The following is a 55,881-nucleotide window of genomic DNA, read 5'->3' on the forward strand; positions in this document are numbered from 1 at the left end:
CAATCAGGTGCCGCCGTTCAACGTGTTGCTGGCCGAAGCGCAGCAGGCCGATGAGTTATTGCAGCGTGTGAGGCGTTCGTCATGAGCACTCACGCCGCTTTCTGCGCCGCGCTGCTCAACCCTGGATCGCCCTGCCCCGAAGGTTTGTGCAGTGCCAACGGCGCCGATCCTGAGAGCCGTTTCGCGGTGTATCGCAACAATGTGCAGAGTTCATTGATCAACGCGTTGGCGGACAGTTGCCCGGTGGTCATGCAATTGGTTGGCGAGGCATTCTTTCGCGCCATGGCAGCCATTTTCGTCCGGGGCCAGCCGCCGCGAAGTCCGTTGATGAGCCGTTACGGCGAAGATTTTGCGGATTTCATAGCCGCGTTTGAACCAGCCTGCAGCGTGCCCTATCTGGCCGACATCGCGCGCCTGGAACACTTGCGCACCCGCGCCTACCACGCCGCCGATGCCGAGCCAGTGCGCCCGGAACAGATCACCGCGGCCCTGAACGCCCCGCAGGTATTGAGCGAGCTGCGTTTCGAACTGCATCCGTCCTTGCACCTGCTTGATTCAGCCTATGCCGTGGTTGCGATCTGGGCGGCGCACCAGCAGGAGGCAACACTCGCCGGCATCGACATCAGCCGTGAACAGCACGCTCTGGTACTGCGCAACGGCCTGGAGGTTGAAGTGTTTGCGCTCGAGCCCGGCGCCAGCACGTTCATTCGCCATTTGATCGAAGGCCAGCCACTGCTGGCGGCGGCAGAAAACAGTCCGCCATTCGATCTGGCCCAAACCCTCGGTCTGCTGATCGCGCACAACGCCATCACTCATCTGAAACTCAAGGAACAGCCATGAATAACCTGATCATCCGCGCCATCGCGCTGCTGGAAAAAATCCCCCACAGCCTGATCGCTTTTCTTGCACGCTTCTCGATTGCGGCGGTGTTCTGGAAATCCGGGCAAACCAAGGTCGAAGGCCTGGCCATCGATCTGATCGACGGCACCTTTCAATTGGGCTGGCCACACTTGGCCGGCTCGACGATTCCGCTGTTCGAAAGCGAGTACCACGTGCCGCTGCTTTCGCCCGAAATGGCCGCGCACATGGCCGCGTTTGCCGAGCATTTCTTTCCTGTTCTGATCCTGCTCGGTTTCGCTACACGCTTTTCGGCGTTGGCGCTGCTGGGCATGACCCTGACCATTCAGTTGTTTGTGTACCCGGATGCATACCCGACCCACGGCACCTGGGCGGCGGTGTTGCTTTACTTGATGGCAACCGGGCCGGGCAAGCTCTCGATCGATCACCTGATCGCCCGCCGATTCGCAAGCTGAGCAATTGCGTGTGGGAGCGAGCCTGCTCGCGAATACGATTTCACATTCAGCAAATGTGTTGCGCCATGTACGGCTTTCGCGAGCAGGCTCGCTCCCACGGAATTAGCGCTGAAGGCGGTCGAGCGCCTCGCCGCTGCGCTTGAACCAGCCGATCAAATAATCTGCCAATACCTGCGTGCGTTTAGGCAACCCGCCTTGATACGGGTGCACCAGATACATCGGCATGCGCCGGGTCTGGTAGTCGCGCAGGAGCCAGCGCAATCGCCCGTCAGCCAATTCTTCCTGCAGCAGGTACGACGGCAACCGGGCGATGCCGGCGCCGGTGAGAGCGGCTTTCTTCAGCAAATTGTAATGGTTGCTGGCGAACGGCCCCGACACCCGCACGCGCAGTAATTCGTGTTGCTGGTGGTACAACCATTCCTCGCGACCGCTGTAATGGCTGTTGAGCAAACAGCGGTGTTCGGCCAGCGCCTGCGGCGTCATTGGCTCGCCGAAGCGCTCGAGATAGTCAGGACTGGCACACGTCATTTCCTGCCAGGCCAGCAGCGGTTTGGCCACCAGCCGTTGGTCATTGGCGACTTCGCTACGAATCGCCAGGTCAAATCCATCCCGCGAAAGATCGCGATAGCTGTTGTTCAGTTCCAGCTCGATCTGCACTTCGGGGTATTGCTGCGAGAAATCCAGTAGCAGACCGTCGAAGAAGGTTTCCCCCAGCGAAACCGGAACCGTCATACGCACCGGGCCGGCCATGTCGTCCTTCAACCGCGCCAATGCCTGACGTGCCCTTTCCACTTGGGCTACAAGTGCCTGCGCCTGTGGCAACAATGCCGCACCGGCAGCGGTCAGGCTCAAACGTCGGGTCGTACGCTGTAGCAAGACCACGGAAAACCGCGCTTCCAGCTGACTGATGCGCTTGGACAACTGGCCTTTGCTGCAACCCAGTTGCTGCGCTGCCAAGGTGAAACTGCCAGCCTCGATCAACACGGCAAACGCGGCCAGATCATCCATTTCGCTCACGGATTGTTTCCATTTGAAAACCAAAGGTTGCCCATTAGCGCGTTTATCCGCAGGAAAAACCACTCTAGATTGAAACCTCGTTCAATCACTTGAGGCACAGCACGATGAAAATTCTGTTGATAGGCGCTGGCGGCACCATCGGTTCGGCCGTGGATAAAGAATTGTCGCAACGCCACGAGGTCATTCGTATCGGTCGTACCAGCGGTGACTATCACGTCGATATCAGCGACAGCGCGTCGATCCGCAAGCTCTTCGAGCAGACCGGCAAGTTCGATGCACTGATCTGCGCCGCCGGCAACGTGACATTCGCCCCGCTGGGAGAAATGAGTGAAGACAGCTTCGCACTCGGCCTCAAAGACAAACTGATGGGTCAGGTCAATCTGCTGTTGATCGGCCGTGAATTCGCCAATGACGGCGCCTCGTTCACATTCACCACTGGGGTGCTCAGCCACGATCCGATCCGCAGTGGCGCCTCGGCTGCACTGGTCAACGGTGCGCTGGACAGCTTCGTCCGTGCCGCCGCCATCGAACTGCCGCGCGGTTTGCGAGTGAACTCGATCAGCCCGAACGTTTTGCTGGAAGCGATGGGTAAATACGCACCGTATTTCCGTGGCTACAAGCCCGTTCCTGCGGCGGATGTGGCGTTGGCCTACGCCAAAAGTGTCGAAGGCTTGCAGACAGGCCAGACATTTCACGTCGGTTGATGAGACTTAGTTGATCAGGGTCGGCAAAAGTCTTTTGGCCACGGGGCGTTCTATCGATATCCGGAACCTCTCCCTCAAAACGGAATGCACCGTTGCCGTGGTGACCGGCAGGCCATTGATCGATACGGTCAATGGCTGCCCCATCGCTGCAAGGCTCACTTGTTGAGCGCGCTTCGCCGCTTCGGCCGTCAGGGTGACTGATAATTCGACGTGGTCCGGGTTGGCCCCGTCTTGATCCTCAAGCAGTATTTGCAGCCGTTTGAAGTCTGCAGAAGAGGTAAATTGGAGGTCGGCTGCCTGGCCAGCGCCGGCTCCCGCCATCATCAGCAGCAACATCATGGTTTTCCATTGCATCCAAATCTCCTTCGCCACCGCTCCTCGACAGCGCATCACTATGCAATGGCGCTGGAGGCCACTCAATAGCGTTTACACAAACCTTGTGATCGGCGGCTGGCCTCAGTAACGTGGCGGCACTTGTCTGGAGAGTCGAAGATGCGTGTTGCCCGTTCGTTAGTCCTTGTTGCCCTGTTGCCGTTGTTCGCCGCGTGCCAGTTGTTCGATGGCCAGCGTGAAAGTGCCTCCCATGTGGGGCAGACACGGATGCAGGGGCAACTGACCGCTGCCGACGGCAAACTGGTGTTCCAGCCGTGTCAGGATCAGCGTCAATACGTGGTCAACGACATCGGCGGCACCAGCGTCCTGCAAGAGGCCGCTACCCTCGCCGATGAACAAGGCAAGCTGTTCGCCGACGTGCGCGGCAAGGTCGCCGGCGACCGACTCGATCTGACTCAGTTGTATCGCGTCGAGCGCTCGGGCACGGCTTGCGATGACCCCAATTTCAAGCTGTTGATCCTGCGTGCTGCCGGCCATGGCCCGGAATGGAACGTCAAGGTCAGCGGCAAAGGCATGGTCATCGACCGCGACGGTCAGCCACCACTCGCCGTACCTTATGTTGAAGAACAACTGGGCGATGGCCGCTTCAATCTGAGCAGTGAAGCCAACAATCAGCGCATCGAATTGTGGGTCGCACCGCAGCGCTGCGTCGACAGCAGCACTGGCAGCGTGCAGCACATGAGCGCCGAGTTGCGCATCGATGGCCAGGTGCAGCGCGGCTGCGGGTATTTCGGCGGATCGCGTAACGACTGAGTGTTTTAGCCTCACCGGATCCGGCCTTTGCGGCTTATAATCCCGGCCTTCAAACGCCCTGGCGCAGTTGTGCGCCCCGCGAACCCGGATCCTCGCCATGTTACGAATCACTGAACTCAAGCTGCCAATCGACCATCCCGAAGAAGACCTGCGCGTTGCCATCGTGCAGCGTCTGGGCATCGCCAGCGATGACTTGCTCGATTTCACCTTGTTCAAGCGCAGCTACGACGCGCGCAAAAAGTCCTCCGAACTGTGCTTCATCTACACCATCGACCTCAACGTAAGCGACGAGGCCAAGGTGTTGGGCAAGTTCGCCGACGACCGTAACGTCAACGTGGCGCCGGATGTCAGCTACAAATTCGTCGGCCAGGCGCCGAGTGACCTGAACCAGCGCCCGATCGTGGTCGGTTTCGGCCCCTGCGGAATCTTCGCCGGCCTGCTGCTGGCGCAAATGGGCTTCAAGCCGATCGTTCTGGAACGCGGCACCGAAGTGCGCCAGCGCACCAAGGACACCTGGGGCCTGTGGCGTAAAAGTGTGCTTAACCCTGAGTCCAACGTGCAGTTCGGCGAAGGCGGCGCGGGTACATTCTCCGACGGCAAGCTGTACAGCCAGATCAAGGATCCGAAGTTCCTTGGCCGCAAGGTTCTGCACGAGTTCGTCAAGGCCGGCGCACCGGAAGAAATCCTCTACGTCAGCAAGCCGCACATCGGTACGTTCCGTCTGACCGGCATGGTTGAAAACATGCGCGAGCAGATCCGCGAACTGGGTGGCGAAGTACGCTTCCAGGAGCGCGTCAGCGACGTGTTCATCGAAGACGGACAATTGGTCGGTGTGCAACTGGCCAGCGGCGAAACCCTGCACTCCAGACATGTGGTTCTGGCCCTCGGCCACAGCGCCCGCGACACGTTCCGCATGCTCCACAGCCGTGGCGTGTTCATGGAAGCCAAGCCGTTCTCGGTAGGCTTCCGTATTGAACATCCGCAATCGCTGATCGACCGTGCGCGTCTGGGCAAATACGCCGGCCACCCGAAACTCGGCGCCGCCGACTACAAACTGGTGCACCACGCCAAGAACGGCCGCTCGGTCTACAGCTTCTGCATGTGCCCAGGCGGCACCGTGGTGGCGGCGACTTCCGAGCCCAACCGGGTCGTCACCAACGGCATGAGCCAATATTCGCGTAACGAGCGCAATGCCAACTCCGGCATCGTTGTCGGCATCACCCCGGAAGTCGATTATCCGGGCGGCCCGCTGGCCGGGATCGAGTTGCAGGAACGCCTGGAATCCCATGCGTTCATCCTTGGCGGCAGCGATTACAAGGCTCCGGCGCAACTGGTCGGCGATTTCATCAACGACATTCCTTCGACCGAACTGGGTGAAGTCGAACCGTCGTACAAGCCGGGGGTCGCGCTGGGTGATCTGTCGCTGGCTCTGCCGGATTTCGCTATTGAAGCGATCCGCGAAGCCTTGCCGGCGTTCGAGAAGCAGATTCGCGGTTACTCGCTGCACGATGCGGTATTGACCGGGATCGAGACGCGCACCTCGTCGCCACTGCGCATCACGCGCAACGAAACGCTGCAGAGCATGAACGTGAAGGGCTTGTTCCCCGCCGGTGAAGGTGCGGGCTATGCGGGCGGGATTCTGTCGGCGGGCGTGGACGGAATTCGGATTGCCGAGGCTGTGGCTCGGGACATTCTGGGCCTCAAAGCGTAAATCTCAAGATCAAAAGATCGCAGACTTCGGCAGCCCCTACAGGAATGTATTCTCTTGTAGGAGCTGCCGAAGGCTGCGATCTTTTTGCTTTTAAATGTTGGCGCGCAGGACAGAGGTCGGCAGCACCTCACCGCGTTCGGCACTCGCCGCCACTGCCTCGATCAACTCGTCCAGCTCATACCCCTGAGCCTTGAGCCATTGCTGATCGTAGTAGGTGTCGGCATAACGCTCGCCGCCATCGCACAGAATCGCCACGATCGACCCCGACTCCCCCGCCGCTTTCATCTGCTGCGCCGCCATCAGTGCGCCAATCAGATTGGTCCCGCTCGACCCACCGACGTGCCGTCCCAGCCGCTGCGCCAGATAATGCATGGCCGCCAGTGACAAGGCGTCCGGTACCTTGACCATCGCATCGATCACTTTGGGCAGGAAGGAAGCCTCCACCCGTGGCCGACCGATGCCTTCGATCCGCGAACCGCAATCCAGGCGCAGGCTGGCGTCGCCAGTCTGGTAGTAATCGAAGAACACCGAACGTTCGGCGTCCGCACACAACACGCGGGTGCAGTGCTGGCGATAGCGTACGTAACGGCCGAGGGTTGCGGTGGTGCCGCCGGTGCCGGGGCTGGAAATCAGCCAGCTCGGCTCGGGATGCTGCTCGTAGCGCATCTGCTGGAAAATCGATTCGGCGATATTGTTGTTCGCCCGCCAGTCGGTGGCGCGCTCGGCATAGGTGAACTGGTCGATAAAATGGCCGCCGTGCTCGCGAGCCAGGCGTTCGGATTCGGCGTAGATCTGCGTCGGATCTTTCACCAGGTGGCTTTGCCCACCGTAGAAAGCGATCTGGGCAATTTTCTCTTTGGACGTGGTCGCCGGCATCACTGCAATGAACGGCAGACCCAGCATGCGCGCGAAATACGCTTCGGAAATCGCCGTCGAACCGCTGGACGCTTCGATCACCGGCGCACCGGGTTTAAGCCAGCCGTTACACAGTGCATAGAGGAACAATGAGCGGGCCAGGCGATGCTTGAGGCTGCCGGTCGGATGACTGGATTCGTCTTTGAAGTACAACTCGATGCCCGCAAAACCCGGCAACGGCAAGGGAATCAGGTGGGTGTCGGCGCTGCGCTGAAAATCCGCTTCAATGATGCGGATGGCTTCGCGGGCCCACTGTCGGGTGTCGCTCATGGTCAGGGTTCTCGGTCGAATCGGGCAGGAGTTCAGCCTCCTCGAAGGCTCTCCCGCAAGCTTAGAAAAATTCCTGCATCGCGCACAGATACAGCTGCGTCTCAATGTGCCAGGCAACTGCTAGGCTGACCTTGGCTTTACACAAGACGCGTTGTAACGACATATAACAAAAAAGAATATAACTTTTGTTTTAACAACTAACAGTACGGGTTAGGGTGTTCCACCTTTTTGACTTTTCGATGGAGAGCGACCTTGCCTCTGCGTAGTACTTTCACGCGTTTCTTTCAGTTGGAGGCTGCCAGCGGTCTATTGCTGATCGCCGCGGCCATCCTCGCTTTGATTATCAACAACTCACAGCTTTCGTGGCTGTACAGCGGCCTGCTCGACACCCCGGTGGTGGCGCAGGTCGGTGCGTTGAAAATCGCTAAACCCCTGCTGCTGTGGATCAACGACGGCTTGATGGCGCTGTTCTTCCTGCTGATCGGCCTGGAAGTGAAGCGCGAGGTGCTCGACGGCCAGTTATCCAAGCCATCGCAGCTCGTCCTGCCCGGTGCGGCCGCTATTGGCGGCATGCTGGTGCCGGCACTGATCTACTGGTTCCTCAACCGCGACAACCCCGCTGCCCTCGACGGCTGGGCGATCCCGACCGCCACCGACATCGCCTTCGCCCTCGGCGTGCTGGCTCTGCTAGGCAAACGCATACCGGTGTCGTTGAAGCTGTTCCTGATGACCCTGGCAATCATCGATGACCTTGGCGCCATCGTGATCATTGCAATCTTCTACTCAGGCGACCTCTCGACCCTCTCGCTGGGTCTGGCAGCGGCATGCATCGCCGCATTGGTGGCGCTGAACCGCCTCGGCGTGGTCAAGCTTGGCCCATACATGATCATCGGCCTGATCCTGTGGGTGTGCGTACTCAAAAGCGGTGTGCACGCGACATTGGCCGGCGTAACCCTGGCCTTCTGCATTCCGCTGCGCACGAAAAACGCCGAGCCTTCGCCGCTGCTGACCCTCGAACACGCGCTGCATCCTTGGGTCGCCTACGGCATCCTGCCACTGTTCGCCTTCGCCAACGCTGGCCTGTCGCTGAGTGGCGTCACCGTCGAAAGCTTCACCCATCTCGTACCCATGGGCATTGCCGTGGGCCTGTTGGTGGGCAAGACCGTCGGTGTGTTCGGCCTGACCTGGCTGGCCGTGAAGACGGGCATCGCCGCCCTCCCTCAAGGTGCCAATTGGGGTCAGGTGCTGGGAGTCGCGATTCTTTGCGGGATTGGCTTCACCATGAGCCTGTTTGTCGGTTCGCTGGCTTTCGTTCCAGGTGCCAGCGAATACGCAGGCATGGACCGGATGGGCATTCTGACCGGCTCGCTGTTCGCCGCGTTGATTGGTTATGCGGTAACGGCGGCGGCCAGTCGCAAGAGCACGATACAAAGCGCCTGAGACGCACATTTCTACAAAAAGCAGAGCCCCTCCATGCGAAGGGGCTCTGCTCTGAACCCGGCAAGTGTGCTATATCTTTCGTAGAAACCAGTACTTTCTCAACACAGTTATCTGGAGTCAAATATGTCCCGTAAAGCAGAAAAACGCCCAATGACGGACGATCAGATTGCCGTGCAGGAGTCTCGGATTCCAGATATTGCTCTGAAGGCATTCAGCAACGCCTATAAGATGGCTCTTGCCAACGGCGCATCGGTTCTTGTTGCTAAAGATGGCCAGTTGTTTGAAGTAACAGAGAATAGCTCGATTGCTTTGCGCTCAATCGGCACCTATGGAAACCTAAAAAGCGGCACTCGCCTGCACATCAATAAATCTTCAAAACGGGTTACTTTTTGAGCACACCAAGAATACGGATATTTGCAGGCCCGAACGGATCAGGAAAAAGCACCTTCAATCGCCTCGTTCCCGCACATTTACTGGGCAATTACATAAATCCTGATGACATTGAACGCTCAATAAAAGACACCGGGTTTTTTGACTTCACCTCCTATCGTATCGAAGCTCATAAAGAAGCTATCTTTGACTTTTTACGTGAGCATCCCCTACTTCAGAAATTCCCGCACTCGCTAGCAAAGCTCGATTCCCTCAAGATTGATGGTGAACGCCTAAGCTTTTCAAATACTGAAATCGACTCCTACGTCGCATCAGCGCTTTCCGATTTCATACGTAGATCATTGATCAAAGAACGCATTAGTTTTACGTTCGAAACCGTTATGTCCTCCTCGGACAAAGTCAGCCTGCTCGCCGAAGCCCATCAGTCCGGTTACAGGGTGTACGTTTATTACGTCGCTACCGCCGATCCTCAGATCAACATTGCCAGGGTTGCCTATCGTGTATCCCAAGGCGGGCACAGCGTTCCTCCGGACAAAATAGAAGCACGTTACTGGAGATCTCTTGAGCTTCTGTCTGAAGCCATCCTGACATCCAACAGAGCGTACATTTTTGACAACTCGGACGAAGGTAGTGAAGGATTGACGCAAATAGCGGAGATCACTGATGGCGAGCTTATTGAAATCAAATCAGACATCCAGCCCCCTTGGTTCAAAGAATTCGTGCTCGATAAATTGATTTAGTCGAACAATCCCTACCTCTTTAGCGACTCGTCCTACAGCCACAACTTTCCTGCTTCGTTAACGTCATGCAGCCCTTTCCAAGGGGCTGTCGATGGATGAACGAAAGGACGATCAGTGGCTCGCAACAAGGACATTCCCCGGGTTTCCAACCCACCCGCGGGCGACGGCCATCACGTCACTTACCGCTACATGACGGCCAGCGAACTCGCTGAACGCGACGCTCGTCAAAACGCTTATGACGCCATGTTGGCGCGGCAGGATGCTTTTGAGCGTAGCCGTGAAGTTGCCGCCAAAAAGCCTGAGCCCATCCGCGCCGGCTGCGTATTTGCCAAGTCCTGCAAGTTGCCGGACGCAATCATTGATTACTCCAATCCTTCGGGGATGGTGCCGACCGATAGTTTGAAAGACTACGGCGACCTGATTCTGCTCGGTGCTCGCGAGGCTGATGAGACCGGTGGATTTCATCTCAAGAAAATCGGTGCAACTGCCATCCCGGCAGGGTTTGGCAGTTTTGCATTGGCGGGTTCGGCTTTCGAAACACTGCCCGCGATTGTGTCCAGCGCAGTCATTACGCCATTGGTGGGCCTGGTAGCGCTGTTCATGCCATCGAGCCTTGGCGACAGCGCGCTGTATACCGATGAGCAATTGCGCGGACTTCAGCAGGCGCGAACTCGTGTTCGGTTGAGCGTCGAGCAACAGGCTGATGGAAGTTTGAAGGGCTACGGCTTCTACACCGGCAAGAACCGCGACTGGGAAATGGTCGATGTCGTGCAGTTCACCGCGCGCGGCGACCGGTTCGTCGCCGATCTGGGTGAAGGCACCGAACTGTTCTGGACGCCTGCTGTGGATGGCTCAGACATCCTCGGTATTCCAGCGCTTGAGGCTGCACCGCAAGCACCGCATATCTGGGTTTATCCACCGACGAAAGCGGCAGAGGGGATTCTGGTGAATCCGGTTTATCCGCCGGAGTACAGGGATTTCATTCTGGTGTTTCCGGTGGGGTCGGGTGTCAAACCGCTCTACATCGTAATCAACGAGGCGCGTAAAGGTTTAGCGACCGCGGGACATAGCTATCATCAACCTCCGAAAACAGAAGAAATCACCGCGTTCCCCGGTCTGAAGACCGCCAAAAAAATGAATCCGGTACAAGGTGGTGGAGGACTTCGAAAACGATGGACAGATTCAAAGGGCAAGAGAATTTACGAATGGGACTCAATGCACGGTGAACTGGAAGAATATCGTGCAAGTGATGGAGCCCATTTGGGAGCGTTTGACCCTGTGACAGGGGAACGACGAGAAGATCCCAAGCCTGAAAGAAGCATCCGAAAAAAATATTTGTGAGGTAATGATGGGACTGAAAATAGTTTTGGAGTGGTACGACAAGAGAACCGCCATTGGGCAAGGCGAGGAATTGTCCAAGGATTTAGGCGACGATGAGTCCGTACTAAATGCATTGGGGATCCCAGTGGAAAACAATATCAACAATGGAGGATTCAATGTCCTAGGACACTGGGTCGACATTATTCAGCCTTTTTTTCAGCACCCTATCGCCATGGACATATACGACTATCAAATTGCTTTTGAGTACAGCGACAACTGGTAGTACTGCACATGATCTACATCATTGAGGCCTTCGACAAAACGACTGACCTTCTCGTATTCGAGGAAAAACTTCCGTGCGGACATGATGAAAAAATAAAACTCATCATGGGTTGGACGTAAGAACAATGGGGATGGGAAGGCTACGATCTTGAAGTGCATCAGTTTGAGGCGTTGGAAAAATTACTCGCCAAAAAAGTTCATGACCATCAGTGCTTTTTCCAGCTGACGTGTAACGTGAGCACCCGGTAAATATATAAAAACCCCGACCAGTCACCTGATCGGGGTTTTCTTTTACCGCTTGCTCTCGCTTAGTGCGAAACGCGGCTAGTCCCGCCAACAGTCGAAATCCGTACCCGCTCGCCAACACGGAACACTTCATTCTCCTGAACCTGCTGCACATAGGCGCGCATGCTGCCGTCGTCTTCACGAACGGTGATTTCCACGCCTTGAGTACGGGTCAGGCCTTCTTCGGTTGCGGAACCGAGCAGACCACCCGCCACCGCACCGATGACAGCAGCAACGATACTGCCCTTGCCGCCGCCGATAGCGCTGCCACCAACACCGCCGACCACAGCGCCTGCAGCGCCGCCAATCGGGGTCTTGGTGCCTTCGATTTTGACCGGACGCAGGGATTCGATGGTGCCCATGCGAATCGTCTGCACGCGACGCGCTTCGTCACGGGAGTAGGAGTCACCGGTCAGGCTCGATTGGCAACCGGTAAGCAACATCGCCATCGTGGAAAAGGAAGCAACCAGCAGAACAGACTTACGCATAGCATCAACTCCAAAAGAACATCTATTCATTAAACTCCGCAGCTTGACGTCTGTCACGACGCAGTGCGGATAAATTGGCTTTCATTCAGGCGAGGTACAGACGCCTGTGCTCTTCCCTCAGAATCCCAACCTTAGCGCCAAATGACCGATCCTGCGCCACCGCCCCGAGGATTTTCATGGATTACTTCATCATCGTCGTTACCACCGTCGCCGGTCTGTACTTCCACGGGTGGTTGTACTTGCGGATCAAACGCTGGATGGACCGCGACCTCGCGCTGTCACTGGCCGGCAAGGATGAAGGCAAACGTGCCTTCATGCTCGATCAGTTGGCCCGCGCTCAGGCGCTGAAGATCAAGCGCAGAGACCTGCCGATGTGGCTGGAGGCCGCAGCGGCAGGCTATCTCGCTCGGTAGACTGCTTAAGGTGCCAGACGTTCAAGAATCCAGTCGGCGCCTTGCGAACGGTAGTTGAGGCGATCGTGCAGTCGGCTCGCACGGCCCTGCCAGAACTCGATGCGCTCGGGCAGCAAGCGGTAACCGCCCCAGTGTTCCGGGCAATCCGGCTGGGTATCGCTGAAGCGCTGCTCGGTGGCCTTGAGCAAATCTTCCAGCTCCCCTCGCCCGTTGATCACCCGGCTCTGCGGCGACGCCCAGGCACCGAGACGGCTGCCCAATGGACGCACTTGATAATACGCATCGGACTCTGCAGGCGTGACTTTCACCACCCGCCCTTCGATGCGCACCTGACGCTCAAGGGTCGGCCAGAAGAAGGTCATGGCCGCAAACGGATTCGCTGCCAGATGCTGACCCTTGGCACTTTCGTAGTTGGTGAAGAAGGTGAAACCCTGCTCGTCCAGGCCCTTGAGCAACAGAATGCGGCAATGCGGACGCCCGTCCGCATCTACTGTGGCCACGGTCATGGCGTTGGCTTCAACCGGCGCCTGCTCGGTTTTCACCGCATCGGCAAACCACTGGTGGAACAGCGCAAACGGCTCGGCCGGGGCTTGCGCCTCGGTCAGGCCATCACGGGTGTAATCACGACGCATATCTGCCAGAGCCTGGGTCATGGCGCATTCCTTTTCGTTAGCGGATCACTTCTTGGCGGCATCGGTGGCGGCGACTTTCTTGTCGGTCGCCGCGGCTTTGGCTGGAGCAGTCTTCTTCGCTGGAGCTTTGGCTGGAGCCTTTTTCGCCGGAGCCTTGGCGGCAGCTTTCTTGGCCGGGGCCTTTTTGGCGGCTGGTACAGCAGCTTTCTTCGCGGCCGGGGCTGGCGTCACCGGTTTGGCCACTGGCTTGACGTCTTGTGCAGCAACCAGGGTCACTGGCTTCGGCGCCGGCATGTTGTATTTGCTGAGCAACGCAACCATGGTGTTTTGCGGGGTCACCAGCAGTTCAACACGACGGTTCAACGCACGGCCTTCAACGCTGTCGTTGGCCGCACGTGGCGCTTCAGAGCCCATGCCGCGCAGCATCAGACGATCACGCTGCAAACCGCTGAGGCGGAAAATCGCTGCAATGGCCTGGGCACGTTCCTGACTCAGTTTGACGTTGGCTGGAGCAGCACCGCTGGTGTCGCTGTGACCAAGTACAAGCACGGCAGTTTTCGGGTCGGCCTCGAGGATTTTCGCCACACGGGTGAACGGGCCGAGGGTGACTGGCAGCAACATCGCCGGGCGATCCGGGTTGAACGAACCTTCGACCGGCGCGGTGACCACCAGCACGTTTTCGCGGCGCTCGAGTTGCAGATTGCTGTCCTTGATGGCGGTGCGCAAACGCGGCTCGTAATCGTCGAGCCAGGCCTGGGTGACTTTCGGATCCGGCATCGGCACCGCTTTGGTCACAGGCTGATCCTTGCCGCCGAACGGCCACCACCATTTTCCACCTGCGTCAGCTTCAGCCTTGGCGACGGAGACCGGTTTCTTGGCTTCAGGTGCTACTTCGGCCTTGATGTCAGCTTTGGCAGCGGCATCATCGGAGCCGAACGGCCAGTACCAGGGATTGCTGCTTTCAGCCTTGGCAACCGGCGCGGTGGCGGCAGGTTTCAGCGGCGCCGGAGCTGGAGTCGGTGCAGGCTCATTGGCCGCCACTTTGTCGGAAGAACCGAACGGCCACCAGGTGCCGCCGTCCGCGTCGTTTTTAGGAGTCTGTGCACAGCCGGTGATCGCAACACACAGGGCCAGGGCGAGAGTCGTTTTAGCTGACATTGAAAATCCACAAAATGAAGTAATGAAAAATCAGAGCACTTTCGCCCGGATAAACAGACGCTTTGAATCGAAAAACCTTTCGAGGTTCCGGCCCTGGAACCTCGGGTGATACTTTACAGACAAGTGGCTAGCACCCGCGCGAGCTTCTGCGCACGCGGATCCATCAAGACGTACGGTCCAAGCGTATTTGTCACAAAACCAAACGCGACATCGTGCTCCGGGTCAGCAAAACCGATAGAGCCGCCCGCGCCCGGATGACCAAAAGCCCCTGGGCCGAGGCCGTAGGTGGCATTGGGCACGTCCGGTTGATCGAGCATGCAGCCCAGACCAAAACGGGTGCGGGTCAACAGGGTCTTGTCTTCGCCGAGGCTATGCTCGCGGGTCAATTCCTGCAGCATGTCGCTTTCGAGCAGGCTGCCATCAAGCAGTCCCGCGTAGAACCCGGCCAGACTGCGCGCATTGCCGTGGCCATTAGCCGCCGGTTGCTGCATGCGGCGCCATTCCGGTTTGTTGGTGCTGGTGAGCACCGACGGCGGATTGGTGAAAGCGCGGGTGGTCATGGCAGTGGGTTCACGCATCGTCGTTTGCAGCAGACGCTGAGCAGCGGCGTCGCCAGCATTACCCTTGCCGCGAGCGATATGCGCCACGCGATAAAACTCTTCATCCGCCAGACCGACATGGAAATCCAGACCCAATGGCTTGGCGACACGGGCGACGATCGATTCACCCGGCCCGCGGCCGTCGGCACGACGGAGCAATTCGCCGACCAGCCAACCGTACGTGATCGCGGCGTAACCGTGACCGGTGCCCGGCGTCCACCACGGCGCTTCAGCCGCAAGGGCGTCCACCATGGTTTGCCATTCATAAAGCGCTTCGGGCGCGAGCAGTTCGCGCAGGGCCGGCAGACCTGCCTGATGACAAAGCAATTGACGCAGCGTGACGGATTCTTTGCCGGCGGCGGCGAATTCCGGCCAGTAGCGCGCGACCGGAACATCCAGTTGCAGTTTGCCTTCGGCAACCAGTTGCAACGCGGTGACGGCCGTGAAGGTTTTCGTGCAGGAGAACAGGTTGGCGATGGTGTCGCTGTGCCAGGCTTCGGCGCCATCCTTATCGGCAGTACCGGCCCAGAGATCGACGACGGTTTCTCCGCCGACCTGAATGCACAAGGCTGCGCCGCGTTCCTGGGGATCGTCGAACAGTGCGGCGAAAGCCTCGCGCACCGCTTCAAACTGAAGCTCGTAATGTCCCTGAATCTGCACCCGCAACTCCCCCGCGAAAACGCTCTACAAAGTGGCCCGCATTGTTCCAGCCCTTGAGGGATTTGGGAACAGCTGTGGGCTCGGTGGTCATCTCTAACCGAAGATCAAAAGATCGCAGCCTGCGGCAGCTCCTACAGAGAACGCAATCTCATGTAGGAGCTGCCGAAGGCTGCGATCCTGGCTACCTGAAACTCAGTGACCATTGCCGGAATGCCCACCCGAGTGGCCCGCACCCGGACCTTTAGCCGCCTCACCCTTGCGGCCGCCTTCAGCTTCATGAGCCGCCGCAGCCGGCGGTTTCGCGGCCTCTTTGCCCATCTGATCGACAGCCTGCAAATTGCCCTTGCGTACCGCGTCAACAAATCCTTGATACGGCAGATCCGTCACACCGACCAGGCCGAAGTGCCCGTTCTCGCCGTCCAGCAGACGCCCGGTCACGGGTTGATCGAGAAACTGGAACCAGTGAACCCCGACAATCGACGGCTCGTTCAGCGCCTGTTTGAGGAAGTTGGCGTACGCCGCGCCGCGCTCCTCTTCCTTGGCCAGTTGCGTCACGCCGCCCCAGAACGGGCCGCGATCGGTCGAGCCAAAGTTGAACTCGGTGATCAATACCGGTTTGTCCAAAGCGCCCAGCGCGGCAAAGTCGTAACCGTCCTGCGGCTTGAGGGTATACATGTTAAAGCTCAGTACATCGCAATACTGCGCGCACGACGCCACTGCTTCCGGAGTACTGACGGCGAAACGACCGCCGAGCAGCAGTTGATTCGGTGCATGCCATTTCAGCGAGTCGGAGATGGTCTTGAAATAAGTGTCAGCAAAGACTTTCTGGAAATATTTGAAATCGGCTTCGATTTCCGGATGCTCCGGGTTCGGCATGGGCGGCACGAAACCCGGATCTTCCATCAACTCCCACGCCGGCAGATCGATACCCCATGCCTTCGACAGCCCCGCCTGATTGCGGTACTTGTCGCGCAACTGCTTGAGGAACGCGCGTTTGGCCGGTACGTCGGTGGTCATTTTCAACGTGCCGTAAGCCAGCGCGTAACGCGATTGCGCATCGTCACCGGGACCGGCCCACGCCAGTTCGTTGTCGGCGAAATAGCCGATCAGCCACGGATCGTCGCGATGATCGCGGGCCGCGATGGCCACGGCACGCTCGGTCGCCATGGCGAAACGCGGGTCGAACGGATCGGGCATCGCGCCCCACCAGTCGTTGCCGGTGCTGATGCTGGTGTAATCGCCGACGATCGACAGCGGCAAGGTGTATGGCACGCGCTCGGCATCGACCACGGCGTCTGCACTCCAGTTGCCGAGGGTGTTGAAACCCCAGGCCTGAAGACGATCAAGGGTATGACTGGCCCACTTCTGCTCATCGACCGTGGCAGTACACGGCGTGGCAGCGGGCGGTTGAGCCGCTGGCGCAACCGATTCCGCTTTGGCCGCCTCAGCGACGCCAGCCTTGGGCTCCTCAGAGGTGGCAATCGGTTCTGCGGCATTGACGGCGGTTTCCTCAGCCGCGCCAGCCTTGGCCGCTTCGGACACCCCGGCCTTGACGTCGCTGTCGGGTTTGCACGGTTCGCCATTCAAGCGCTGCAGATTGGCGCCATAGAAGTCATACCAGCGCCCGTTGCCGTAGCCTCGGCCCTGATCGGCGCCGTTGCCGCCACGGTTATCGCCTTCGCCGAAATGGCTGGCGAGAGGTTCACCGGGTTTTGGCAGGGATTCGAACATCCACTCGCGCCCGGCCACGTAGGTCTGATTGACCTCGGGGCTGACGGTGTTGACGCCGAGGGAGTAGAACGGATGCCCTTCAGGCGTCACCAGGTACCAGCGGCCGTCACGTTTTTCGGTGCGGAAAAAACCACTGGCCTTGAACGCAGGACCTTTGCTCCAGCCCCCGAACTTGTCCAGTGAGGACTTTTCACGCTCGGCAAGCCAGGTTTTCAGCTGCTGCTGTTCCTTGGCGGCGGCGGATTTGAGTTGTTCGTCACTGGAGACTTTTTCCGGCCATTTGCTGCGGGTCGATTGGCCGTAAGCGTCGACCAGATTGCCGTACACCGCTTGCGTGATCCCCTCGCCGTCCTGCACACCAAAGCGCTCAAGCAGCAGGCTTTGGGCAACTTTCGGCTGTTCCATCGACAGGCTCACCGATACCACTTGGCTGCGATCAATCTCACCGCTGCTGCTGGCCAGCAGAATGCGCTGGCCATCTACGGTCATCGGCATCGGTGGCCCGGCCTTCATGCCCTGGCTCAGTGGCGAACTTGCCACCAACGGCACCAGCAAGGTTTGCGCCGGGCCGGCCGGCAGATCGACGCGACTGGTCAGCGTCTGGCCGTTGTTGCTTTGAATCTGCACGTAGACCGTCACGGCCCAGTTCATCGCGCTCTGAATGCGCAGGCTCATCATCCCGGACTGCGACCAGTCCCATGCGCCGGTTTGCGGGGTCAGACGCAACGTAGGACGTGCCACCGCGTTGAAAGTCACCCGGCGCAGCACTTCACCTTCAGCGGTTTGCTCGGCGTTGGCTTGCGGCAGGTCGGCGTTTTCCGTGGCGATTTTCACCACGTCGGCGGGACGGACAAAGTTGAACAGAGTCTGCTGGCCAGCAGGCGCCGCCAGCAACGGGGCAGCAAAGATCAAGGCAAATACGGCAGGCAACGAACGGCGGATCATAAGAACGGAGTTCTCCCTAACGACCAAATGGCCAATGGAAAAGCGATGGTAGAGAGATAGACAACGCGGCGGGCAAAACTGCCCACCGATGTCTCAGGATATTTCACGACGGAAAGGAGGCAACGCATTGAGGATCGCCTTGCCGTAGCGCTGGGTGACCAGCCGCCGATCGAGCAAGGTGATGGTGCCGCGGTCTTCTTCGGTACGCAGCAGACGACCGCAGGCCTGAACCAGCTTCAGCGAGGCATCGGGCACCGAGATTTCCATGAACGGATTGCCGCCCCGGGCTTCGATCCACTCCGCCAGTGCCGCCTCGACCGGATCGTCCGGCACCGAGAACGGGATCTTGGCGATCACCACGTGCTCGCAATACGCGCCCGGCAAGTCGACGCCCTCGGCAAAACTGGCCAGACCGAACAGCACGCTGGAATCGCCGCCATCGACCCGCGCCTTGTGCTTGTTCAGGGTTTCCTGTTTCGACAGGTTGCCTTGAATGAACACTTGCTTGCGCCAGTCACGGTCCAGACCATCGAACACGTCCTGCATCTGTTTGCGCGAAGAAAACAGCACCAGCGTGCCGCGTGAGCCTTCGACCAGGTCCGGCAAATCACGGATGATCGCCGCCGTGTGGGCGGGAGCATCGCGTGGGTCGGCCTTCAGATCCGGCACCCGCAACACGCCGGCATCGGCGTGATGGAACGGGCTCGGCACCACGGCGGTGACGGCTTTCTTCGGCAGACCGGCGCGCATGCGGAAGCGGTCGAACGTGCCGAGGGCAGTCAGGGTTGCGGAGGTGACCAGGCAACCATAGGCGACATTCCACAGGCTGCGGCGCAAGGTTTCAGCGGCGAGAATCGGGCTGGCGTTGACCTCGATATCAAACAGCGAACCGCTTTCGGCCAAGGTCAGCCAGCGCGCCATGGGCGGGCTGTCTTCCGGGTCTTCGGCGGTGAACGCGGTCCAGAGTTCCCAATTGCCGGACGCCCGCGACAACAGGCTGCCGAACAGTGGATACCATTCTTCGGCCTGATTGCTGGCGATGCCGATGTTGACCTCGCCATCCATGCCTTCCTTGAGCAGGTCGGTCAGGCGCGTGAACAGGTCATTGAGGCGGGAGAAACCTTTTTTCAGCTCGATGCCCATTTCACGCATGTGCTCGGGAATGACCCCGGCGACAAAGCGATGGCGCGGCCGCTCACGGCCTTCGACGTCTTCGCCGGGTTTGAAATCGGCAACTTGCTCGCAGGCGCTGAACATGAACTGCTGCTGGGCCTTGATCTCACGCGCCAGCTCCGGCACTTGCTCGATCAGTTTGCCAAGATCGCCCGGCAACGGGTGTTGGGCCAACAGCTTGGTGAGGTTCTTGGCGGTGGTTTCCAGCCAGTCGGCGGTGGAACGCAAACGCGTGTAATGGGCGAAATGGCCGATAGCCTTGTCCGGCAGGTGATGGCCTTCGTCGAATACGTAGATGGTGTCGCGGGGGTCCGGCAGCACAGCGCCGCCGCCCAATGCCAGGTCAGCCAGGACCATGTCGTGGTTGGTGACGATGACATCGACTTTGCCCATACCTTCGCGCGCCTTGTAAAAGGCGCACTGGCCGAAGTTCGGGCAATGGCGGTTGGTGCATTGGCTGTGGTCGGTGGTCAGTCGCGCCCAATCGGCGTCTTCGAGCGCGGTCGACCAGCTGTCGCGGTCGCCGTCCCATTTATTGCCGGCGAGCTTCTCGATCATGCTGGTGAACAGCTTCTGACTGGCCTCATCGACCTCGATCTTGAAGCCTTCTTCTTCGAACAGCTGAGCGGTGGCGGTTTGCGCGTGGCCTTCCTGCAGCAGCATGTCGAGTTTGGACAGACACATGTAGCGACCACGGCCCTTGGCCAGCGCAAAGCTGAAATTCAGCCCGCTGTTGCGCATCAGGTCAGGCAAGTCCTTGTAGACGATCTGCTCTTGCAGGGCCACGGTCGCGGTGGCGATCACCAGGCGTTTGCCGGCAGCTTTCGCTGTCGGAATCGCCGCCAGGCTGTAGGCCACGGTTTTGCCGGTACCGGTGCCGGCTTCCACCGCGACAATCGCGGGGTCGCCACTGCGCCGGCCTTCGTCGTCGGTGTCGATATCCCCGAGGACTTTGGCGATTTCAGCGATCATCAGGCGCTGGCCGTAACGCGGCTTGAGGCTCTTGGCCTCTAGAAAACGCGAATAGGCGCCCTGGATCGTGGTTTTGAGTTCAGTGCTGATCATTGAGTGTCGGGCGCAAAAACGCTGGATAAATTTTCAGTGGTTCGGTTCGGCGGCTATCATACCCCGCGAATCGTTATCGCGCAGAACGGAGTACCTCAATGACACCTTTTAGCCTCGTTTATCCCCTGCATGTGCTGGCCGCTTTAGTGTGGGTCGGCGGTATGTTTTTCGCCTGGATAGTCTTGCGCCCCGCGGCTATGAAGGCTCTGGACGGCCCCAATCGGCTGACGCTGTGGGTAGAAGTATTTCAAGGTTTTTTCCGCTGGGTCTGGGTCGCGGTGATCCTGTTGCCAATCAGCGGCGTGGGTATGCTCCATCTGCAGCAAGTCGGGTTCGAGACCGCACCGAAATACGTGCAGGTGATGATGGGTTTGTATGTGGTGATGACCGCGCTGTTTATCCGGATTCAGGGGCTGATGCTGCCGGAGTTGCGCAAAGCGGTTGAGGCGAAGGACTGGCCGGCGGGTGCGGCGGTGCTGGGGCGGATTCGGCGGGTGGTGGGACTTAATCTGATTGTCGGGTTGGTGCTGGTGGCGATTGCGGCGGCTCGGCCGATGTTCTGAAGTACGGACGCTGAAGATCAAAAGCCCCTCACCCCAGCCCTCCCCCAAGGAGAGGGCTGGGGTGAGGGAGAGCTTCTACAGGCGCTGCACAGTCACCGCACCCGCCGCACCCACAGGCCCCGGCTGACCATCAGCCCCCGCCTTGCCGCTCTTGCCGCCATCGGCGCGGTACACCAGGCAGCCCTTGGACTTGCCGCCTTTCCCAGCCTTGCCGCCAACACCCGCCGGGCCACCGGCGCCGCCAGCCACATTGACCTTGATCAGCTCGACCGGAAATTCGCGCGGTACTTCAAGCCGTACCAGCGCACCCGGTGCACCTGGCTGGCCATCGCTGCCGTCACTGCCATCCGCACCGTGCCCGGCCGAGCCATAGGTGCAGCCCGGATCTTCACCGTTGCCACCATCAAGACCGACAAACCCCGGCGCGCCCGTGCCACCGCGCGCATCAACTTGCAGCTGCGGTGCGCTCAATGCCTTGAATTGCAAATTCAGATTGCGCCCTGCGCGGGCAGCTTTTTCATAAGTGCCCGGGGCACCGCGAGCGGTGATCCGGCTGCCTTCGCTCAGTTCTGCGCGATTGACTTTCATGTCCAGCGCCTGCTCACCCGGAACGATAGCGATCCGTGCTTCATGGCCGAGGCGCAACTCAACGACACTCAACTCAGTCACATTGGCGGGAATCAGCAAAGTGCCGTAATCGGCCACTTCCAGTTTTTCAAGTTGCAAGGTGCCGGCGGTGTTGGGCAGGCGCATCAGGGAATTGGTTTCGACGCTGACCACCTGGGCACAGGCCAATGGGCTGATAAATGCAGCGAGCAGACAAAGTTTACGCATGGGAAGAAGCCTCCGGAGCGGCCGGGGCCGGGATGGTTTGCAGGTGGAATACGCCGAACAACAGGATGCGGGCACGATCACGCCAAGGGTGCGGACGCCCCTTGAGACTGCGATTACACAGCAGCATTTCGAGCACATGGATCAGCAACAGCAGACCGCCGGCCAGATTGACCAACAGGTGCAGCGGATGTACGAACGGCACCAGCTGATTAGCCAGCACCACGCAGCAGAACAGCAGGGTCAATAATCGCCCCAGCCCCCAAAACACTTTCATACGCTCCCCCGTGTTGCGAATTATTCTTTGGGCGCACAGTAACGGCTTCTGCGGGGGATAAGCCAGAGGCAAAAATGAAAAATCATTATGCAGCCGCCAAATGGCTGCCGGATCGACACTAATCGCCGTCCGACAGCTCTAGCTTGCGGACTACAGACCCATCCTAACGATTGATATGTAACTCCACGCGACGGTTTTGCGCGCGGCCCTCGTCCGTTGCGTTGTCAGCCACTGGCTCACTCTCGCCACGCCCTTCACTGGTGAGTTTGTTGGGTGCAAGCCCCTGACTCAGCAGGTAAGCCGCCACACTGCTGGCGCGCCGTTCCGACAATGCCTGGTTATACGCATCCGAACCTTTGCTGTCGGTATGACCGATCACCTTGATGCTCACCACATCGGCGTTGCGCAGTTTGTCCATCAGGGTATCGAGCTGGGCTGTCGCTGCCGGGGTCAGGTCGGACTTGTCGAATGCGAACAACACATCGCCGGCATCGCTCAAGGTGACGACTTCGGTTTGCGGCGCCGGTTCGACCGGTTTTTCAACGACCGGATACTGCGGCATCGGGCAGCCACGGTGATCGACTGGCGTGTTGGCCGGGGTATCCGGGCAACGGTCGCGACGGTCGAACACGCCGTCGTCGTCTTCATCGCCGTCCTGGGCGTAACAGATCAGTCCGCCGGTCAAAATCCCCAGCGCTGCGCCGCCACCGGCCCAGCCAGCGCTTTCAATAGCGCCGAGCCCGCCGCCGACCAGCCCGCCAAGAAGGCTGCAGACCGGCCACGTACGTTGATTGAGGGGTGCAGTGCCATCGCTGTGAGTGGCGCAACCGGTAAGCAAACTGCCAAGCAGCAGCACCGGCAAGACAGACCTTGAGAAAACAGTCATTGTGAAAGCTCCTGTGTCACCGGCCCATACCGGTTACACAGGAGTAAAGACCCGCATCCGCGACTGCACAAGCCGCGGATGCAAGAGGACTAACGGTTGATTTTGATTTCAGTACGACGGTTCTGAGCACGACCGTCAGCGGTTTTGTTATCCGCAACTGGCTGGCTTTCACCGGCACCGGTCACCGAAACGAAGCTGCCCTGCGGTATGCCGCTCTCGACCAGGTACTTGACCACCGAGTGTGCACGACGATCCGACAGTTTCTGGTTATAGGCATCGCTGCCCACGCTGTCGGTGTGACCGGTGACGGTCAGTTGCGCAGTCGAGGATTCCTGTTTCAGGCGCGTGGCGACCTTGTCGAGCACCATTTTGTCAGCGCCGGTCAGCGTGGCTTTGTCGAACTGGAAGTGAACATCGCGGATGACGATGGTTTCTTCCTTGACCACTACGGCTTCTTCAACCACTGGCGCCGGGACTGGTGGAGGGCAACCATCTGCATCGACCTGCACACCTTTAGGCGTGCCCGGGCACTTGTCGCGGCTGTCCGGCACACCATCGCCGTCTTCGTCGCCATCACCGTGCACCCAGCAATAGGCCGCCGCCATACCACCGACGATCAGTGCGCCGCCGCCCGCCCAAGAGGCGCTCTCGGTCGCGCCGAGACCGGCACCGACGACACCACCGACCGCCGCACAGGTCGGCCAGTCGGTTTTCTGCAAACCTGCGCAACCAGTCAACACACTGGTTAGCAGAACCAAGGGTAATGCTGTCCGAACTATGCTCATCTAGTTTTCTCCTGAGGGATCGGCTTGAAACCGATTCAGGGAGTAAAGACCGGAGTTTTAATCTCCGCCAGCAATAGACGGCTGCTGTTTGCCACCGTGTTCACAGGACTTCGGCGCTTTGGCTGGAAACCTGCGAGACAGGGCTCTTTGCTGCCGCAGTCAGGCAGGCTAGTCTTGGCGGTCTGATTGAGGAGCTTCGATGAACGCCGCCATTTCTTCCCGCACGCCCCAACAGGCGTTAGCCGCTTTGCTGGATCGCTATGCCCCGGCGCGTTTGCTGCTGATCGGCGCCAGTGAGTTTCCGGCATTGGCCGCTTTTAAAGCAGCCCACCCGGACACCTGCGTGGCCCATGCGGCCCCGGGAGCCTTGCCTGCTGAACTGGCGGCGCGGCGTTTCGATCTGGCCCTTGTAGTCGATTGCCTGGAGCATTTGCCCAAGCGCGACGGCCTGAATCTGCTGGGTGGCATTCGTAATCTCAACGCCAGTCGCATTGCGGTGCTGGCGGATCTGTCGGCCAGTGGCTGGCAGGAAACCGATTTCTATTCGCTGGCGCTGCAAGCCAGTGAGCGCTTTGCCCGCGACGAGCAGGTTCTGACTCTGTTCACTTATGATCTGCTTGACTACAAACAAGTCCCCGACTGGCTCAACTCACGGTTCTGGGCCAATCCGGAAAACTTCGGGAAATACTGGTGGTAATGCAATGAGTACAGCCATTTGCCCTTGCGGCAGCGGCAATCTGCTGGATGCCTGCTGCGGTCATTATCACGAAGGCCTCCCGGCCCCGTGCGCCGAAGCCTTGATGCGCTCGCGCTACAGCGCCTATGTGCTGGGGCTGATCGATTATCTGGTGGCGACCACCCTGCCCGCCCAGCAAGCAGGGCTGGATCGGCAATCGATCGGCGCCTGGAGCGCGCAAAGCACCTGGCTGGGCCTTGAGGTCGAAAGCTGGGAAGTGTTCGGCGGCCAGCCGGAACACGCCTTTGTCACCTTCACCGCGCGCTGGCACGACAGCCAGGGCGAACACAGCCACCGCGAACGTTCTTCATTTGTGCAGAACGCCGGGCGTTGGTATTTCATCGATCCGACGGTGCAGTTGAAACTGGGGCGCAACGACAGTTGCCCGTGCGCCAGCGGGCAGAAGTTCAAGAAGTGCTGTGCGGGTTATTTCGGCGCTTGAGATGAAAAAACCGGCCAATCTTTTAGGGCTAGACTGAGCAACAAAAGGAGCTACTCCATGTTTGCTCAACAACGCGCATTGCAATCCCTCGCCTTTTTCCTGTTTCTGGGGCTCGGCGGCTGCGCCTCATGGTTCGCCGACGACACCCGCGACCCCGCCGTACACTTGGTTAATGTCGAAGTGGTGCGCGCCAAACTCCTCGAGCAGAAGTTCATCCTGCACTTTCGCATCGACAATCCCAACGACAGCGATCTGACCGTGCGCGGCCTGGAATACCGTATTCATCTGGCTGACATGTTGCTGGCTGAAGGCGAGCATGAACACTGGTTTACCGTCGGCCCCAAACACAGCGCGTACTTCAAAGTGCCGATCCGTACCAACCTGTGGCCGAAGGTAAAAGACGTGGTGAAAATGCTGAAAAACTCGAAGCAGCAGATTCCTTATCGATTGCAGGGGGAAATGGAAACCGGTTTATTCATCGCTCACTACGTGCACCTTGAGCGCAATGGCGTGATAATCCCCGCCGATTTAATTCCGGAGCAACACCGATGACCCAACAACCTCATGTCCATGGCCCTGATTGCAACCACGATCATGATCATGACCATCATCACGATCACGACCACGGCCATGTTCACGGCCCGAACTGCGGCCACGCCCACCAGGAACCGGTGCGCAACGCCCTGAAAGACGTCGGCCGCAACGACCCTTGCCCTTGCGGCAACGGCAAGAAATTCAAGAAGTGCCACGGGGCGTGATGTTCCGGGCGAACTATTCCTTCGCCTGATCAACCGCCTTCGCGAGCAAGCTCGCTCCCACAGTTGACCGGTGCCAGGCAAGACACCTGTGTGCACCGCAAATCCTGTGGGAGCTGGCTTGCCAGCGATGAGGCCGGCACTCCCGGCCGAAATGTCGCCTGATACACTGCTATCGCTGGCAAACCAGCTCCAGCAGTGACGGAGTTCCTTGAGTTGCAATGCAATCTACTGTGGGAGCGAGCCTGCTCGCGAAGAGGCCGGCACATTCAGTAAGGTTCAGCCTGCCGTCAGAATCTGCTCAACCCTGACCACCGTCGCATACTCCCCCTCCAGATTCCCCAGCGACATCCCATGCACCTCTTCAGCTGAACGCGGCGTGCCGAAAAAATCAGCCTTGTCGAACGTGAAGCATGCATCCTCCGCCACCCACGCATCAAACCCCAGGTTGCCCGCCGTGCGCGCCGTGGACTCCACCGAGTTGTGGGTGGCCACGCCAACGATGATCAACTGCCCAATCCCCGCCTCACGCAGGCGCACTTGCAGCCCAGTGGCGCAAAAAGCGTCCGGCACTTGTTTCTGAATCAGCCATTCGCCGTCCCGGGGCATAAATCTCTGCTGAAACTCCACCCCTTCCTGCTCGGGCCAGAACACTGAATCCGGCGAGCGCGACAGGTGCTGCACATGAATCACCGGCCGCCCACTGCGCCGCCAAAAACTCAGCAAATCGAGGATTCGTTCTTCAGCCAGTGGATTATTGCGCCGCCCCAAACGCGGATGCAGGATGCCTTTTTGCTGGTCGATGATGATCAGTGCAGCGTTGGCCTGAAGCTCCATGGCGGTTTTCTCGCGAGGGTCATTTGATTTGTCGCAGTTCAGCATCTCTCCCTTCAACCAGGCAAGCCATGAAACGATCATCGATCAGTGGCAAGAAATAACCACTCGCCCCGCTTGCGCGGCATCCTCCTGCTCACTAACGTAGCGCCTTTATTGCGCCCCCAGCCTCTACACCCCCGCAGGAGCTTTGCCATGGCCTCGCCAGCCCTCACACATTTTCTTCCCCGGTTCGGCGTTGCCGCAGCAGTAGCCGGTGTTTTGAGCCTGACCGGTTGTCAGACCTGGAACGCTCAGGACACCCTCCCGCCCACCTCCGGCGTGCAACCGCTCAAGGGTCTGGCGCAGAACGTTTCAGTGCGCCGCAATGCCATGGGCATGCCGTTGATCGAAAGCAACAGCTTCCACGACGCCCTGTTCGCCCTTGGCTATGTCCACGCCAGCGACCGCATCAATCAGATGGTCACCCTGCGCCTGCTGGCTCAGGGCCGTCTCGCGGAAATGTCCGGCGCGTCGATGCTCGACGCCGACCGCTACATGCGCGCGGTCAATCTGAAGAAGAGCGCCGGTGAGCTGTACAAAGCCTCCTCCCCCCGGCTCAAGCGCTTCTTCGAAGTCTATGCGCGGGGCGTCAACGCCTACCTGTTCCGCTACGCCGACAAGCTGCCGGGCGACCTCGCCTCCAGTGGCTACAAGCCTGAATACTGGAAACCAGAAGATTCGGCGCTGATTTTCGTCCTGCTGAACTTCAGCCAGTCGGCCAACCTGCCGGAAGAAATCGCTTCGCTGGTACTGGCACAGACCGTCACCACCGACAAGCTTGCATGGCTGACCCCGTCGGCGCCTGACGAAAACCTGCCGCTGGGCGAAGCCGACAAGCTGCAAGGCCTCAAGCTCAACGGGCAGATCCCCGGCCTGAGCGAATTGAGCAGCGCCAGCCAACAGCTGTCGACATTGAACCTGCTGGGCGCCACGTCTTCGAACAACTGGGCCATCGCCCCGCAACGCAGCCGCAGCGGCAAAAGTCTTTTGGCCAGCGACAGTCACGGCCCATTGGCCGCGCCGTCGCTGTGGAGTTTCGTGCAGATCCGCGCGCCGAAATATCAGGCTGCCGGCGTGACCGTTGCCGGTCTGCCGATGGTGCTCGGTGGTTTCAACGGCAAAGTGGCATGGAGCATGAGCAGCGTGCTCGGCGACAATCAGGATCTGTTTCTGGAAAAAATCCGTCGCCAGGGCAGCAGCCTGACCTACGAGGTCAATGGCAAATGGCAGCCACTGGGCGTGCGCAACGAAACCTACTTCGTCAAAGGCCAGCGGCCGATTCGCGAAGCGGTGTACGAAACCCGTCACGGCGCACTGCTCAACAGTGCCAAGGCTGCGGCGCAAGGCAGCGGCTACGGCCTGGCCTTGCAGACGCCAAGCTTCACCGACGACAAATCGCTGGACGCATTTTTTGATCTGAGCCGTGCACAGAACGTTGAACGCGCGTCGGACGCCAGCCGGGAAATCCGCGCTATCGCGTTGAATCTGGTGTTCGCCGACGCCAGCAACATCGGTTGGCAAGTCACCGGGCGCTTCCCCAATCGCCGTGAAGGCGAAGGCCTGCTGCCATCGCCGGGCTGGGAAGGTCGTTATGACTGGGACGGTTACGCCGACCCGATGCTGCACCCCTACGATCAGGACCCGGCGCAAGGCTGGCTCGGCACCGCCAACCAGCGAGTCATCCCGCATGGTTATGGCATGCAGTTATCCAACTCCTGGGCTGCGCCGGAACGCGGCGAGCGTCTGGCAGAACTGGCCGGCAGCGGCAAGCACGACAGCCGCAGCGTGATCGCCATGCAATACGACCAGACCACAACATTCGCCGCCAAACTGAAGAAAGTCTTCGAAGCGCCAGGCATGAAGCAGCCGCTGAAACAGGCGATTGATGCCCTGCCGGAAGCCGATCGCAGCAAGGCGCGTGAGGCGTTCACGCGGTTGATGGCGTTCGACGGCAAGCTCAGCCCGACTTCGGCTGATGCGGCGATTTATGAACTGTTCCTGCAAGAAAGCATGAAACAGATCTTCCTCGACGAACTCGGTCCGGAATCCAGCCCGGCGTGGAAAGCGTTTATCGCTAACGGCGAATTGTCCTACGCGGCGCAGGCCGATCATTTGCTGGAGCGCGAAGACAGTCCGTTCTGGGATGACCTTCGCACGCCGCAAAAAGAAGACAAGGCCGTGATTCTCGCCCGCAGCTTGGCGGCGGCGATCAACGCTGGCGACAGTCAGTTGGGCGGTGATCACAAGACCTGGCAGTGGGGAAAATTGCACAGCTATGCGTGGAAGAACGCCAATGGCCAGACCGTTCGCGGGCCGCTGGCGGCAGGCGGCGATCACACGACGCTGAATACTTCGGCGTTTGCCTGGGGCCAGGACTTCACTACTACCCGCGCGCCATCGATGCGCTTTATCGTCGACTTCGGTCAGACCGAACCCTTGATGGGGCAGAACGGCACAGGGCAGTCGGGGAATCCGCTTAGCCCGAATTACCTTAATGGCATCGATCAGTGGCTCAAGGGGCAGTACATCGGATTGCCGATGCAGCCACAGAACTTTGATCGGGTTTATGGGAAGGCGCGTCTGACCCTGACACCGGGCAAGTAAGAGAAAGAACAAAAGATCGCAGCCTTCGGCAGCTCCTACACAGACAAATGCAGGAGCTGCCGAAGGCTGCGATCTTTTGATTTTCACCCCTGAAAATCCAATAGAACTTCCACCCTCGCGCCAACCTCATAGCTAACAAGCCCCCCATTCTGGCAATGACATGGATCTTGTTATCGCGCGCCCGGAAGGTTTGTACTGCCCCGCCGGGGATTTCTATATCGACCCCTGGCGCCCCGTCGAGCGTTCGGTGATCACCCATGCCCACGGCGATCACGCCCGCACCGGCAACCAGCATTATCTGGCAAGCAGCGCCAGCGAAGGGATTCTGCGCTCGCGCCTGGGACAGGACATCAACCTGCAAACCCTCGCGTACGGCCAACGCCTGACCCACCACGGTGTCACCTTGAGTTTCCACCCGGCCGGTCACGTGCTCGGCTCGGCGCAAGTTCGCCTGGAATATGGCGGTGAAGTCTGGGTCGCCTCCGGCGATTACAAGATCGAGCCGGACGGCACCTGCGCGCCGTTCGAACCGGTGCGCTGTCATACCTTCATCACTGAATCGACCTTCGGCCTGCCGATCTATCGCTGGCAGCCGCAGGCGCAGGTGTTCAGCGAAATAAACGAATGGTGGAAAGGCAATATCGCCGCCGGCAAGGCCAGCGTGTTGTTCTGCTATTCCTTCGGCAAAGCCCAGCGAATCCTCCACGGCATCGACGAAAGCCTCGGACCGATCCTCAGCCACGGCGCCGTCGAACCGTTGAACCGGGTTTACCGCGACGCCGGCGTATACCTGCCGCCGACGATCTACGCCGGTGATCTGAAAAAAAACGATCCGATCATGCGCCAGGCCTTGGTCATCGCACCGCCTTCAGCCGGCGGCAGCACTTGGATGAGGCGCTTCGGTGACTTCAGCGACGCGTTCGCCAGTGGCTGGATGCGCCTGCGCGGCACGCGTCGGCGGCGTGGAGTCGATCGCGGTTTCGTGCTGTCCGACCACGCTGACTGGCCCGGTCTGCTATGGGCGATTGACCAGACCGGCGCCGAACGGGTGATGGTCACTCACGGTTCAATTGGTGTGCTGGTGCGCCATCTGCGCGAGCAAGGTCTCGATGCCCAAGGCTTCAACACCGAATACGGCGATGACGAAGAAGATAGCGCCGCAGCCACTCCGACCATCGCAGAGATACCAGCATGAAAGCCTTCGCCGAGTTGTACGCCGAACTCGACGCCACCACGTCCAGCAACGCCAAACTGGCCGCCATGCAGGCCTACTTCGCCAAGGCCGAACCGCAAGATGCAGCGTGGGCGGTGTACTTTTTGTCCGGTGGCCGGCCACGGCAACTGGTGCCGGTGCGGATCCTGCGCGAACTGGCGGTCGCGGTCTCCGGGCTGACGCCATGGCTGTTCGAGGAGAGCTATCAATCGGTCGGCGATCTTGCGGAAACCATTTCGCTGGTACTGCCGGAAAACCCGCACAGCTCCGACGCAGGCCTCGCCGAATGGATCGAGGACAAGTTGCTACCGCTACGCGGTGAAACCCCGGAGTCTCTGTCACTGCAATTGCCTGCACTGTGGGCGCAACTGGATCGTCCGAGCCTGATGCTGTGCATCAAACTGATCACCGGCAGTTTCCGCGTTGGCGTATCGAAACTGCTGGTGACCCGCGCACTGGCGTCGATGGCCGGCCTCGACAGCAAACGTGTCGCCCAGCGTCTGGTGGGTTACACCGACCTGTCGAATCGGCCCGATGCAGCCAGCTATCTCAAGCTGATCGCCGCAGAATCTGCCGACGAGCATGCTCAGCGCGGCGGTCAGCCGTACCCGTTTTTCCTCGCGCATGCCTTGTCGCAACCGGTTGAAGAATTCGAAGCGCTGATCGGCCCTGCAAGCAATTGGCAGGTGGAATGGAAGTGGGATGGCATCCGCGCGCAAGTGGTCAAGCGTGACGGCCAGTTGTGGGTGTGGTCGCGCGGCGAAGAACTGGTGACCGAGCGCTTCCCCGAACTGGATGTGCTGGTCCACGGTTTGCCCGATGGCACGGTCATCGACGGTGAAATTGTGGTGTGGAAAAGCACCCGTCCGCACACCGAAGATGCCTTTGATCCGCAATCGACCGAGCCGCCTGCGGTGCAACCGTTCGCCCTGCTGCAACAGCGAATCGGGCGCAAAACCCTCGACAAGAAAATCCTCGAAGACATACCGGTGGTGGTGCTCGCCTACGACTTGCTGGAATGGCAAGGCGAAGACTGGCGCAATCAGCCGCAAGCCCGGCGCCGCGCGCAACTGGAGGATGTCATCGCCCGCTGCAACAGCCCGGTGCTGCTGCCCTCGCCAGTATTGACCGGCACGGACTGGTTCGACCTCGCCCGTCAGCGCGAAGCCTCGCGGCGCCTGGGCGTCGAAGGCATGATGCTCAAGGCACGCGATTCTCTATATGGCGTGGGCCGCACCAAAGACATGGGCGTGTGGTGGAAATGGAAGGTCGACCCCTTCAGTGTCGACGCGGTATTGATTTATGCACAACGCGGTCATGGCCGCCGCGCCAGCCTGTACAGCGATTACACCTTCGCCGTGTGGGACGGCCCGCCCGAGTCCAGTCAGCGCGCACTGGTGCCGTTCGCCAAGGCCTATTCAGGGCTGACGGATGCCGAAATGCGGCAGGTCGACAGCATCGTGCGCAAAACCACCGTGGAAAAATTCGGCCCGGTCAGCAGTGTGAAACCAAGTCTGGTGTTTGAACTGGGATTTGAAGGCATCGCCCTCTCGCGCCGGCACAAGAGCGGAATCGCCGTGCGTTTCCCAAGGATGCTGCGCTGGCGGCAGGACAAGACTGTGGACGAGGCCGATAGCCTGGCGACGTTGCAGGATCTGTTGGCCTGACCCTCACCCGCGATCGCTCCCACGCACCGCAGCGCACACAAAAAGTGCATCAAATTTGCGATGCCCGTTTCCGTGCATCAATTTTCTGCTTATCTATTAATCCCACCTTTTAAAACACTTGTTCGGGACTATGGTTCGGAAATTGCTACTTTCTATAGGTCGTACGCGTTCCAGTAACAATAATTCTGCGCCACAAGCGCTCATATTGGTTCTTAGGGATTGAATAATGAAAAAAGCATTGCTGACCCTTTCTGCACTGGCGTTGTGCATGGCCGCTGGCTCCGCGCTGGCCAAGGAATACAAAGAGCTGCGCTTTGGCGTTGACCCTTCGTACGCACCGTTTGAGTCGAAAGCGGCCGACGGCAGCCTGGTAGGCTTCGACATCGATCTGGGCAACGCGATCTGCGCCGAACTGAAGGTCAAGTGCAAGTGGGTCGAAAGTGACTTCGACGGCATGATTCCGGGCCTCAAGGCCAACAAATTCGACGGTGTGATCTCGTCGATGACAGTGACCCCGGCTCGCGAGAAAGTCATCGATTTCTCCAGCGAACTGTTCTCCGGCCCGACCGCTTACGTGTTCAAGAAGGGTTCCGGCCTGAGCGAAGACGTCGCGTCCCTCAAGGGCAAAACCGTTGGCTACGAGCAAGGCACCATTCAGGAAGCCTACGCCAAAGCCGTGCTGGACAAGGCTGGCGTGAAGACTCAGGCCTATCAGAATCAGGATCAGGTTTACTCCGACCTGACTTCTGGCCGTCTCGATGCCGCCATTCAGGACATGCTGCAAGCCGAACTGGGCTTCCTGAAGTCGCCAAAAGGTGAAGGCTACGAAGTCAGCAAGCCCGTCGACAGCGAATTGCTGCCGGCCAAAACTGCTGTCGGTATTAAGAAAGGTAACACTGAGCTGAAAGCGCTTTTGGATAAAGGTATCAAAGCGTTACACGACGACGGCAAATACGCCGAGATTCAAAAGAAACACTTTGGCGATCTGAATCTGTACAGCGGCAAATAATGCCCCGGCGCCCATCCTCGATGGGCGCCTTTTCCATCCGCTCAGGTTGCTGATTTATGTTCGAAAACCTCTTACAAAATCTGGGGCTCTCCGCGTTCAGCCTTCAGGGTTTCGGCCCGTTGCTGTTGCAAGGCACCTGGATGACCATCAAATTATCGGCGATGTCGCTGCTGGTGGCCGTGTTGCTCGGCCTGCTCGGCGCCAGTGCCAAGCTGTCAAAAGTCAAACTGGTGCGTCTGCCCGCCCAGCTCTACACCACGCTGATCCGCGGGGTGCCGGATCTGGTGCTGATGCTGCTGATCTTCTACAGCCTGCAAACCTGGCTGACGTCGCTGACCGATTACATGGAATGGGAATACATCGAGATCGACCCGTTCAGCGCCGGTGTGCTGACCCTGGGCTTCATTTATGGCGCGTATTTCACCGAAACCTTTCGTGGCGCGATCCTCGCCGTACCACGCGGGCAGGTTGAAGCCGCCACTGCGTATGGCCTCAAACGCGGCCAGCGCTTTCGCTTCGTGGTGTTCCCGCAAATGATGCGCTTCGCCCTGCCGGGCATCGGCAACAACTGGATGGTGATGCTCAAGGCCACGGCGCTGGTGTCGATCATCGGTCTGGCCGATCTGGTCAAAGCCGCGCAGGACGCCGGTAAAAGCACTTATCAACTGTTCTACTTCCTGGTCCTCGCCGCGTTGATCTATCTGCTGATCACCAGTGCCTCGAACTTCATCCTGCGCCGGCTTGAACGCCGTTATGCCGCCGGTTCCCGGGAGGCCGTACGATGATCGAACTCCTGCAGGAATACTGGAAAGCGTTCCTTTATACCGACGGCCAGAACATCACCGGGCTGGCGATGACGATGTGGCTGCTCAGTGCTTCGATCTTCATCGGCTTCATTGTGTCGATTCCGCTGTCGATCGCTCGGGTTTCCCCGCACTTCTATATCCGCTGGCCGGTGCAGTTCTACACCTACCTGTTCCGTGGCACGCCGCTCTACATTCAACTGCTGATTTGTTACACCGGCATCTACAGCCTCGCCGCGGTGCGCGAGCAGCCGATCCTCGACAGCTTCTTTCGCGATGCGATGAACTGCACGATCCTCGCGTTTGCCCTGAACACCTGCGCCTACACCACGGAGATTTTTGCCGGGTCGATCCGCAGCATGAACCACGGCGAAGTCGAAGCGGCCAAGGCCTACGGTCTGACCGGGTGGAAGCTGTATGCCTACGTGATCATGCCCTCGGCCCTACGGCGTTCGTTGCCTTACTACAGCAACGAAGTGATCCTGATGCTGCACTCGACCACCGTGGCCTTCACCGCGACCATCCCCGACATCCTGAAAGTCGCCCGGGACGCCAACTCGGCGACCTTTCTGACTTTTCAATCGTTCGGCATCGCCGCGCTGATTTACCTGACCATTACTTTTGCGCTGGTCGGCCTGTTTCGCCTCGCCGAACGCCGATGGCTGGCCTTCCTCGGGCCGACTCACTAAGCCGCGCTTTCAGGAATAAAGAGAAAGAACATGCGACACCAGATACATGACCTGCTCGCCCCGCTGCCGGGGACCGCACGACAGATTCACAGTTTTCACTTTGGCCCGGAACAGGCCAGAGGCAAGGTCTACATCCAGTCCTCGCTGCATGCCGATGAATTGCCCGGCATGCTCGTGGCCAGGCATCTCAAACAGCGCCTTGCAGAGCTGGAGGCGGCCGGCCGTCTGCGCAGCGAGATCGTGCTGGTACCGGTGGCCAACCCGATCGGCCTCGAACAAGTGCTGATGGACGTGCCACTGGGCCGCTACGAACTGGAGAGCGGGCAAAATTTCAATCGCTGGTTCGTCGACCTCAGCGAAGAAATCGGCAATGCCATCGAGGGCAAGCTGGGCGATGACCCGCAACGCAACCTCGAACTGATCCGCACCAGCCTGCGCCACGCCCTCGCCCGCCAGACCGCCAGCACGCAACTGCAATCACAGCGCCTGACCCTGCAACGGCTGGCCTGCGATGCCGACATGGTGTTGGACTTGCACTGCGATTTCGAATCCGTGGTTCACCTCTACACCACGCCCGAAGCGTGGCCGCAGGTCGAGCCGCTGGCGCGTTACATGGGCTCGCAGGCCAGTCTGCTGGCCACTGACTCGGGAGGACAGTCGTTCGATGAGTGTTTCACCCTGCTTTGGTGGCAACTGCGGGAGCGTTTCGGCGAACAGTTCGAGATTCCGCTGGGCAGTTTTTCAGTGACCGTCGAGTTGCGCGGTCAGGGCGATGTCAATCACCCCATGGCCAGCCGCGACTGTCAGGCACTGATCGATTATCTGATCCAGTCCGATGCCATCGTCGGTGAGACAAAACCGCAGCCGCCATTGCCGTACCCCGCCACGCCACTGGCCGGGGTGGAACCAGTGACCACGCCGGTCGGCGGCCTGCTGGTATACACCGCCACGGCGGGGCAATACCTGGAGGCGGGCCAACAGATCGCCGAAATCATCGACCCGATCAACGATCGCATCACCCCCGTTCATTGCACCACTGCCGGCCTGATGTACGCCCGTTCGCTGCGGCGCATGGCCACGGCCGGCATGGTGATCGCCCACGTCGCGGGCGCCGAAGCCTATCGCAGCGGCTACCTACTTTCGCCTTGAGGATGTCTGTCCCATGTACAAACTGACCGTTGAAGGCCTGCACAAAAGCTATGGCGACCATCAGGTGCTCAAAGGCGTGTCGCTCAAGGCCAAGACCGGCGACGTGATCAGCCTGATCGGCGCCAGCGGCTCGGGCAAAAGCACGTTTTTACGCTGCATCAACTTTCTCGAACAACCCAACGCCGGCGCCATGAGCCTTGATGGCCAGGCCATCCGCATGGTCACCGACCATCACGGCATGCACGTCGCTGACGCAAGTGAGCTGCAACGCCTGCGCACGCGACTGGCGATGGTGTTTCAGCACTTCAACCTGTGGAGCCACATGACCGTGCTGGAAAACATCACCATGGCCCCGCGCCGGGTGCTGGGTTGCAGCAAACAGGAAGCCGAAGATCGCGCGCGGCGCTATCTGGACAAGGTCGGCTTGCCGGCACGTGTGGCTGATCAGTACCCGGCGTTTCTCTCCGGGGGCCAGCAGCAACGCGTGGCAATCGCCCGGGCATTGGCGATGGAGCCGGAAGTCATGCTGTTCGACGAACCGACCTCGGCGCTGGACCCGGAGCTGGTAGGTGAAGTGCTGAAGGTGATCCAGGGCCTGGCGGAAGAAGGCCGGACGATGATCATGGTGACGCACGAGATGAGTTTTGCCCGCAAGGTGTCCAGCCAAGTGTTGTTTCTGCATCAGGGCTTGGTGGAAGAGGAAGGTGCCCCCGAAGACGTGTTGGGCAATCCAAAAAGCGAACGCCTGAAGCAATTCCTCAGTGGCAACCTGAAATAAGCAACACACGTAAACCCTGTGGGAGCGAGCCTGCTCGCGAAAGCGCTCTGTCAGTCACATTAATTGTGAATGTTCAGCCCCCTTCGCGAGCAGGCTCGCTCCCACAGGGAAATCCATCACCCACAAAATTAAACTTGTCCTGCCAAGCCGCGGTCATTGGAAGAACCCCTCCAGAGCGCGCGCAGCCGGCATGGCGAAATCTCCCGACCTTGCAAAAACCTGGTTCAGCGCCCGTACCTGGAAACCCTTCGTCTTTCAGAAACAGGTCTGGGCCGCCGTAAAAAACGGCCAGTCCGGACTGCTCCACGCCAGCACCGGCGCCGGTAAAACCTATGCGGTGTGGTTTGCCGCGCTCAACCGTTTCGCTCGATCCGCGCCGGTTGTTGAAACGGTGCGCAAACGCAAACCCGTTGCCGAACCACTGACCGTGCTGTGGATCACGCCGATGCGCGCCCTCGCCGCCGACACCGCCCGCGCGTTGCAAACGCCGGTGACCGATCTGCAGATCCCGTGGAGCATCGGCCTGCGCACCGGCGACACCAGCAGCAGCGAACGTGCGCGCCAGAGCCGACGTCTGCCGACCACGCTGATTACCACCCCGGAAAGCCTGACGCTGCTACTCGCCCGCGCCGACGCACACAGCGCACTGTCGACCCTGCGCATGATCGTCGTGGACGAATGGCACGAATTGCTCGGCAACAAACGCGGCGTGCAACTGCAACTGGCCCTCGCCCGCCTGCGTTATTGGCAGCCAGACCTGATCGTCTGGGGCGTCTCCGCCACGCTCGGTAATCAATCCCACGCCGAGCAGGTGCTAATCCCACAGGGCGGTGGCGTCAGCATTCAGGGCCAGAGTGAAAAAACCCTCAAGGTCGACACCCTCCTCCCAACGACTATCGAACGTTTTCCCTGGGCCGGACACATCGGTCTGAAGATGCTGCCGCAAGTAGTCGCCGAACTCGACGCCTGCGCCAGCAGCCTGGTGTTTACCAACACCCGGGCGCAGTCGGAAATCTGGTATCAAGCGCTGCTTGAAGCGCGGCCGGACTGGGCTGGGTTGATCGCTTTGCACCACAGCTCATTGTCCCGTGACACCCGCGACTGGGTAGAGCAGGCATTGAAGGACGGCCATTTGAAGGCAGTGGTCTGCACGTCCAGCCTGGATCTGGGCGTGGATTTTTTGCCGGTGGAGCGCGTGCTGCAAATCGGTTCGGCCAAGGGTGTCGCCCGCCTGATGCAGCGCGCCGGGCGTTCCGGCCATGCACCGGGACGCACCTCACGAGTGACGCTGGTGCCCACCCACAGCCTCGAGCTGATCGAAGCTGTCGCTGCCCGCGATGCCGTGGCGCAACGGCGTATCGAACCGCGACGCTCACCACTAAAACCGCTGGATGTGCTGGTGCAACATTTGGTCAGCATGGCGCTGGGGGGCGGATTTATCCCCGAGGAGCTGTACGAAGAAGTCCGCGGCGCCTGGGCTTATCGTGATCTGACACAGGCGGATTGGGCCTGGGCGCTGGCATTCGTACGCCATGGCGGGATGTCTCTGACGGCGTATCCGGATTACCGACGAGTCGAACCGGATGAGCACGGTGTCTGGCGCGTGCCAGATGCGCGGCTGGCGCGGCGGCACCGCATGAGCATCGGCACCATCGTCAGTGACGCGAGCATTCAGCTGAAATTCTGGAGCAAGGGTGGCGGCGGCAAGCAACTGGGCAGCGTCGAAGAAGGTTTTATTGCGCGGCTCAAGCCCGGTGATGGCTTTCTGTTTGCCGGACGTCTGCTGGAGCTGGTACGCGTGGAGAACATGACCGCCTACGTCAAACGCAGCACCACGAAAAAAGCCGCCGTACCGCGCTGGAATGGCGGGCGCATGCCGCTTTCCAATGAATTGGCCGAGGCGGTAGTGACACGCTTCACCGCCGCCGCACAGGGTGATTTTGTCGGGCCGGAAATGCAGGCCCTGCGCCCTTTGCTGGAAACCCAGGCGCGCTGGTCTGGCCTGCCCACGACGCACAACTTACTGGTCGAGGTGCTGAAATCCCGCGAAGGCTGGCACCTTTTCCTCTATCCGTTTGCCGGTCGCCAAGTGCACCTGGGGCTCGCCAGCCTGCTCGCGTGGCGTGCCAGTCAGCGTCAGCCGGTGACGTTCTCGATCGCGGTCAACGATTACGGTCTGGAGTTGCTCAGCGCCACACCGGTTGATTGGTCGCAGCAACTTGATGCCGAACTGTTCAGCCCCGAACATCTGCTGCGTGATGTGCTGGCCAGCCTCAACGCCGGGGAACTGGCCCTGCGGCGTTTTCGCGAAATCGCCCGAATTGCCGGGCTGGTGTTCGCCGGTTACCCCGGCGCGCCAAAAAGTACCCGCCAAGTGCAAGCCTCCAGCGGTTTGTTTTTCGAGGTTTTCAAACAATATGACGCCGACAACCTGCTGCTGGCGCAGGCCGGGGAAGAAGTCCTGCGAGAGGAACTGGATATTCACAGGCTTGAACAGACGCTGGAGCACATCAATCGCATGAAACTCGACGTACACCTAATCAAACGTCCTACACCCTTAGGCTTTCCGCTGCTGGTGGAACGCATGCGCGAGAGCATGAGCTCGGAAAAACTCGCTGACCGGATCAGGCGGATGGTGGGTGATCTGGAGCAATCAGCCGACAAGGGCAAGGGCTGATGAATGCGCCCTACCCCGTTCGTCTGGCCGGTGAGGAACTCTGGTTGTTACCGGAAAAGGCCCTGTATTGGCCGGCGCAGCAAGCGCTGTTGATCGCCGACGTGCATTTCGGCAAGGCTGCCGCCTATCGCAGCCTCGGTCAGCCGGTTCCGCAAGGCACGACGTCAAGCAACATCGCCGTGATTGATCGACTGTTGGCGAAACTGCCCTGTCGGCAACTGATCTTTCTTGGCGATTTTCTCCACGGCCCGGGCTCCCATGCGCCAGGCACGTTAAGCGCACTGTCCGAATGGCGGTCGCGCCACGCTGATCTGCCGATGACGCTGATTCGCGGCAATCACGACAAACGCGCGGGTGACCCGCCCGCATCGTTGAACATTCGCGTCGTGCCGGAGCCGCTGTTGCTCGGCCCGTTCGCCTTGCAACACGAACCCGATCCCCACGCTGAAAGACATGTGCTGGCCGGGCATGTGCACCCGGTCTATCGGCTGCACGGCAAAGGCCGGCAGAGCCTGCGTCTGGCCTGTTTCAAACTCGGCGAGCGCATCAGCCTGATGCCGGCGTTCGGTGCGTTCACCGGTGGTTATCAGGTCGACCGTGACGAGACCTGCAGGATTTTTGTTATCGGTGACAACGAAATTTGGCCAGTCAGTTGAAGTCTTTACGGACCTCTACTGACCGACCATTCATTTAGCGCGTTTTTAGTGCAAATCAGGCGACAGGTGCCGGTGGCGGCTCATCCGGAAGGGTCGGTTCGCCCGGCTCGGTCGGTTGTTCGTTGGGGGTATCGGGATCAGGCTGACCAGGAATCCCGCCGGCCATGCTGATGGGCGGATGTGCCAACAAGGACCAGGCTAAGACGCCAATCTGATTGGGCTCAAGCCTTGCCAGTTCGGCACTGATATGCGGATCGATCTTCATGGGGCACTCCTCGGCGAAGGCCCGTTTTGCCAGACACAAAAACGGGCAGTACACCCCATAGAGTGTCTGCCCGCCAAAGAATTCCCGACATCCGCCGGATGGACGAATCAGGTACGCGGCAGAGTTACGCCACGCTGGCCCTGATACTTGCCGCCGCGATCCTTGTAGGAAACTTCACATTCCTCGTCGGATTCAAGAAAGAGCATCTGTGCCACGCCTTCGTTGGCGTAGATTTTTGCCGGCAGATTGGTGGTGTTGGAGAATTCCAGCGTCACGTGGCCTTCCCACTCCGGCTCGAGCGGGGTGACGTTGACGATAATGCCGCAACGCGCGTAGGTGCTTTTACCCAGGCAGATGGTCAGCACGTTACGTGGAATACGGAAGTATTCGACGGTGCTGGCCAGGGCGAAGGAGTTCGGCGGAATGATGCAAACGTCACTATGGATGTCGACGAAGCTGCCGGCGTCGAAGTTTTTCGGATCGACGATGGCCGAGTTGATGTTGGTGAACACCTTGAAGTGGCTGGTGCAACGCACATCGTAGCCGTAGCTCGACACGCCATAGGAAATCACGCGGTTGTCGTCACTGCCACGCACCTGGCGCTCGACGAACGGTTCGATCATGCCGTGTTCCTGCGCCATGCGGCGAATCCACTTGTCCGATTTGATGCTCATGGCGGGTGTCCTGAATAGCGAGGTGGAAAAATTCTGTCCGGCATCTTACCGGTCGCGCCGCCGCGTTCAAAGTGCGCGGTGCAATTCTCGCCGAACACCCTGGATTTGCGGACTCTGGCGACGAACTGTCACACCGCCGATCCCGAAATTAAAGAAACCTTCGCAAGAAGCATTGGCACATTCCGGAAAAAGGGTTAAGGTGGCGCCACTGTGCTGCTTGTGTCACTGAGAATCTCTACACGATATGTTGAATTTCGATCCAACCATCTACAAGAATTTTTCCTGCTCTTTGCACTCAGTCTCGGCCAGGGTTCTTCCTGTGTCGCAGTTATCTTTGTTCAAGGAGTTACACCATGTCTAATCGCCAAACCGGTACCGTTAAGTGGTTCAACGATGAAAAAGGCTTCGGCTTCATCACCCCACAATCCGGTGACGACCTGTTCGTTCACTTCAAAGCTATCCAATCCGACGGCTTCAAAAGCCTGAAAGAAGGCCAACAGGTTTCTTTCATCGCTACCCGCGGTCAGAAAGGCATGCAAGCTGAGGAAGTACAAGTTATCTAACTTGTAGCTTCTTTAGAAAAGAGCCCCGCCCTTAAAAGCGGGGCTTTTTTGTGGGCGTCTGTTTTTCAGGCGCAAAAAAAGATCGCAGCCTTCGGCAACCCCTCCTGAATCCAGGGGCTGCCGAAGGCTGCGATCTTTTGCTTTACGTTACCAAGCCACGCCAAACCCAGCGGTATAACGGGTCTTGTTCAAATCTGCATCATTGGTACCGCTGATGATGTCACGCTCGGCCTTCAGGTTCAGCGAGGCCCACTCGGTGACCTTGTAGCGCAAGCCCATCTCGGCATCCAGCGCGTAATTGGCCACGTTGGACAACGGCTTGCCAACTTCGCCGTTGGTGAAGAACTCGACCTTCTTGCCGATCAGGTAGCGGTTGTAGTCCCACTTCATGGCAACGGAGTAGAAGTTGTCCTTACTGCCATCCTTGTATTCGTAATCGGTGCGGTTGAGCAGCGAGCCCAGCGAGAATGCCCCCAACTCATCATCCCAGAACTGGTAGCCAGGACCGGTACCGACGACACGTTGACGCGCCAGCTCTTCGATGTGATCGCGCTTATAGTTCAGACGCCCCTGCCAGAACCACTGATCGGTCAGGAAGCGGTCAAGGGAGTACTCGGCGCGCCAGTTGTCAGTGGTGGTCACATCGTCCTGTACTTCACGGTTGTATTCGCCTTCGGCAATGTGCCGCCAGCGACCGTGCCGCGCCGTAGTCTTGAAGCCGATGTCGTAATCGTCGGTGTCCTTCTCCGCACGCTGATAGTCCAGCGCCAGATCGACATTGCCCTTCCACACCAGATCCTCGACCACCGGTTTGGGCTTGAGAATCTGCTGAATGCTCGCCAGCTCCACGGTTTTTGGCGCTTCGCCATTGGCCAGGGTGACCTTGCCGTCGTCAGCCGCGGTCAGCGATTTGGACATTTCACCCGTGTACGCATCCTGCTTGACCAGCAGGTGCTGATCACTGTCCAGGGTTTTGACTTCTTTCCAGTCAATCGTGACGGCCCCGGCATATTTGGTCTGGATCAACAGCTTGCCGCCGTCGAACACAGTGATAGTGCCGGTCAGCTTGTCACCGTTCTTCATCCAGACGGTGTCGGCAAGCAGGGGCGTGGACGCGCTACAAACAGCAAGGCACAGCAAGGTTCTGGAAAACATAAGCGAATCGAGGGCTCAAGTTTGCGTAAAGGGATCGGCATTATCCGGAGGAATAAAACCCTGACAAGGAGTGACCGGACTATTTCCATTGAGTTCATTTCTCAACTGGCCGATCAGGGTTTACGCTTCAGGCATTAATTCGACCCCGTTCAGGAACCGCGTACGTGACAGACCCGATCCATGAAGGCGAAAGCGAGGCGCAAATCCGACGCACGGCGCTCTACTCGACCCTTGCACAAGTGCCCGCTGGCAAAGTCGTCAGCTACGGTCAATTGGCTGATCTCGCCGGGTTGGGGCGCGCCGCCCGCTGGGTCGGCCGCACGCTCAGCCAATTGCCCAGCGACACCAAACTGCCCTGGCACCGCGTTCTCGGTGCCGGCGGTCGGATCAGCCTGCCGGCAGGCAGCCCCTCGGGCGATGAACAACGCGCGCGTTTACGCATGGAAGGCATCACCGTCCTGAACAATCGTGTGGATATTCAACGCCATGGCTGGCGTCCGGTAGAGCACTGCGGTTAGAGTGCGCGCTTTGTTCCCGCAATCTTGAGGCAGACTTCAGCCCATGCCCCGTAAAACCTGGCGCGCCGCGCTCGCCGCCTATGCCAGTCCTTCGACGCTCGTGCTGTTGTTGCTGGGTTTCGCCGCCGGCCTGCCGTACATGCTGGTGTTCTCAACGCTGTCGGTCTGGCTGCGTGAAGCCGGCGTGGCCCGTGAAACCATCGGCTACGCCAGCCTGATCGGTCTCGCCTACGCATTCAAATGGGTCTGGTCACCGCTGCTCGACCAATGGCGCCTGCCGTTGCTGGGCAAGCTTGGCCGTCGCCGTTCGTGGCTGGTGCTTTCGCAGTCACTGGTAATCCTGGGCCTGATCGGCATGGGCTTCTGCGATCCGCAGAAGCATCTGTCCTGGCTGATCGCCATTGCGGTGATCGTTGCCTTCGCTTCCGCGACCCAAGACATTGCGGTCGATGCCTATCGCCTGGAAATCGCCGACGACAGCCGACAAGCCGCACTCGCTGCCAGTTACATGTCCGGCTATCGCATAGCCGCGCTGCTGGCGACTGCCGGCGCACTGTTTTTCGCTGAAGGTTTTGGCTCAACCGGCTTCAACTATCAGCACTCGGCCTGGGCCGGCACCTACTTGCTGTTTGGCGCGCTAATGATCCCTGCCCTGCTGACAACGCTGTTCATGCGCGAACCGCCTGTACCGTTGCGCACGCAGTTGCAGGCCGGGCGCTACACCTTCATGCATCAACTGATGTCCGTGTTCGTGCTGATCGTCCTGCTGGTGTCTGTGCCGGCGATGTTCACGCAGCTCTACAACACCGACTTCGCCAGCGTGCTGTTCGAAGGCGCCAGCCTGCTTGATCTGCTGCTGGAAGACCGTGCCTTCCTGCGCGCCATCCTCTATACGCTGCTCACCGCATTGTGCCTGTCGGCCATGGGGCGTCGCGGGCTGGCACCGGTGCTGACGCCGGTCAACGACTTCATCCTGCGCTACCGCTGGCAAGCGCTGCTGCTGCTCGGATTGATTGCCACCTATCGGATGTCGGACACGGTGATGGGCGTGATGGCCAACGTGTTCTATATCGACCAGGGTTTCACCAAGGATCAGATTGCCAGTGTCAGCAAGATATTCGGCCTGATCATGACCCTCGTCGGCGCTGGCATGGGCGGACTGCTGATTGTGCGTTTCGGCATTTTGCCGATCCTGCTCATCGGCGGCGCAGCGTCGGCGGGCACCAACCTGCTGTTCCTGATGCTCGCCGACATGGGCCCGAACCTGCAGATGCTGATGGTGACCATTTCCCTGGACAACTTCAGTTCCGGTTTGGCGACGTCTGCATTTGTCGCTTACCTGTCGAGCCTGACCAACCTGAAGTTCTCCGCGACGCAATACGCGCTGCTCAGTTCGATCATGCTCCTGCTGCCGCGCCTGATCGGCGGCTACTCCGGGGTCATGGTCGAGAAGTTCGGTTACCACAACTTCTTCCTGATCACCGCACTGCTCGGTGTGCCGACACTGGTGCTGATCGCGCTGCACTGGTTCCAGGAAAGCCGCCGCGAAGGCCCGACGCCAACGCCCGAGCCTGTACCGACGCCACTCGTGGACGAATCGTAAGACGTTTCGCCAACGGCGGGAGGAATCCCGCCGTTGGAACTCACTGCCGGCCGCACTTCTGTACGTCAGCAAAACTCGCCGGTACACTGCTCCGTCATTTCCAGTCTTAGCAACCGACAACGGCCAACCATGCGCACCAGTCAATTTTTGCTCGCCACACAGAAAGAAACGCCTTCCGATGCGGTCGTCATCAGCCACCAGCTGATGCTGCGTGCCGGCATGATCCGCAAACTCGCCTCGGGCCTGTACACCTGGCTGCCGATGGGCTTGCGGGTAATGCGCAAGGTTGAAGCCATCGTTCGCGAAGAAATGAACGCCGCCGGCTCTCTGGAAGTGTTGATGCCGAGCACCCAACCGGCCGAACTGTGGCAGGAATCGGGACGCTGGGAAGAATACGGCCCTGAGTTGCTGCGCTTCAAAGACCGCCACGGTCGTGACTTCTGCGCGGGCCCGACCCACGAAGAAGTGATCACCGATCTGATGCGCAACGAGTTGAGCAGCTATAAGCAGCTGCCAATCAACCTGTACCAGATCCAGACCAAATTCCGTGATGAAATCCGCCCACGCTTCGGCTTGATGCGCGGCCGCGAATTCATCATGAAGGATGCGTACTCCTTCCACGCCGATCAGCCGTCGCTGCAGGTCACTTATGACCGCATGCACCAGGCGTATTGCAACATCTTCACTCGTCTGGGCCTGAAATTCCGTCCGGTTGAAGCCGACAACGGCTCGATCGGCGGCGCCGGTTCCCACGAGTTCCACGTACTGGCCGAATCCGGCGAAGACGATATCGCTTTCAGTAACGGCTCCGACTACGCGGCGAACATCGAGAAGGCTGAGGCAGTGCCGCGCGAAACTTCGCGCCCTGCTGCGAGCGAAGAGCTGCGTCTGGTCGATACGCCAGACACCAAGACCATTGCCGCACTGGTGGAAAAATTCAATCTGCCGATTGAAAAGACCATCAAGACCCTGATCGTGCGCGCCGAAGAAGAAGGCAAGCTGATCGCGCTGGTCATTCGTGGCGACCACGAACTCAACGAGATCAAGGCAGCCCAGCAACCTGGCGTTGCCAGCCCGCTGGTCATGGCCACCGACGCCGACCTGCGTGACGCGATTGGCGCCGGCGCCGGTTCGCTCGGCCCGCTGAACCTGCCACTGCCGATCATCATCGACCGCTCGGTCGAACTGATGAGCGACTTCGCTATCGGTGCCAATATCGACGACAAGCACTACTTCGGCGTCAACTGGGAGCGCGATCTGCCGGTTCCAACCGTGGCCGACCTGCGTAACGTGGTTGCTGGCGACCCAAGCCCGGACGGCAAGGGCACTCTGGAAATCGCACGCGGCATCGAAGTGGGGCACATCTTCCAGCTGGGCAACAAGTACAGCAAAGCGATGAAGTGCGAAGTGCTGGGCGAGAACGGCAAGCCTGTCACCCTGGAAATGGGTTGCTACGGTATCGGCGTGTCCCGTGTAGTGGCAGCCGCCATCGAGCAGAACAACGACGAAAACGGCATCATCTGGAGCGACACTCTTGCGCCGTTCCAGGTCGCCCTCGTACCGCTGCGCTATGAAACCGAGCAGGTGCGCGAAGCCACCGACAAGCTGTACGCAGAACTGACTGCGGCCGGTTTCGAAGTGCTGCTGGATGATCGCGACAAGAAAACCAGCCCGGGCATCAAGTTCGCAGACATGGAACTGATCGGCATTCCACACCGGATCGTGGTCAGTGACCGCGGCCTCGCCGAAGGTAACCTGGAATACAAGAGCCGTACCGAAGGCGAGGCGCAAGCGCTGCCGGTGGCTGACGTATTGTCCTTCCTTCAGGCCCGTATCCGCCGCTGAAACCAGATAGAGACGTCATGTTCAAGCGAAACACCTTGGGCCTCGGAGGCACCGCCCTGTGCGGTGCCCTGCTGGTCAGCGGCTGTGCCAATCACATGTCACAACGCAGCGAGCACGAAGAGCGGGTCGAGCGAAAACTGCTCGATCACCGCCTGCAGATTGATGTCGGTGAGCCCAAGGTGCTTGAGCTGCCGCAGCGACGCGTAAAGATCAACGAGCAGAAGACTTTCGAAGTCACCGAGTTCGAAGTCACCCGCCGTTACGATCGTTACACGCCTTACCAACCCTGGCGCGAGGTCTACGAGATTCCGTTGGGTGCGGTGGCGGTGGTCGGCGGCGTCGGCGCGAACGTGGTCAACGTCTTCGCGCTCGGCAATCTGCCGGACAGCGTGACCCGGGACTGGCTCAGCTACGGTTTTGCCGGGCTCAACCCGTTCATGAACGTGCAATCCAACGGTCGTGCGCAACAGAACCTCGCCGGCATCGATGAAATCCAGCGCGACAAGCGCACGGAGTATTCGAGCCTGCCGTGGAGCGAGCGGCCAGTGCAGGTCAAGGCTGGCAAGCAGACCTTCGAGATGACCACCGACCGTAACGGCGTTTTGCGTCTGAACCTGCTCGACAGTCCGTTTGCCGAGAACGACCTCAACCATGTCGGCAAATTGCAGATCAGCGTCGAGGATGCCAAGGATGACGTGCACTCTGACTCATCCCTGATGATCAGCAGCCACCTGCGCGGCAAATTGCTGGAGGCGCACGGGCTGATCTACGACGATCTGGAAGATGACGAAGTCAGCGAGTGGGTCCACCGGGTCAAACGTCTCTCGGAACTGGGGCTGGAAGAAGAAGCCAGCGAACTGGAACAGAGCTTGATCGAGTTGACGCGTAACGATCCTGAGTTGCAGGCTGAGTTTCTCAAGTCGCTGACCAAGGATGCCGGGCGATTGGTCGCGGACCCAGGACCGAATTAAGCGCTATTAAAAGATCGCAGCCTTCGGCAGCTCCTACAGGAAAATGCATTCCAACGTAGGAGCTGCCGAAGGCTGCGATCTTTTGCTTTTACAGGTCAACGCTCAAACAATTCCATCTGCTCAAACCCACCCCGCAAGTCCTCCAGCCTCACCCCGACCCCAAGCAACCGCACCGGTTTACCCTCGCGATTGAATGCCTGCGTCAGCATTAACTGATAACTGCCCAGATCCCGCCCTGCCCCGGCCTGCTCCAATGTGGTCTGGGTGAAGTCGTGAAACTTCACTTTGACGAACGGCTTGCCCGGCCGATAACTGCTGTCGATACGGGCCATGCGGGTTTTCAGGGTTTCGAGCAGCTCGGGCAACTTGTCCAGGCAACTGCGCAGATCCGGTAGATCAACGTCGTAGGTATTTTCCACGCTGATCGACTGACGGCGACTGTCGTTGTGCACCAGCCTGTCATCGATCCCACGAGCAAGACTCCACATTCGCTCACCGAAACTGCCGAATTCGCGCACCAGCGCCAGCTTGTCCCACTCGCGCAGGTGCTGACAGTCGACGATGCCGAGTCGGCCCAGTTTGTCTGCGGTGACTTTGCCCACACCGTGCAGCTTGCTGACCGGCAGGCCGCTGACAAAGTCTTCGACCTGATCCGGGGTGATCACGAACAAACCGTTGGGCTTCTTCCAGTCGCTGGCAATCTTCGCCAGAAACTTGTTCGGCGCCACGCCTGCGGAGACAGTGATATGCAACTGATTGGAAACGCGGCGGCGGATGTCCTGGGCAATACGCGTGGCACTGCCGCCGAAATGCGCGCTGTCCGACACGTCGAGATAGGCTTCATCCAGCGACAAAGGCTCGATCAAGTCAGTGTAATCAGCAAAAATCGTGTGAATTTCCTTAGACGCTTCACGGTAAGCATCCATGCGCGGCTTGACGATGGTCAGGTCGGGGCACAGCTTTAGAGCGTGGCCGGAGGACATGGCCGAGCGCACGCCATACGCCCGCGCCTCGTAATTACAGGTGGCAATCACCCCGCGCCGATCCGCCGACCCGCCCACCGCCAACGGCTTGCCGGCCAGACGCGGGTCATCGCGCATCTCGATGGCGGCGTAGAAACAGTCACAGTCGACGTGGATGATTTTTCGCTGAGTCATGTCAGAAAAGGAAACGTGGCGAACCGGATCGGCAGTATCTCACTCACAACTGTATATAGCACCAGTGGTCAGAATGTTCTTTTCCTTCGGTAGGAAGCTTCGGTGAATTTATTTTCTCAATCGAAGAACGACCGCCAATAGAGCTGAAAGCCTTGCCCCACCTGCCCTGCGGCCTGTTTCAACCATCAAGAAAAGCGCTAACCGATTGAACCTCAACGGATTTTATCCAGATTGAAGGTTGACACCCCGGCGATCCTCTGTAGAATGCCGACACACAGACGCGGGATGGAGCAGTCTGGTAGCTCGTCGGGCTCATAACCCGAAGGTCGTCGGTTCAAATCCGGCTCCCGCAACCAAACATCAAAAAAGGCTACTCGAAAGAGTGGCCTTTTTTGTGCGCGCTTGTTTTGCAAAAGAAAGACTGTAAGGAACGCCCTCCTCCAAACGGGAATTCGTTGCATTTCTTAGGGTTACCCGTCACGTGCGACCGTTTGACGCTATTTCGCACTTATTTGACCCTTTACGGGATTAGCGGTTGACACCCCGCCGTTCGCCTGTAGAATGCCGCCACACAGACGCGGGATGGAGCAGTCTGGTAGCTCGTCGGGCTCATAACCCGAAGGTCGTCGGTTCAAATCCGGCTCCCGCAACCAAACATCAAAAAAGGCTACTCGAAAGAGTGGCCTTTTTTGTATCTGCTGAAAAAGTCCTTTCGCAACAATGAGCTGTCATCGTGCAGTGAACCGTCCAGGATCATCAGAAACGCCGAGTTGCGACTATGCTTGAGTCGCGGCGCAGACGCCTGCAATCCATGACTGCCCTCGCCGAGCCTCGGCGAGAGGCGTAATATTTTGTGATTATTTTTTTCTACAGGGATTGGTAACTTGGCTGGATACCTCCATCCTGTCGCGCACAATCCAAGAGGTGATTGATGCGCGCCAACTCGTCTGATCCACAAGGCAATGTCACAGCGGAACATCCGATCAAACCCGAGCGTTTGCGCTTGCTGGATCGGTTAAGCAAATACCGTCAACCCATCGGTCTGGCAGTCACTCTGCTGCTGTTTGCCATCGCACTGATTGCCTGTCGCCATTTGCTCGCCGAACTCGATCTCGATGCCTTGCACGACTCGATTCTCGAGGTACCGAAACCTGCCCTGCTCGGCGCATTCGGTGCGACCGTGGTCGGCTTCATTATTCTACTGGGCTATGAATGGTCGGCCGCCCGCTACGCTGGCGTGACATTGCCACCACGCACGCTGGCCCTCGGCGGCTTCACCGCGTTTGCGATAGGCAACGCGATCGGCCTGTCGCTGCTGTCCGGCGGCTCGGTGCGCTACCGTTTATATGCACGGCTTGGCGTGAGCGCATCGGAAGTCGCGCACATGACCTTGTTCGCCAGCCTGTCGCTGGGCTGCGCCTTGCCACCGCTGGCCGCACTCGCGACCCTCAGCGATCTGCCCGGCGCATCCCAGGCCCTGGGGCTGTCTGAAGGATTGCTCGGCACTGTTGCTGGCGCCGTACTCCTGCTGGGCGCGATTCTGGCGATCGGCATCTATCGTCGGCGCCTGCCGGAACAACCATTCGCGCACAATCTGCTGGTCAAGGCCGGCCGCCGCACCTTGCGCCTGCCGGGTCGACGCCTGACGTTCATGCAACTCGTCATCACCGCCCTCGACGTTGCCGCTGCCGCCACCGTGCTTTATCTGTTACTGCCGGAAGCCCCGCCGTTTGGCGCGTTTCTGCTGGTGTATCTGTTGGCCCTGGCCGCTGGTGTGCTCAGCCACGTGCCGGGCGGCGTCGGGGTGTTCGAGGCGATTCTGCTGGCCGCCTTCGCCAATCAGCTTGGTGCCGCGCCACTCGCCGCTGCGCTGCTGCTGTATCGCCTGATCTACGTAGTGGCGCCGCTGCTGGTGGCTTGTGTATTCCTGCTGATCAACGAAGGCCAGCGCCTGTTTCAGACCCAGACCATGCGCGCAGCATCCGGTCTGGCTGCGCCGATTCTGGCGGTGCTGGTATTTCTGTCCGGCGTGGTGCTGCTGTTCTCCGGCGCCACCCCAGAGATCGATACGCGCCTGGAGCACATCGGTTTTCTGATCCCGCATCGACTGGTCGACGCTTCGCACTTCGGCGCCAGCCTGATCGGCGTGCTGTGTCTGTTGCTGGCCCAAGGCTTGCGACGCCGGTTGTCGGCGGCGTGGATGCTGACCACCATTCTGTTGCTGGTCGGCGCCCTCCTCTCGCTGCTCAAGGGTTTCGACTGGGAAGAAGCCTTGTTGATGACCCTGACGGCAAGTCTGCTGGCGGTGTTCCGCCGCTCGTTCTATCGCCCGAGCCGCTTGACCGAGCTGCCGTTCTCGCCGCTGTATCTGGTAGCCAGCCTGTGTGTGCTGGGTGCTTCAGCCTGGTTGTTGCTGTTCGCCTATCAAGACGTGCCTTACAGCCATCAACTCTGGTGGCAGTTCACCCTCGACGCTGACGCCCCACGCGGTCTGCGCTCGCTGCTCGGCGCCGCAGTACTGTTGCTGGTGATTGCCCTGACCTGGTTGCTGCGCACCGCGCGCCCGGTCATTCACCTGCCAACGCCGGACGAACTGGATCGCGCCTCAAAGATTCTGATGGCCTCGTCTCAACCCGATGGCGGCCTCGCGCTGACCGGTGACAAGGCGTTGCTGTTTCACCAGAACGACGAAGCGTTCCTGATGTACGCCCGCCGTGGCCGCAGTCTGGTAGCCCTGTACGACCCGATCGGCCCCGGCCAGCAACGGGCCGAGATGATCTGGCAGTTCCGCGACCTGTGCGACATCCACCACGCCCGCCCTGTGTTCTATCAAGTGCGCGCGGAGAACCTGCCGTACTACATGGACATCGGCCTGACTGCGATCAAGCTTGGCGAAGAAGCGCGGGTCGACCTCACCCGCTTTGACCTCGAAGCCAAGGGCAAGGAGATGAAGGATCTGCGTTACACCTGGAACCGTGGCACCCGCGACGGCCTGTCGTTGGAGATCCATGAACCGGGTCAGGCGCCGATGGATGAGCTCAAGGTGATTTCCGATGCCTGGCTGACCGGCAAGAACGTGCGCGAGAAAGGCTTCTCCCTCGGCCGTTTCAGCGACGATTACCTGAAGCATTTCCGCATCGCGGTAATTCGCTTCGAAGGCCGCCCGGTGGCGTTTGCCAATCTGCTCGAGACCTACAGCCATGACCTGGCCAGTCTCGACCTGATGCGCGCACACCCGGACGCGCCAAAACTGACCATGGAATTCATGATGGTCGGCCTGATTCAACACTATAAGAGTCACGGATACGCGCGCTTCAGCCTGGGCATGGTGCCGTTGTCGGGGTTGCAACCCCGGCGTGGTGCACCGTTGACCCAGCGTTTGGGCTCGATGGTTTTCCGCCGTGGTGAGCAGTTGTACAACTTCCAAGGCTTGCGCCGCTTCAAAGACAAATTCCAGCCTGACTGGGAACCCCGTTATATGGCCGTGCCCGCCGGACTCGATCCGTTGGTGGCGCTGGCCGACACTGCTGCCCTGATCGCGGGCGGCTTGACTGGATTGGTGAAACGCTGATGATTCAACGCTCCCTGAAGTACATCCTGGCCGCACTGATCGTGCTGGCCGTGATTGCCGGCGGCGGTTTCTGGTACCTCAAACGCCCGGCACCGGAACCAACGCTCGAACCTATTACGGCGGCAGACGGCACCGTTTTGACCCGCGTCATCCCCGGCACCAAACCCAAGGCGCAGGTGCTGGTCGCGGTCAACGACGACCAGAAACTCTCTGAAAAGCAACTGACCACCCTGAGCCGCAGCGCCTCGGCGCAGATCGTTCAGGTGATTCTGCCCAAGGACTGCCTGCTGCAAAGCCGCGCCCTGCAAACCGGTCTGCGCGAACTGAACGGCCCGGCCACACTCGTTAGCGGCATCGGCCCGGGCGCCGTGCTGGCCTGGCGCTGGTTGTCCGAGCAGAAGGACGACAAGGCTCAGGCCATCTCCGTCGACCTCGCACTGGAAAAACCCGGTTGCACTCACCTGCTGCCGAAAGCCGCCGCCCACGGCCACTGGCTGGTGGCGTGGAACGACAACCCCGACGACGCCAGCGCAGGTTTTGTGCGCGATCAACCGAACGCCGAAACCAGCATCAGCGACTACGACATCAACCTGCCGCAAGTACTGAACAACGAACTGCGCAAGATCCTCGTCGGTGGCGACAAGGCCAATGGTGGTCTGGCGATCCCGGTGGTTGAAGTGCCGGCCGGTCAGGCCAAGGACACCGTAACCCTGTTCCTCTCCGGCGACGGCGGCTGGCGTGACCTGGACCGCGACGTGGCCGGTGAAATGGCCAAGATCGGCTACCCGGTCGTCGGCATCGACACCCTGCGCTACTACTGGCAGCACAAGAGTCCTGAACAAAGCGCCCTGGACCTGACCGAACTGATGCAACACTACCGGCAAAAGTGGGGCACCAAGCGCTTCATTCTCACCGGTTATTCGTTCGGCGCCGACGTCCTGCCAGCGATCTACAATCGCCTGCCGGACACCGAGCAGCAGCGCGTCGACGCAATCATCCTGTTGGCCTTCGCCCGCACCGGCAGCTTCGAAATCGAAGTCGAAGGCTGGCTCGGCAACGCCGGCAAAGAAGCCGCCACCGGCCCGGAAATGGCCAAGCTGCCACCGGCCAAGGTCGTATGCATTTATGGTGAAGAAGAGGCCGATGAAAGCGGCTGCACTGACAAGACTGCGGTGGGTGAAGCGGTGAAACTGCCGGGTGGTCATCACTTCGATGAGAACTATCCGGCGCTGGCAAAGCGTCTGGTGGACTTGATCCAGAAGCGTCAGGCGGCGAGTCAGGTGGCTGAAGAGTGATCTGAAACGCCCAAACAAAAGCCCCCGCCACTTTGCAGTTGCGGGGGCTTTTTACATTCCGGCAGCCGCCAAAATTTCCCGTGAGAGCGAGCCTGCTCGCGAATTCGGTGGGTCAGTAAACAGATTCGTTGACTGAGAGTACGTATTCGCGAGCAGGCTCGCTCCCACAGGGGCATTGCGCTGGATTCGGATATCAATTCCTCCAGGCATATCTGCCAGACGTTTAGTTTCGTTTACTTCCAGTCTCGCAATATCGGATGACGCCCACAGACCTTGTAGGCAAACTCCGAATCGCGTGTTGCGGCGCCTTGCCGCCCTGTTGTGCTGTTTTTTGACGGGATACTCTCCAGACGTCGCTGACCCATTCAGCGATCGGGCTTGGTAACCCGGTGGAATAAGGCGCAACAGCGCACCTAACACGATTCAGGCGTATTTCCGTCTGTTGTCCAGTGTTATGGCAGCTGTGCGTGGGACGCTTTCGGGCGTGCCGGTTTCCTTGATTCCCCGGTTTACCAACCTGCGCACAGCTGCCACCCATTCGCTTGGTATCGGATGCGGCAGCTCTCGAAATCAAGGGAATTGAACATGAGCAATCAATCTGATCTGAAAACCATCGGCTTCACCCCCTTCCTCTACAACGCGAATGAAGCGTTTTTCAACGTTCGCTCCGGCATCCCGATCATCGATGCCTTGTCCCAATCCTCCGACCTGCTGTACCTCGCCAAATCCTTCGCAGAAGACGCTGCCTACGCCAAAGACACCGACCGCCATGCCTGGGCCGCACACTATCTGACGGTGATGGGCAAGGCTCTGATTGACGACGTGATACAAGCACTGCTGCCACGACCTGCGCGCACGAAGACCGAGTCTGAAGAAGAGTTACCTGTAAGCAAGTAACACAGCCAAACCCTTGTGGGAGCGAGCCTGCTCGCGAATGCAGTGGATCAGCCATCAGATTCCTCGACTGACACTACGCCTTCGCGAGCAGGCTCGCTCCCACAGGGGATTGATGCAGGAATCAGGTGGGACCCGCAGGCACAAAAAAGCCCCCGCCAGCCACTAGGCTGACGGGGGCTTTTCAATGGGGCGGGGATTACATCTCGACTTGCGTCCCCAACTCAATCACCCGGTTCAACGGCAGATTGAAGAACCTCAGGTTGCCGTTGGCGTTCTTCAACATGAACGCGAACAACGCCTCACGCCAACGCGCCATGCCTTCGAGTTTCGAGGCAATCACCGTTTCACGGCTGAGGAAGTACGTCGTGCGCATCGGGCTGAAGTCCAGATCATCCAGATGGCACAGCTTCAGTGCCTGCGGCACGTCCGGCTCGTCGGTGAAGCCGAAGTGCAGGATGACCCGGAAGAAGCCGTCGCCGAAGGCATCCACCTCGAAACGCCGGGATGGTGGTACGCGCGGGATGTCTTCATAAACCACCGTCAGCAGCACCACTTGCTCGTGCAATACCTGGTTATGCAACAGGTTGTGCAACAAAGCGTGTGGCACGGCGTCGGAACGCGCAGTGAGGAACACCGCGGTGCCCTGCACGCGATGCGGCGGTTGCACGCGGATGCTGCTGATGAAGATCGGCAGCGGCAGCGCACCTTCGTCCAGACGCTCGACCAGCAACTGCTTGCCGCGCTTCCAGGTGGTCATCAGCACGAACAGCGCGATACCGGCAATCACCGGGAACGCACCGCCCTGCACGATCTTCGGCACGTTGGCGGCGAAGTACAGACCGTCCACCAGCAGGAAGCCGAGCAACACCGGCACCGCGAGGATCGGTGGCCATTTCCACAGCAGCAGCATGACTGCCGACACCAGAATGGTGGTCATCAACATGGTGCCCGTCACCGCCACGCCATAGGCCGAGGCCAGCGCGCCGGACGACTCGAAGCCCAGCACCAGCAGCACCACGCCAACCATCAACGCCCAGTTCACCGCACCGATGTAGATCTGGCCCTGCTCGTCACTGGAGGTGTGCTGAATGTACATGCGCGGAATGTAACCGAGCTGGATCGCCTGACGGGTCAGGGAGAACGCGCCGGAAATCACCGCTTGCGAGGCAATCACCGTGGCCATCGTCGCCAGCCCGACCAGCGGAATCAACGCCCAGCTCGGCGCCAGCAGATAGAACGGGTTACGCGCCGCTTCCGGGTTTTCCAGCAGCAAGGCGCCCTGACCGAAGTAGTTGAGCATCAGCGCTGGCAGCACCAGCAGGAACCACGCACGGGCAATCGGCTTGCGGCCGAAGTGTCCCATGTCGGCATACAGCGCTTCGGCACCGGTCAGCGCCAGCACCACAGCGCCGAGAATAGCCACGCCCATACCAGGATGGACGACGAAGAAATTCACCGCCCACATCGGGTTCATCGCGTGCAGCACTTCAGGCGAGTGGCTGATGCCGTAGACACCGAGGGCGCCGAGCACGAGGAACCAAGTGACCATGATCGGCCCGAAGAGAATGCCGATG

At 59.5% G+C, this 55,881-nt stretch carries 55 protein-coding genes and 2 tRNA genes (2 of these 57 running past the window's edge); 38 read left to right on the forward strand and 19 right to left on the reverse strand.

Going from position 1 to position 55,881, the window contains the following annotated elements; all coding sequences use genetic code 11:
- The 3 genes in view from bufB to JJD74_RS10340 are tightly spaced (each overlapping or abutting the next) and all read left to right on the forward strand, a layout consistent with a single transcriptional unit that may run on beyond the window.
- Window positions 1-85 carry the 3' portion of an MNIO family bufferin maturase gene (gene bufB / locus JJD74_RS10330; RefSeq protein ID WP_200613441.1) on the forward strand. Its footprint begins 803 nt before the window's first position, so 85 of the gene's 888 nt are visible here — the last part of the coding sequence; its start codon lies beyond the left edge, outside the window; its stop codon occupies window positions 83-85.
- Window positions 82-840 (forward strand): HvfC/BufC N-terminal domain-containing protein, encoded by a 759-nt coding sequence (locus JJD74_RS10335; RefSeq protein WP_200613444.1) that lies wholly within the window; start codon window positions 82-84, stop codon window positions 838-840. The genes bufB and JJD74_RS10335 overlap by 4 nt, the downstream gene beginning before the upstream one ends.
- On the forward strand, window positions 837-1,313 hold the full coding sequence (locus JJD74_RS10340) for a DoxX family protein (RefSeq protein WP_200613447.1): 477 nt from the start codon (window positions 837-839) through the stop codon (window positions 1,311-1,313). Before JJD74_RS10335 ends, JJD74_RS10340 begins: the two co-directional genes overlap by 4 nt.
- 102 nt (window positions 1,314-1,415) lie before the next feature.
- On the opposite strand, the gene JJD74_RS10345 is transcribed toward JJD74_RS10340, so the two are convergent.
- Window positions 1,416-2,330 carry a LysR family transcriptional regulator gene (locus tag JJD74_RS10345; RefSeq protein ID WP_115146443.1) on the reverse strand — a complete coding sequence of 305 codons (915 nt, stop codon included), beginning with the start codon at window positions 2,328-2,330 and terminating at the stop codon, window positions 1,416-1,418.
- 104 nt (window positions 2,331-2,434) lie between these two features.
- Here JJD74_RS10345 and JJD74_RS10350 point away from each other — a divergent pair, with 104 nt between their 5' ends.
- Window positions 2,435-3,034, forward strand: a complete 600-nt coding sequence (locus JJD74_RS10350; RefSeq protein WP_200613450.1) for a short chain dehydrogenase — start codon at window positions 2,435-2,437, stop codon at window positions 3,032-3,034.
- Window positions 3,035-3,040: 6 nt separating this feature from the next.
- Here the strand turns inward: JJD74_RS10350 and JJD74_RS10355 are convergent, their stop codons facing one another.
- On the reverse strand, window positions 3,041-3,388 hold the full coding sequence (locus JJD74_RS10355; RefSeq protein WP_042557981.1) for a hypothetical protein: 348 nt from the start codon (window positions 3,386-3,388) through the stop codon (window positions 3,041-3,043).
- 138 nt (window positions 3,389-3,526) lie between these two features.
- On the opposite strand from JJD74_RS10355, the gene JJD74_RS10360 reads away from it, so the two are divergent.
- Together JJD74_RS10360 and JJD74_RS10365 are read left to right on the forward strand one after the other, a co-directional pair.
- On the forward strand, window positions 3,527-4,180 hold the full coding sequence (locus tag JJD74_RS10360) for a COG3650 family protein (RefSeq protein WP_042557980.1): 654 nt from the start codon (window positions 3,527-3,529) through the stop codon (window positions 4,178-4,180).
- Between the two features lie 97 nt (window positions 4,181-4,277).
- Window positions 4,278-5,891, forward strand: a complete 1,614-nt coding sequence (locus tag JJD74_RS10365) for an NAD(P)/FAD-dependent oxidoreductase (protein WP_200613453.1) — start codon at window positions 4,278-4,280, stop codon at window positions 5,889-5,891.
- A 90-nt stretch (window positions 5,892-5,981) separates the two neighbouring features.
- Here JJD74_RS10365 and JJD74_RS10370 read toward each other — a convergent pair whose 3' ends face one another.
- Window positions 5,982-7,076: a PLP-dependent cysteine synthase family protein gene (locus tag JJD74_RS10370; protein WP_442793281.1), complete on the reverse strand. Its 1,095-nt coding sequence runs from the start codon at window positions 7,074-7,076 to the stop codon at window positions 5,982-5,984.
- A gap of 252 nt (window positions 7,077-7,328) precedes the next feature.
- On the opposite strand from JJD74_RS10370, the gene nhaA reads away from it, so the two are divergent.
- From nhaA to JJD74_RS31400, 6 genes are all read left to right on the forward strand, one after another.
- Complete coding sequence (gene nhaA / locus JJD74_RS10375; protein ID WP_200613457.1) at window positions 7,329-8,516, forward strand: Na+/H+ antiporter NhaA; 1,188 nt, start codon at window positions 7,329-7,331, stop codon at window positions 8,514-8,516.
- A gap of 123 nt (window positions 8,517-8,639) precedes the next feature.
- Window positions 8,640-8,909, forward strand: a complete 270-nt coding sequence (locus JJD74_RS10380; protein ID WP_042557976.1) for a hypothetical protein — start codon at window positions 8,640-8,642, stop codon at window positions 8,907-8,909.
- On the forward strand, window positions 8,906-9,646 hold the full coding sequence (locus JJD74_RS10385) for a zeta toxin family protein (protein ID WP_200613460.1): 741 nt from the start codon (window positions 8,906-8,908) through the stop codon (window positions 9,644-9,646). Before JJD74_RS10380 ends, JJD74_RS10385 begins: the two co-directional genes overlap by 4 nt.
- A 114-nt stretch (window positions 9,647-9,760) precedes the next feature.
- Complete coding sequence (locus JJD74_RS10390; RefSeq protein WP_042557975.1) at window positions 9,761-10,987, forward strand: colicin E3/pyocin S6 family cytotoxin; 1,227 nt, start codon at window positions 9,761-9,763, stop codon at window positions 10,985-10,987.
- Window positions 10,988-10,991: 4 nt separating this feature from the next.
- Window positions 10,992-11,249, forward strand: coding sequence for a colicin E3-like toxin immunity protein (locus JJD74_RS10395; RefSeq protein ID WP_395602003.1), 258 nt, complete (start codon window positions 10,992-10,994; stop codon window positions 11,247-11,249).
- Window positions 11,250-11,257: 8 nt separating this feature from the next.
- On the forward strand, window positions 11,258-11,368 hold the full coding sequence (locus JJD74_RS31400; RefSeq protein ID WP_419186955.1) for a DUF7683 domain-containing protein: 111 nt from the start codon (window positions 11,258-11,260) through the stop codon (window positions 11,366-11,368).
- Between the two features lie 188 nt (window positions 11,369-11,556).
- Here the strand turns inward: JJD74_RS31400 and JJD74_RS10400 are convergent, their stop codons facing one another.
- Window positions 11,557-12,021 carry a glycine zipper 2TM domain-containing protein gene (locus JJD74_RS10400; protein WP_016771369.1) on the reverse strand — a complete coding sequence of 155 codons (465 nt, stop codon included), beginning with the start codon at window positions 12,019-12,021 and terminating at the stop codon, window positions 11,557-11,559.
- Window positions 12,022-12,197: 176 nt separating this feature from the next.
- Between JJD74_RS10400 and JJD74_RS10405 the strand changes: the two genes are divergently transcribed.
- On the forward strand, window positions 12,198-12,434 hold the full coding sequence (locus tag JJD74_RS10405) for a hypothetical protein (protein ID WP_047300016.1): 237 nt from the start codon (window positions 12,198-12,200) through the stop codon (window positions 12,432-12,434).
- A 5-nt stretch (window positions 12,435-12,439) separates the two neighbouring features.
- Here JJD74_RS10405 and pdxH read toward each other — a convergent pair whose 3' ends face one another.
- The 5 genes from pdxH to dinG all read right to left on the reverse strand — a co-directional run bounded on the left by pdxH (window position 12,440) and on the right by dinG (window position 20,397).
- Window positions 12,440-13,087 (reverse strand): pyridoxamine 5'-phosphate oxidase, encoded by a 648-nt coding sequence (gene pdxH, locus JJD74_RS10410; protein ID WP_200613463.1) that lies wholly within the window; start codon window positions 13,085-13,087, stop codon window positions 12,440-12,442.
- A gap of 24 nt (window positions 13,088-13,111) precedes the next feature.
- Complete coding sequence (locus tag JJD74_RS10415; RefSeq protein WP_200613467.1) at window positions 13,112-14,224, reverse strand: OmpA family protein; 1,113 nt, start codon at window positions 14,222-14,224, stop codon at window positions 13,112-13,114.
- Window positions 14,225-14,337: 113 nt separating this feature from the next.
- On the reverse strand, window positions 14,338-15,483 hold the full coding sequence (locus tag JJD74_RS10420) for a serine hydrolase domain-containing protein (protein ID WP_200613471.1): 1,146 nt from the start codon (window positions 15,481-15,483) through the stop codon (window positions 14,338-14,340).
- A gap of 192 nt (window positions 15,484-15,675) precedes the next feature.
- A complete protein-coding gene (locus tag JJD74_RS10425; RefSeq protein WP_200613474.1) occupies window positions 15,676-18,159 on the reverse strand; it encodes a beta-galactosidase in 2,484 nt (827 codons plus the stop codon).
- Between the two features lie 93 nt (window positions 18,160-18,252).
- Window positions 18,253-20,397, reverse strand: coding sequence for an ATP-dependent DNA helicase DinG (dinG, locus tag JJD74_RS10430; RefSeq protein WP_042557969.1), 2,145 nt, complete (start codon window positions 20,395-20,397; stop codon window positions 18,253-18,255).
- A gap of 98 nt (window positions 20,398-20,495) precedes the next feature.
- Here dinG and JJD74_RS10435 point away from each other — a divergent pair, with 98 nt between their 5' ends.
- Entirely contained in the window at window positions 20,496-20,960 is a 465-nt protein-coding gene (locus JJD74_RS10435; protein ID WP_047300012.1) for a CopD family protein, read from the forward strand.
- A 75-nt stretch (window positions 20,961-21,035) separates the two neighbouring features.
- On the opposite strand, the gene JJD74_RS10440 is transcribed toward JJD74_RS10435, so the two are convergent.
- The 4 genes from JJD74_RS10440 to JJD74_RS10455 all read right to left on the reverse strand — a co-directional run bounded on the left by JJD74_RS10440 (window position 21,036) and on the right by JJD74_RS10455 (window position 23,739).
- Window positions 21,036-21,794 carry a collagen-like protein gene (locus JJD74_RS10440; protein ID WP_200613477.1) on the reverse strand — a complete coding sequence of 253 codons (759 nt, stop codon included), beginning with the start codon at window positions 21,792-21,794 and terminating at the stop codon, window positions 21,036-21,038.
- Window positions 21,787-22,068, reverse strand: coding sequence for a DUF1145 domain-containing protein (locus JJD74_RS10445; protein ID WP_047300010.1), 282 nt, complete (start codon window positions 22,066-22,068; stop codon window positions 21,787-21,789). Before JJD74_RS10445 ends, JJD74_RS10440 begins: the two co-directional genes overlap by 8 nt.
- 163 nt (window positions 22,069-22,231) lie before the next feature.
- On the reverse strand, window positions 22,232-22,954 hold the full coding sequence (locus JJD74_RS10450; protein ID WP_200613480.1) for an OmpA family protein: 723 nt from the start codon (window positions 22,952-22,954) through the stop codon (window positions 22,232-22,234).
- Window positions 22,955-23,043: 89 nt separating this feature from the next.
- Complete coding sequence (locus tag JJD74_RS10455; protein WP_042557964.1) at window positions 23,044-23,739, reverse strand: OmpA family protein; 696 nt, start codon at window positions 23,737-23,739, stop codon at window positions 23,044-23,046.
- Window positions 23,740-23,938: 199 nt separating this feature from the next.
- Here JJD74_RS10455 and JJD74_RS10460 point away from each other — a divergent pair, with 199 nt between their 5' ends.
- From JJD74_RS10460 to JJD74_RS10475, 4 genes are read left to right on the forward strand one after another with little or no spacing between them, the layout of a single operon-like run.
- The gene (locus tag JJD74_RS10460; protein ID WP_042557963.1) at window positions 23,939-24,436 is read left to right on the forward strand and encodes a DUF6231 family protein; all 498 of its coding nucleotides are present in this window, start codon (window positions 23,939-23,941) and stop codon (window positions 24,434-24,436) included.
- 4 nt (window positions 24,437-24,440) lie between these two features.
- A complete protein-coding gene (locus JJD74_RS10465) occupies window positions 24,441-24,917 on the forward strand; it encodes a YchJ family protein (protein WP_200613483.1) in 477 nt (158 codons plus the stop codon).
- A gap of 57 nt (window positions 24,918-24,974) precedes the next feature.
- On the forward strand, window positions 24,975-25,469 hold the full coding sequence (locus JJD74_RS10470; RefSeq protein ID WP_042557961.1) for an LEA type 2 family protein: 495 nt from the start codon (window positions 24,975-24,977) through the stop codon (window positions 25,467-25,469).
- Entirely contained in the window at window positions 25,466-25,675 is a 210-nt protein-coding gene (locus tag JJD74_RS10475; protein WP_008083915.1) for an SEC-C metal-binding domain-containing protein, read from the forward strand. The genes JJD74_RS10470 and JJD74_RS10475 overlap by 4 nt, the downstream gene beginning before the upstream one ends.
- A 276-nt stretch (window positions 25,676-25,951) precedes the next feature.
- Here JJD74_RS10475 and JJD74_RS10480 read toward each other — a convergent pair whose 3' ends face one another.
- On the reverse strand, window positions 25,952-26,509 hold the full coding sequence (locus JJD74_RS10480; RefSeq protein ID WP_200613486.1) for a cysteine hydrolase family protein: 558 nt from the start codon (window positions 26,507-26,509) through the stop codon (window positions 25,952-25,954).
- 192 nt (window positions 26,510-26,701) lie between these two features.
- On the opposite strand from JJD74_RS10480, the gene JJD74_RS10485 reads away from it, so the two are divergent.
- From JJD74_RS10485 to pdeM, 10 genes are all read left to right on the forward strand, one after another.
- Complete coding sequence (locus JJD74_RS10485; RefSeq protein WP_200613489.1) at window positions 26,702-29,152, forward strand: penicillin acylase family protein; 2,451 nt, start codon at window positions 26,702-26,704, stop codon at window positions 29,150-29,152.
- 160 nt (window positions 29,153-29,312) lie between these two features.
- Window positions 29,313-30,347 carry a ligase-associated DNA damage response exonuclease gene (locus tag JJD74_RS10490; protein WP_115146433.1) on the forward strand — a complete coding sequence of 345 codons (1,035 nt, stop codon included), beginning with the start codon at window positions 29,313-29,315 and terminating at the stop codon, window positions 30,345-30,347.
- A complete protein-coding gene (locus tag JJD74_RS10495) occupies window positions 30,344-32,032 on the forward strand; it encodes an ATP-dependent DNA ligase (protein WP_200613492.1) in 1,689 nt (562 codons plus the stop codon). The genes JJD74_RS10490 and JJD74_RS10495 overlap by 4 nt, the downstream gene beginning before the upstream one ends.
- 226 nt (window positions 32,033-32,258) lie before the next feature.
- Window positions 32,259-33,041 (forward strand): transporter substrate-binding domain-containing protein, encoded by a 783-nt coding sequence (locus JJD74_RS10500; RefSeq protein ID WP_042557957.1) that lies wholly within the window; start codon window positions 32,259-32,261, stop codon window positions 33,039-33,041.
- Window positions 33,042-33,097: 56 nt separating this feature from the next.
- The gene (locus JJD74_RS10505; protein ID WP_042557956.1) at window positions 33,098-33,826 is read left to right on the forward strand and encodes an ABC transporter permease; all 729 of its coding nucleotides are present in this window, start codon (window positions 33,098-33,100) and stop codon (window positions 33,824-33,826) included.
- Window positions 33,823-34,533, forward strand: coding sequence for an ABC transporter permease (locus tag JJD74_RS10510; RefSeq protein WP_047300003.1), 711 nt, complete (start codon window positions 33,823-33,825; stop codon window positions 34,531-34,533). The genes JJD74_RS10505 and JJD74_RS10510 overlap by 4 nt, the downstream gene beginning before the upstream one ends.
- Window positions 34,534-34,563: 30 nt before the next feature.
- Complete coding sequence (locus tag JJD74_RS10515) at window positions 34,564-35,682, forward strand: succinylglutamate desuccinylase/aspartoacylase family protein (protein ID WP_200613495.1); 1,119 nt, start codon at window positions 34,564-34,566, stop codon at window positions 35,680-35,682.
- 13 nt (window positions 35,683-35,695) lie between these two features.
- Window positions 35,696-36,460, forward strand: a complete 765-nt coding sequence (locus tag JJD74_RS10520; protein ID WP_200613512.1) for an ABC transporter ATP-binding protein — start codon at window positions 35,696-35,698, stop codon at window positions 36,458-36,460.
- 190 nt (window positions 36,461-36,650) lie between these two features.
- Complete coding sequence (locus JJD74_RS10525) at window positions 36,651-39,137, forward strand: ligase-associated DNA damage response DEXH box helicase (protein WP_200613530.1); 2,487 nt, start codon at window positions 36,651-36,653, stop codon at window positions 39,135-39,137.
- Complete coding sequence (gene pdeM, locus JJD74_RS10530) at window positions 39,137-39,793, forward strand: ligase-associated DNA damage response endonuclease PdeM (RefSeq protein WP_042557950.1); 657 nt, start codon at window positions 39,137-39,139, stop codon at window positions 39,791-39,793. Before JJD74_RS10525 ends, pdeM begins: the two co-directional genes overlap by 1 nt.
- 55 nt (window positions 39,794-39,848) lie before the next feature.
- Here the strand turns inward: pdeM and JJD74_RS10535 are convergent, their stop codons facing one another.
- Window positions 39,849-40,058, reverse strand: coding sequence for a hypothetical protein (locus JJD74_RS10535; protein ID WP_042557949.1), 210 nt, complete (start codon window positions 40,056-40,058; stop codon window positions 39,849-39,851).
- A gap of 107 nt (window positions 40,059-40,165) precedes the next feature.
- Complete coding sequence (dcd, locus tag JJD74_RS10540; RefSeq protein ID WP_010462661.1) at window positions 40,166-40,732, reverse strand: dCTP deaminase; 567 nt, start codon at window positions 40,730-40,732, stop codon at window positions 40,166-40,168.
- A gap of 353 nt (window positions 40,733-41,085) precedes the next feature.
- Between dcd and JJD74_RS10545 the strand changes: the two genes are divergently transcribed.
- Entirely contained in the window at window positions 41,086-41,295 is a 210-nt protein-coding gene (locus JJD74_RS10545) for a cold-shock protein (protein WP_002554837.1), read from the forward strand.
- Between the two features lie 147 nt (window positions 41,296-41,442).
- Here JJD74_RS10545 and JJD74_RS10550 read toward each other — a convergent pair whose 3' ends face one another.
- The gene (locus JJD74_RS10550) at window positions 41,443-42,450 is read right to left on the reverse strand and encodes a DUF481 domain-containing protein (RefSeq protein ID WP_042557948.1); all 1,008 of its coding nucleotides are present in this window, start codon (window positions 42,448-42,450) and stop codon (window positions 41,443-41,445) included.
- Between the two features lie 164 nt (window positions 42,451-42,614).
- Between JJD74_RS10550 and JJD74_RS10555 the strand changes: the two genes are divergently transcribed.
- The 4 genes from JJD74_RS10555 to JJD74_RS10570 all read left to right on the forward strand — a co-directional run bounded on the left by JJD74_RS10555 (window position 42,615) and on the right by JJD74_RS10570 (window position 47,387).
- A complete protein-coding gene (locus JJD74_RS10555) occupies window positions 42,615-42,968 on the forward strand; it encodes an MGMT family protein (protein ID WP_115146429.1) in 354 nt (117 codons plus the stop codon).
- Between the two features lie 43 nt (window positions 42,969-43,011).
- Window positions 43,012-44,571, forward strand: coding sequence for an AmpG family muropeptide MFS transporter (locus tag JJD74_RS10560; protein WP_047299999.1), 1,560 nt, complete (start codon window positions 43,012-43,014; stop codon window positions 44,569-44,571).
- A 129-nt stretch (window positions 44,572-44,700) separates the two neighbouring features.
- On the forward strand, window positions 44,701-46,416 hold the full coding sequence (locus tag JJD74_RS10565; RefSeq protein WP_200613534.1) for a proline--tRNA ligase: 1,716 nt from the start codon (window positions 44,701-44,703) through the stop codon (window positions 46,414-46,416).
- 17 nt (window positions 46,417-46,433) lie between these two features.
- Complete coding sequence (locus tag JJD74_RS10570) at window positions 46,434-47,387, forward strand: hypothetical protein (RefSeq protein WP_042557944.1); 954 nt, start codon at window positions 46,434-46,436, stop codon at window positions 47,385-47,387.
- A gap of 95 nt (window positions 47,388-47,482) precedes the next feature.
- On the opposite strand, the gene dinB is transcribed toward JJD74_RS10570, so the two are convergent.
- Window positions 47,483-48,544 (reverse strand): DNA polymerase IV, encoded by a 1,062-nt coding sequence (gene dinB / locus JJD74_RS10575; protein WP_200613556.1) that lies wholly within the window; start codon window positions 48,542-48,544, stop codon window positions 47,483-47,485.
- Between the two features lie 279 nt (window positions 48,545-48,823).
- Between dinB and JJD74_RS10580 the strand changes: the two genes are divergently transcribed.
- The 5 genes from JJD74_RS10580 to JJD74_RS10600 all read left to right on the forward strand — a co-directional run bounded on the left by JJD74_RS10580 (window position 48,824) and on the right by JJD74_RS10600 (window position 54,307).
- Window positions 48,824-48,900 (forward strand) — tRNA-Met (locus JJD74_RS10580).
- Between the two features lie 220 nt (window positions 48,901-49,120).
- Window positions 49,121-49,197, forward strand: a tRNA-Met gene (locus JJD74_RS10585).
- Window positions 49,198-49,475: 278 nt separating this feature from the next.
- On the forward strand, window positions 49,476-52,115 hold the full coding sequence (mprF, locus tag JJD74_RS10590) for a bifunctional lysylphosphatidylglycerol flippase/synthetase MprF (RefSeq protein WP_200613562.1): 2,640 nt from the start codon (window positions 49,476-49,478) through the stop codon (window positions 52,113-52,115).
- On the forward strand, window positions 52,115-53,410 hold the full coding sequence (locus tag JJD74_RS10595) for a virulence factor family protein (RefSeq protein WP_042557942.1): 1,296 nt from the start codon (window positions 52,115-52,117) through the stop codon (window positions 53,408-53,410). Before mprF ends, JJD74_RS10595 begins: the two co-directional genes overlap by 1 nt.
- A gap of 585 nt (window positions 53,411-53,995) precedes the next feature.
- Window positions 53,996-54,307: a DUF3077 domain-containing protein gene (locus JJD74_RS10600; protein ID WP_200613565.1), complete on the forward strand. Its 312-nt coding sequence runs from the start codon at window positions 53,996-53,998 to the stop codon at window positions 54,305-54,307.
- Window positions 54,308-54,503: 196 nt separating this feature from the next.
- Here JJD74_RS10600 and JJD74_RS10605 read toward each other — a convergent pair whose 3' ends face one another.
- Window positions 54,504-55,881, reverse strand: the 3' portion of a protein-coding gene (locus JJD74_RS10605) for a potassium transporter Kup (protein ID WP_442793282.1). The gene runs 464 nt beyond the window's last position; only the last 1,378 of its 1,842 coding nucleotides appear in the window; its start codon lies beyond the right edge, outside the window; its stop codon occupies window positions 54,504-54,506.

Source organism: Pseudomonas sp. MF6776, assembly GCF_016613125.1.
GTDB classification, from domain to species: Bacteria; Pseudomonadota; Gammaproteobacteria; order Pseudomonadales; family Pseudomonadaceae; genus Aquipseudomonas; species Aquipseudomonas iridis.

What these genes read in the sequence shown, in the direction of transcription:
- dinB (WP_200613556.1), bottom strand. Translation starts at nt 48,544, where the DNA reads ATGACTCAGCGAAAAATCATCCACGTCGACTGTGACTGTTTCTACGCC.
- JJD74_RS10475 (WP_008083915.1), top strand. Translation starts at nt 25,466, where the DNA reads ATGACCCAACAACCTCATGTCCATGGCCCTGATTGCAACCACGATCAT.
- JJD74_RS10560 (WP_047299999.1), top strand. Translation starts at nt 43,012, where the DNA reads ATGCCCCGTAAAACCTGGCGCGCCGCGCTCGCCGCCTATGCCAGTCCT.
- JJD74_RS10550 (WP_042557948.1), bottom strand. Translation starts at nt 42,450, where the DNA reads ATGTTTTCCAGAACCTTGCTGTGCCTTGCTGTTTGTAGCGCGTCCACG.
- JJD74_RS10360 (WP_042557980.1), top strand. Translation starts at nt 3,527, where the DNA reads ATGCGTGTTGCCCGTTCGTTAGTCCTTGTTGCCCTGTTGCCGTTGTTC.
- JJD74_RS10380 (WP_042557976.1), top strand. Translation starts at nt 8,640, where the DNA reads ATGTCCCGTAAAGCAGAAAAACGCCCAATGACGGACGATCAGATTGCC.
- JJD74_RS10465 (WP_200613483.1), top strand. Translation starts at nt 24,441, where the DNA reads ATGAGTACAGCCATTTGCCCTTGCGGCAGCGGCAATCTGCTGGATGCC.
- JJD74_RS10365 (WP_200613453.1), top strand. Translation starts at nt 4,278, where the DNA reads ATGTTACGAATCACTGAACTCAAGCTGCCAATCGACCATCCCGAAGAA.
- JJD74_RS10340 (WP_200613447.1), top strand. Translation starts at nt 837, where the DNA reads ATGAATAACCTGATCATCCGCGCCATCGCGCTGCTGGAAAAAATCCCC.
- JJD74_RS10350 (WP_200613450.1), top strand. Translation starts at nt 2,435, where the DNA reads ATGAAAATTCTGTTGATAGGCGCTGGCGGCACCATCGGTTCGGCCGTG.
- JJD74_RS10600 (WP_200613565.1), top strand. Translation starts at nt 53,996, where the DNA reads ATGAGCAATCAATCTGATCTGAAAACCATCGGCTTCACCCCCTTCCTC.
- JJD74_RS31400 (WP_419186955.1), top strand. Translation starts at nt 11,258, where the DNA reads ATGATCTACATCATTGAGGCCTTCGACAAAACGACTGACCTTCTCGTA.
- dinG (WP_042557969.1), bottom strand. Translation starts at nt 20,397, where the DNA reads ATGATCAGCACTGAACTCAAAACCACGATCCAGGGCGCCTATTCGCGT.
- JJD74_RS10510 (WP_047300003.1), top strand. Translation starts at nt 33,823, where the DNA reads ATGATCGAACTCCTGCAGGAATACTGGAAAGCGTTCCTTTATACCGAC.
- pdeM (WP_042557950.1), top strand. Translation starts at nt 39,137, where the DNA reads ATGAATGCGCCCTACCCCGTTCGTCTGGCCGGTGAGGAACTCTGGTTG.
- JJD74_RS10450 (WP_200613480.1), bottom strand. Translation starts at nt 22,954, where the DNA reads ATGACTGTTTTCTCAAGGTCTGTCTTGCCGGTGCTGCTGCTTGGCAGT.
- JJD74_RS10500 (WP_042557957.1), top strand. Translation starts at nt 32,259, where the DNA reads ATGAAAAAAGCATTGCTGACCCTTTCTGCACTGGCGTTGTGCATGGCC.
- JJD74_RS10405 (WP_047300016.1), top strand. Translation starts at nt 12,198, where the DNA reads ATGGATTACTTCATCATCGTCGTTACCACCGTCGCCGGTCTGTACTTC.
- JJD74_RS10445 (WP_047300010.1), bottom strand. Translation starts at nt 22,068, where the DNA reads ATGAAAGTGTTTTGGGGGCTGGGGCGATTATTGACCCTGCTGTTCTGC.
- JJD74_RS10470 (WP_042557961.1), top strand. Translation starts at nt 24,975, where the DNA reads ATGTTTGCTCAACAACGCGCATTGCAATCCCTCGCCTTTTTCCTGTTT.
- JJD74_RS10565 (WP_200613534.1), top strand. Translation starts at nt 44,701, where the DNA reads ATGCGCACCAGTCAATTTTTGCTCGCCACACAGAAAGAAACGCCTTCC.
- JJD74_RS10460 (WP_042557963.1), top strand. Translation starts at nt 23,939, where the DNA reads ATGAACGCCGCCATTTCTTCCCGCACGCCCCAACAGGCGTTAGCCGCT.
- JJD74_RS10595 (WP_042557942.1), top strand. Translation starts at nt 52,115, where the DNA reads ATGATTCAACGCTCCCTGAAGTACATCCTGGCCGCACTGATCGTGCTG.
- JJD74_RS10415 (WP_200613467.1), bottom strand. Translation starts at nt 14,224, where the DNA reads ATGTCAGCTAAAACGACTCTCGCCCTGGCCCTGTGTGTTGCGATCACC.
- JJD74_RS10495 (WP_200613492.1), top strand. Translation starts at nt 30,344, where the DNA reads ATGAAAGCCTTCGCCGAGTTGTACGCCGAACTCGACGCCACCACGTCC.
- JJD74_RS10480 (WP_200613486.1), bottom strand. Translation starts at nt 26,509, where the DNA reads ATGGAGCTTCAGGCCAACGCTGCACTGATCATCATCGACCAGCAAAAA.
- JJD74_RS10535 (WP_042557949.1), bottom strand. Translation starts at nt 40,058, where the DNA reads ATGAAGATCGATCCGCATATCAGTGCCGAACTGGCAAGGCTTGAGCCC.
- JJD74_RS10525 (WP_200613530.1), top strand. Translation starts at nt 36,651, where the DNA reads ATGGCGAAATCTCCCGACCTTGCAAAAACCTGGTTCAGCGCCCGTACC.
- JJD74_RS10425 (WP_200613474.1), bottom strand. Translation starts at nt 18,159, where the DNA reads ATGATCCGCCGTTCGTTGCCTGCCGTATTTGCCTTGATCTTTGCTGCC.
- JJD74_RS10335 (WP_200613444.1), top strand. Translation starts at nt 82, where the DNA reads ATGAGCACTCACGCCGCTTTCTGCGCCGCGCTGCTCAACCCTGGATCG.
- mprF (WP_200613562.1), top strand. Translation starts at nt 49,476, where the DNA reads ATGCGCGCCAACTCGTCTGATCCACAAGGCAATGTCACAGCGGAACAT.
- JJD74_RS10515 (WP_200613495.1), top strand. Translation starts at nt 34,564, where the DNA reads ATGCGACACCAGATACATGACCTGCTCGCCCCGCTGCCGGGGACCGCA.
- JJD74_RS10400 (WP_016771369.1), bottom strand. Translation starts at nt 12,021, where the DNA reads ATGCGTAAGTCTGTTCTGCTGGTTGCTTCCTTTTCCACGATGGCGATG.
- pdxH (WP_200613463.1), bottom strand. Translation starts at nt 13,087, where the DNA reads ATGACCCAGGCTCTGGCAGATATGCGTCGTGATTACACCCGTGATGGC.
- JJD74_RS10545 (WP_002554837.1), top strand. Translation starts at nt 41,086, where the DNA reads ATGTCTAATCGCCAAACCGGTACCGTTAAGTGGTTCAACGATGAAAAA.
- JJD74_RS10570 (WP_042557944.1), top strand. Translation starts at nt 46,434, where the DNA reads ATGTTCAAGCGAAACACCTTGGGCCTCGGAGGCACCGCCCTGTGCGGT.
- JJD74_RS10440 (WP_200613477.1), bottom strand. Translation starts at nt 21,794, where the DNA reads ATGCGTAAACTTTGTCTGCTCGCTGCATTTATCAGCCCATTGGCCTGT.
- JJD74_RS10355 (WP_042557981.1), bottom strand. Translation starts at nt 3,388, where the DNA reads ATGCAATGGAAAACCATGATGTTGCTGCTGATGATGGCGGGAGCCGGC.
- JJD74_RS10520 (WP_200613512.1), top strand. Translation starts at nt 35,696, where the DNA reads ATGTACAAACTGACCGTTGAAGGCCTGCACAAAAGCTATGGCGACCAT.
- JJD74_RS10485 (WP_200613489.1), top strand. Translation starts at nt 26,702, where the DNA reads ATGGCCTCGCCAGCCCTCACACATTTTCTTCCCCGGTTCGGCGTTGCC.
- JJD74_RS10455 (WP_042557964.1), bottom strand. Translation starts at nt 23,739, where the DNA reads ATGAGCATAGTTCGGACAGCATTACCCTTGGTTCTGCTAACCAGTGTG.
- dcd (WP_010462661.1), bottom strand. Translation starts at nt 40,732, where the DNA reads ATGAGCATCAAATCGGACAAGTGGATTCGCCGCATGGCGCAGGAACAC.
- JJD74_RS10490 (WP_115146433.1), top strand. Translation starts at nt 29,313, where the DNA reads ATGGATCTTGTTATCGCGCGCCCGGAAGGTTTGTACTGCCCCGCCGGG.
- JJD74_RS10505 (WP_042557956.1), top strand. Translation starts at nt 33,098, where the DNA reads ATGTTCGAAAACCTCTTACAAAATCTGGGGCTCTCCGCGTTCAGCCTT.
- JJD74_RS10395 (WP_395602003.1), top strand. Translation starts at nt 10,992, where the DNA reads ATGATGGGACTGAAAATAGTTTTGGAGTGGTACGACAAGAGAACCGCC.
- JJD74_RS10435 (WP_047300012.1), top strand. Translation starts at nt 20,496, where the DNA reads ATGACACCTTTTAGCCTCGTTTATCCCCTGCATGTGCTGGCCGCTTTA.
- JJD74_RS10370 (WP_442793281.1), bottom strand. Translation starts at nt 7,076, where the DNA reads ATGAGCGACACCCGACAGTGGGCCCGCGAAGCCATCCGCATCATTGAA.